32 protein-coding genes are annotated in these 49,107 nt (G+C 35.4%); 9 read left to right on the top strand and 23 right to left on the bottom strand.

Annotated elements, in window-relative coordinates:
- The 5 genes from FLA105534_RS15675 to FLA105534_RS15695 all read right to left on the bottom strand — a co-directional run.
- Window positions 1-5,165: Ig-like domain-containing protein (locus tag FLA105534_RS15675; RefSeq protein WP_455424120.1), on the bottom strand; the 5,165-nt coding region annotated here is incomplete at its 3' end.
- A gap of 562 nt (window positions 5,166-5,727) precedes the next feature.
- Window positions 5,728-8,199, bottom strand: coding sequence for a gliding motility-associated C-terminal domain-containing protein (locus FLA105534_RS15680; RefSeq protein WP_173967062.1), 2,472 nt, complete (start codon window positions 8,197-8,199; stop codon window positions 5,728-5,730).
- A 723-nt stretch (window positions 8,200-8,922) separates the two neighbouring features.
- Entirely contained in the window at window positions 8,923-10,893 is a 1,971-nt protein-coding gene (locus FLA105534_RS15685; RefSeq protein ID WP_173967063.1) for an OmpA family protein, read from the bottom strand.
- Between the two features lie 10 nt (window positions 10,894-10,903).
- A complete protein-coding gene (locus FLA105534_RS15690) occupies window positions 10,904-11,827 on the bottom strand; it encodes a PorP/SprF family type IX secretion system membrane protein (RefSeq protein ID WP_173967064.1) in 924 nt (307 codons plus the stop codon).
- An 870-nt stretch (window positions 11,828-12,697) separates the two neighbouring features.
- The gene (locus tag FLA105534_RS15695; RefSeq protein ID WP_173967065.1) at window positions 12,698-15,571 is read right to left on the bottom strand and encodes a sensor histidine kinase; all 2,874 of its coding nucleotides are present in this window, start codon (window positions 15,569-15,571) and stop codon (window positions 12,698-12,700) included.
- 69 nt (window positions 15,572-15,640) lie between these two features.
- Here FLA105534_RS15695 and FLA105534_RS15700 point away from each other — a divergent pair, with 69 nt between their 5' ends.
- Window positions 15,641-16,450, top strand: a complete 810-nt coding sequence (locus FLA105534_RS15700; protein WP_173967066.1) for a LytR/AlgR family response regulator transcription factor — start codon at window positions 15,641-15,643, stop codon at window positions 16,448-16,450.
- Window positions 16,451-17,510: 1,060 nt separating this feature from the next.
- On the opposite strand, the gene FLA105534_RS15705 is transcribed toward FLA105534_RS15700, so the two are convergent.
- Genes FLA105534_RS15705 through FLA105534_RS15715 form a run of 3 tightly spaced genes read right to left on the bottom strand, consistent with a single transcriptional unit; the run spans window position 17,511 to window position 20,139 of the window.
- Window positions 17,511-17,867: a hypothetical protein gene (locus FLA105534_RS15705; protein WP_173967067.1), complete on the bottom strand. Its 357-nt coding sequence runs from the start codon at window positions 17,865-17,867 to the stop codon at window positions 17,511-17,513.
- A 31-nt stretch (window positions 17,868-17,898) separates the two neighbouring features.
- Window positions 17,899-19,311: an L-dopachrome tautomerase-related protein gene (locus FLA105534_RS15710; protein WP_173967068.1), complete on the bottom strand. Its 1,413-nt coding sequence runs from the start codon at window positions 19,309-19,311 to the stop codon at window positions 17,899-17,901.
- Window positions 19,312-19,356: 45 nt separating this feature from the next.
- Window positions 19,357-20,139: an acetolactate decarboxylase gene (locus FLA105534_RS15715; protein ID WP_173967069.1), complete on the bottom strand. Its 783-nt coding sequence runs from the start codon at window positions 20,137-20,139 to the stop codon at window positions 19,357-19,359.
- 297 nt (window positions 20,140-20,436) lie between these two features.
- Here FLA105534_RS15715 and FLA105534_RS15720 point away from each other — a divergent pair, with 297 nt between their 5' ends.
- Window positions 20,437-22,089: a hypothetical protein gene (locus FLA105534_RS15720; protein WP_173967070.1), complete on the top strand. Its 1,653-nt coding sequence runs from the start codon at window positions 20,437-20,439 to the stop codon at window positions 22,087-22,089.
- A gap of 74 nt (window positions 22,090-22,163) precedes the next feature.
- Here FLA105534_RS15720 and FLA105534_RS15725 read toward each other — a convergent pair whose 3' ends face one another.
- The 6 genes from FLA105534_RS15725 to lon all read right to left on the bottom strand — a co-directional run bounded on the left by FLA105534_RS15725 (window position 22,164) and on the right by lon (window position 29,365).
- Entirely contained in the window at window positions 22,164-23,540 is a 1,377-nt protein-coding gene (locus tag FLA105534_RS15725) for a nucleoside permease (RefSeq protein WP_173967071.1), read from the bottom strand.
- A gap of 66 nt (window positions 23,541-23,606) precedes the next feature.
- Window positions 23,607-24,299 (bottom strand): (d)CMP kinase, encoded by a 693-nt coding sequence (gene cmk / locus FLA105534_RS15730; protein WP_173967072.1) that lies wholly within the window; start codon window positions 24,297-24,299, stop codon window positions 23,607-23,609.
- A 46-nt stretch (window positions 24,300-24,345) separates the two neighbouring features.
- Window positions 24,346-24,948: a murein L,D-transpeptidase catalytic domain-containing protein gene (locus tag FLA105534_RS15735; protein ID WP_173967073.1), complete on the bottom strand. Its 603-nt coding sequence runs from the start codon at window positions 24,946-24,948 to the stop codon at window positions 24,346-24,348.
- Window positions 24,949-25,073: 125 nt separating this feature from the next.
- Window positions 25,074-25,676 (bottom strand): murein L,D-transpeptidase catalytic domain-containing protein, encoded by a 603-nt coding sequence (locus FLA105534_RS15740; RefSeq protein ID WP_173967074.1) that lies wholly within the window; start codon window positions 25,674-25,676, stop codon window positions 25,074-25,076.
- Window positions 25,677-25,680: 4 nt separating this feature from the next.
- Window positions 25,681-26,700, bottom strand: coding sequence for a type IX secretion system protein PorQ (porQ, locus tag FLA105534_RS15745; RefSeq protein WP_173967075.1), 1,020 nt, complete (start codon window positions 26,698-26,700; stop codon window positions 25,681-25,683).
- 211 nt (window positions 26,701-26,911) lie between these two features.
- The gene (gene lon / locus FLA105534_RS15750) at window positions 26,912-29,365 is read right to left on the bottom strand and encodes an endopeptidase La (protein ID WP_173967076.1); all 2,454 of its coding nucleotides are present in this window, start codon (window positions 29,363-29,365) and stop codon (window positions 26,912-26,914) included.
- Between the two features lie 286 nt (window positions 29,366-29,651).
- Here lon and FLA105534_RS15755 point away from each other — a divergent pair, with 286 nt between their 5' ends.
- The 5 genes from FLA105534_RS15755 to FLA105534_RS15775 all read left to right on the top strand — a co-directional run bounded on the left by FLA105534_RS15755 (window position 29,652) and on the right by FLA105534_RS15775 (window position 34,493).
- Window positions 29,652-30,206: an RNA polymerase sigma factor gene (locus tag FLA105534_RS15755; RefSeq protein ID WP_173967077.1), complete on the top strand. Its 555-nt coding sequence runs from the start codon at window positions 29,652-29,654 to the stop codon at window positions 30,204-30,206.
- Window positions 30,203-30,742, top strand: a complete 540-nt coding sequence (locus FLA105534_RS15760) for an anti-sigma factor (RefSeq protein ID WP_173967078.1) — start codon at window positions 30,203-30,205, stop codon at window positions 30,740-30,742. The genes FLA105534_RS15755 and FLA105534_RS15760 overlap by 4 nt, the downstream gene beginning before the upstream one ends.
- On the top strand, window positions 30,726-31,787 hold the full coding sequence (locus FLA105534_RS15765) for a DUF4097 family beta strand repeat-containing protein (protein ID WP_173967079.1): 1,062 nt from the start codon (window positions 30,726-30,728) through the stop codon (window positions 31,785-31,787). The genes FLA105534_RS15760 and FLA105534_RS15765 overlap by 17 nt, the downstream gene beginning before the upstream one ends.
- A gap of 21 nt (window positions 31,788-31,808) precedes the next feature.
- A complete protein-coding gene (locus FLA105534_RS15770; protein WP_173967080.1) occupies window positions 31,809-32,540 on the top strand; it encodes a head GIN domain-containing protein in 732 nt (243 codons plus the stop codon).
- Between the two features lie 123 nt (window positions 32,541-32,663).
- A complete protein-coding gene (locus FLA105534_RS15775) occupies window positions 32,664-34,493 on the top strand; it encodes a serine hydrolase domain-containing protein (RefSeq protein WP_173967081.1) in 1,830 nt (609 codons plus the stop codon).
- 369 nt (window positions 34,494-34,862) lie between these two features.
- Here FLA105534_RS15775 and FLA105534_RS15780 read toward each other — a convergent pair whose 3' ends face one another.
- From FLA105534_RS15780 to FLA105534_RS15805, 6 genes are all read right to left on the bottom strand, one after another.
- Entirely contained in the window at window positions 34,863-36,182 is a 1,320-nt protein-coding gene (locus FLA105534_RS15780) for an MFS transporter (RefSeq protein ID WP_173967082.1), read from the bottom strand.
- A 349-nt stretch (window positions 36,183-36,531) separates the two neighbouring features.
- On the bottom strand, window positions 36,532-37,344 hold the full coding sequence (locus FLA105534_RS15785; protein WP_173967083.1) for a M48 family metallopeptidase: 813 nt from the start codon (window positions 37,342-37,344) through the stop codon (window positions 36,532-36,534).
- 88 nt (window positions 37,345-37,432) lie between these two features.
- Window positions 37,433-39,832 (bottom strand): glycoside hydrolase family 31 protein, encoded by a 2,400-nt coding sequence (locus tag FLA105534_RS15790; protein ID WP_173967084.1) that lies wholly within the window; start codon window positions 39,830-39,832, stop codon window positions 37,433-37,435.
- 198 nt (window positions 39,833-40,030) lie between these two features.
- The gene (glgB, locus tag FLA105534_RS15795; RefSeq protein ID WP_173967085.1) at window positions 40,031-41,935 is read right to left on the bottom strand and encodes a 1,4-alpha-glucan branching protein GlgB; all 1,905 of its coding nucleotides are present in this window, start codon (window positions 41,933-41,935) and stop codon (window positions 40,031-40,033) included.
- 36 nt (window positions 41,936-41,971) lie between these two features.
- Window positions 41,972-43,252 (bottom strand): glucose-1-phosphate adenylyltransferase, encoded by a 1,281-nt coding sequence (locus FLA105534_RS15800; protein ID WP_173967086.1) that lies wholly within the window; start codon window positions 43,250-43,252, stop codon window positions 41,972-41,974.
- Window positions 43,242-44,669, bottom strand: coding sequence for a glycogen synthase (locus FLA105534_RS15805; protein WP_173967087.1), 1,428 nt, complete (start codon window positions 44,667-44,669; stop codon window positions 43,242-43,244). The genes FLA105534_RS15800 and FLA105534_RS15805 overlap by 11 nt, the downstream gene beginning before the upstream one ends.
- A 139-nt stretch (window positions 44,670-44,808) precedes the next feature.
- Here FLA105534_RS15805 and FLA105534_RS15810 point away from each other — a divergent pair, with 139 nt between their 5' ends.
- Window positions 44,809-45,675, top strand: coding sequence for an alpha/beta hydrolase (locus FLA105534_RS15810; RefSeq protein WP_173967088.1), 867 nt, complete (start codon window positions 44,809-44,811; stop codon window positions 45,673-45,675).
- A 48-nt stretch (window positions 45,676-45,723) separates the two neighbouring features.
- Complete coding sequence (locus tag FLA105534_RS15815; RefSeq protein ID WP_173967089.1) at window positions 45,724-46,368, top strand: endonuclease III domain-containing protein; 645 nt, start codon at window positions 45,724-45,726, stop codon at window positions 46,366-46,368.
- A 6-nt stretch (window positions 46,369-46,374) separates the two neighbouring features.
- On the opposite strand, the gene FLA105534_RS15820 is transcribed toward FLA105534_RS15815, so the two are convergent.
- From FLA105534_RS15820 to FLA105534_RS15830, 3 genes are all read right to left on the bottom strand, one after another.
- Complete coding sequence (locus FLA105534_RS15820; RefSeq protein ID WP_173967090.1) at window positions 46,375-46,809, bottom strand: Cif family virulence factor; 435 nt, start codon at window positions 46,807-46,809, stop codon at window positions 46,375-46,377.
- 15 nt (window positions 46,810-46,824) lie between these two features.
- Window positions 46,825-47,277, bottom strand: a complete 453-nt coding sequence (locus FLA105534_RS15825) for a DUF1569 domain-containing protein (RefSeq protein ID WP_173967091.1) — start codon at window positions 47,275-47,277, stop codon at window positions 46,825-46,827.
- A 321-nt stretch (window positions 47,278-47,598) separates the two neighbouring features.
- Entirely contained in the window at window positions 47,599-48,591 is a 993-nt protein-coding gene (locus FLA105534_RS15830; protein ID WP_173967092.1) for a fumarylacetoacetate hydrolase family protein, read from the bottom strand.
- Between the last annotated feature and the right edge of the window lie 516 nt (window positions 48,592-49,107).

Raw genomic sequence — 49,107 nt, forward strand, 5'->3', positions numbered from 1 at the left:
GTAAAGACAACCTCTTTTCCGATAAACGGATTAGCATTATCTACTACCTTTTTCAAACCAATATCCGAACAGGAATTAATCGTTACAGGGAAATCTACAAACACCAAAGGATCGAATTTCGACACATCAATATAGTCCACTTTTACAATCGCTTTCCCTACACTATTCCATAGAACAGTTATATAATCGTCTGTTAGCTGTCCTCCGGCAACGATAGTACCTTCTTTAGAAACAAACCAATTATAATTTGACATTCCACTAAATACCTTGTAAGTTGTTTCATCAAAAGCACAGCCGTTACCATTCCAGTTTGGAGCAGGCTCCGGTGTACAACTTTTTACAATCACTTTTACCTCCAGACGTATCGGACTCTCAAAAGCGCCTTCTTTTAAAGAAGCATAATAATCCTTATTGTGTTCCAAGGCTGTTGTCGGATCTATTTTATTACCTCCTGTTGGAGCATCGTACCAGGTCACACCTGCCTCTGTGGTGATTAAATCTGCTACAGTATTGTTGCTTGTTTTACAAAACTCCTGAGTCGTAGGACCTGTTGGGGTCTTTGGATCACTGATCGTTACCGTTACCGGAAGTCGTGTCGGACTCTCACAAGCACCTTCTTTTAAAGAACCGTAATAGGTTTTATTGTTCTCTAACACCGTTGTCGGATCTACTTTATTACCTCCTGTTGGAGCATCGTACCAAGTCACACCGGTCTCAGTGGTGATTAAATCCGCTACCGTTTTGTTGTCGGTTTTGGTAAACTCCTGAGCAGTGGCTCCTGTTGGAGTCTTCGGATCATGAAGGATGACTTTTACCTCCAGACGGATCGGGCTCTCACAGGTTCCCTCTTTTAAAGAACCATAATAGTCTTTGTTATGTTCCAAAAGTGTAGTTGAAGAAATGATATTTCCACCACTTGCTGAATCATACCAAGTCACTCCTGTTTCATTGGTCATTAAATCCCCTGCTGTTTTGTTATCCGTTTTACAGAATTCCTGTGTAGCAGGTCCTGTTGGAGTCTTAGGATCACTGATGGTTACCGTTACTTTATGACGTACCGGACTCTCAAAAGCGCCTTCTTTTAAAGAAGCATAATAATCCTTATTGTGTTCCAAGGCTGTTGTCGGATCTATTTTATTACCTCCCGTTGGAGCATCATACCAAGTTACACCGGTCTCTGTGGTGATTAAATCTGCTACAGTGCTGTTGCTTGTTTTACAAAACTCCTGAGTCGTAGGACCTGTTGGAGTCTTTGGATCACTGATCGTTACTGTTACCGGAAGTCGTGTCGGACTCTCACAAGCACCTTCTTTTAAGGAACCGTAATAGGTTTTATTGTTCTCTAACACCGTTGTCGGGTCTATTTTATTACCTCCTGTTGGAGCGTCATACCAGGTCACACCGGTCTCTGTGGTGATTAAATCCGCAACCGTTTTGTTGTCGGTTTTGGTAAACTCCTGAGCAGTGGCTCCTGTTGGAGTCTTCGGATCATGAAGGATGACTTTTACCTCCAGACGTGTCGGACTCTCACAGGTTCCCTCTTTTAAAGAACCGTAATAGTCTTTGTTATTTTCCAAAAGTGTAGACGGATCTACTTTGTTGCCTCCTGTGGCAGCGTCATACCAAGTCACTCCTGTTTCATTGGTCATTAAATCCCCTGCTGTTTTGTTATCCGTTTTACAGAATTCCTGTGTAGCAGGACCTGTTGGAGTCTTAGGATCGCTGATCGTTACCGTTACTTTATGACGTATCGGACTCTCAAAAGCGCCTTCTTTTAAAGAAGCATAATAATCCTTATTGTGTTCCAAGGCTGTTGTAGGATCTATTTTATTACCTCCCGTTGGAGCATCGTACCAGGTCACTCCTGATTCATTGGTGATTAAATCCGCCACAGTGCTGTTGCTTGTTTTACAAAACTCCTGAGTCGTAGGACCTGTTGGGGTCTTTGGATCACTGATCGTTACTGTTACCGGAAGTCGTGTCGGACTCTCACAAGCACCCTCTTTTAAGGAACCGTAATAGGTTTTATTGTTCTCTAACACCGTTGTCGGGTCTACTTTATTACCTCCTGTTGGAGCGTCATACCAGGTCACACCGGTCTCTGTGGTGATTAAATCCGCTACCGTTTTGTTGTCGGTTTTGGTAAACTCCTGAGCAGTAGCGCCTGTTGGAGTCTTCGGATCATGAAGGATTACTTTTACCTCCAGACGTGTCGGACTCTCACAGGTTCCCTCTTTTAAAGAACCATAATAGTCTTTGTTGTGTTCCAAAACTGTTGTCGGATCTACTTTGTTACCTCCTGTGACAGCGTCATACCAAGTCACTCCTGTTTCATTTGTCATTAAATCCCCTGCTGTTTTATTATCCGTTTTACAGAATTCCTGTGTGGCAGGTCCTGTTGGAGTCTTGGGATCACTGATCGTTACCGTTACTCCCAATCGTGTTGAACTCTCACAGGTTCCTACTTTTAGTGAACCATAATAAACCTTATTATTTTCTAAAGCAGTTGTGGAAGCAAGAACATTTCCCGCTGTGGCTGCATCGTACCATGTTACATTTGATTCTGTTGTTACTAAATCAAATAGCTTTTTATTATCATTTTTACAGAAAGTCTGGTTTGCAGTTCCCGTTGGCGTTTGTGAAGCAGCTACCGTAACAGTGGCCGTATCTGTAAAAGTACAACCGTGTAACGTGGTAACTTCAACTCTATATAAACCGCTATTTACTGGGGTTACGTTATTAATTTGTATCTGATTGGTATTCAAAAATGTTCCGTTCGGCAGAGTCCATTTAACAGACGAAACAGGACCTATATTAGTTATATTAAGTGAGAGATTTTCTCCTACACAATAGGCTGTAATACCCGATATTAAACTTGAAGAGGATAGATTTAGATCAAATTTCTCCTCCAGCTCAAAACAAGTACTTTTAACTTTTACCCAATACCTTCCGGCCGAAAGTCCCGTAAATACAGAACTCGTTTGTCCCGTAGCAGGATAAGTGACATCTGTATCTTTTTTAAGAAAATACATAGCCGCACTATCTAAATTATCCACTTTTACAGAAAGTGTACCGGTTGTATTACCAGAACAAATAGCTCCTCCGCTATTATTCATATCAAAAACCGGAAAAACACTTGTAGACATTACAGACCCTGTTGTGGTGCCGGGCCACATATTATTAGGAAGTAAATAACCTGAATTAACTAGTTTACTATTATCTAGAATCCCTATTTCGTAGGTCCCGGCAGGTTGCGGACCAAAAACAAAATCAAAAATTCCTGCTCTTAGATAAGAGCTCGTCCAAGGAAAATTATTGTTTTTAGGATCAAAATTTGCTAATGCACTACTAGGTCCAGAAACGATTCCTACATTGATCCTATTGTCATAAAAAGTAGTGCTTTCTGCGTTAGCGGTACCAGAAACGGTGACTTTAGCTGTTTTTACATGGCGATCACAAACAGTAGAAGAAGGTGAACTGCTAACCGACGTTAATTCGATCTTGGTGAAATAACTGTCCAGCACTACATCGAATACTTCATTAAAACAACCCGAATCCTTAATTCTGATTTTGTAGTTACCGGGTGTTAAATCATTTCCTAATCCAAATCTATAGGGAATCTGAAGGATATTCGTTCTAAGCGGAACCACGGTCAGTGCTGAAGGCCCACTTTCAAGACTGAAAGTCACTGGTCCTATTAGTCCTTTATTACTATTATCTGGAACAGGTATATCAACTACTAATTCTGATTTATTAAAATTATTTCCACTTGCACCTCTATAAAATCTTACCAGACTTCTAAAATCGACAGTACCCGGAGTAAAATATCCTGACTCGAAAACTACCGATTTTCCAACATTGCTAAATCTAAATCTATTTGGATTCGTTGTCGTATTACGAAAACTATATGAAGGTACTTCTAATCCTGACTTATCCATTAATTTAAAAGAATAGGACTTATCGTCTATGTCTTGTAAATAACTAATTTCAGAACTTCCCACAGTAGACGTATACGTTTTTTTTACACCTGTAACGTTACTGGTTACTTCTAAAGTATACGGCGAACATCCACCACTAGCAGAGGCAACTACCAAAACCTTTCCTGTAGAGGGACAGTTTGTTATATATGCCGGATCATCAGAAAAAACAATATCTCCCCTAGTTAACGCCGAGGTTATACCAACCGAAGATGTGCTAAAATCTAGAGATACTGTTTTTGAAAGCCCACAAATTGTCCCGGTTAAACGAACCAATCCCCATTTAGAACGGTCAGTGGGTAGCTCAAAACGATCAGTCTTACTATTTAAGTCAGTAGTATATTTTAAATTATCATAAACAGTCCAGCCTCCTGTAGCATTTTGAATCTCCAGTTTATAAACAAAATCTTCGTTGGCTCCTATATATCTGGGACTGGCTAAAACACTAAAAGAACCAAACGCCTGAGCCACATCAATGGAAGCTTTCTTTATACCGGAACACCAATCACCGGGAGTATTATACACCAAATCTACTTTATTATTATTCAAAAACGTTGGAACTGATATATTACTAGCTGTCAATACGGTATTTGCAGTCACAGAAATCGTTTGTCCGGTAGTAAAAGTTATACCACATTTATCTACCGCTCTTGCCGTATAAGTTCCTGCCGGAACATTCGTAAAATTATAATAACTACTGTTTGCTTTGGTTTGTACTACACTGCCGTCTGAAGTTTTTAATAAACTCACAACATAAGGCCATGTTCCTCCTCTCATAGTTACAACTACTTCTCCTCCCGGATCAGCTCCGTTTCCGCAATAGGTAAATCTAGAAGCGGTAAGACTGACGATAGTAGGCGAAATCCCTGAATTCGTATTTACTACAGTTATGGTTTGAGGCGCCTTAATAAAGGTATTGCCGTCAAAATAGCCGTAATAATAGTCACCCGGTTCCAAATCTATAAAAAGACCGTTATTAGTATTACTGGTTTGAATACCTTTTAAGTTTGCAGGTGTTTTTTCTATAGCATAGTAAACTGTAGTGGGAACATTCGTAACTGTCACCTGAATTTTTCCATCTGCCGCACAACTGGCTGCAGTTTGACTAGCCGAAATACTTACCTGTTGGGCATGTGTGGTCAAATGGCATAAAAAAAGAATTGCTAAAAATAGTCTAAATAATTTCATCTGGTTTGATTTTGTATTACATTCAGGTTAAAATCACTGGCATGACCAAACAGTATATAATTCTCTCAAGGTATACCAGAAGTATACCCATAAATTCTCCATAAGCTGAGTGCCACAAAAGTGATATTATTCCTTCAAAATTTTGCGCAATATTAAGGCATTAGACCTTCTTGTACTTTGTTATTGTAATAAGTGGTATATCGATGTAATAAGTGGTCGTTTTAGCGACATAAGTGGTAATTAAAAGCCTCTTATTTAACATAAGGCGCCTAAAAAGTATATCGACAAAACCTTTAAAGCACTATTTTTTTACAAAGGATACTCCTCAATAAAACCATCGTCTTCTAATTATCTAATCATCCTGTTTGTTACAGCCCATTTAACACATAGAGATAGAGATCATATACGATCAAGTAATCCGAATATAACCTTCGATTTCAAATAATAAATACCTAACTAATGCACCCAGCTGCGGGCTATGCTGAAATAACAGAAGGTCTAAAAGAAATAAACCCGACAGGTTTAGAACTGTCGGGTTTAGAAAAAAAAGATGATTTCTTTTTTAATTTTTAACATAGAGGTATCCGCTTTTTTCATTCATGGTACCATCTGCTTCATAACGAAGAATGTAAAAATAAGTTCCGGTTGGTACTTCGTGTTGTTTCTCGATTGTAACTCTCGCTTCTGAAATTCCTCTGAAAACATTACCATTGCTTCCATAATTATTGGTTTTGAAAATCTGCCCCCTTTCTGAGTTAAAAATTTCCAGCGAATTATTAGGATATTGGTCCAAACCATCTATTCTAAGATAATCGTTTAAATCATCACCGTTAGGAGAAATCGAATTGTACACAATTACATCTTTAACTTTAATCGATGCTTCTGCTCTATTATTTGTCTCATTACTATTTATGGAATCTGAAGCTTTTAAATATGCTATATCCAGATAATCACCTGATCCTTTAACTTTTGCTGTACCCTTCAAAGTCTGACTTTCTCTTGATTGCAAAATAGAATTGACTTGTATAGTTTTGGTCGAAGTTCCTTCCAAGACATTGCTTATAGGCATGAATCCTGAGCATTGAGACATTCTTGACAAACCCACTACATAGGTTCCAGCCTCTTGTGCCGGATAACTAAGTTCAAAAGTACCTTCTTTTAAAGCATTGATATAAAGAGTTAAAGGATAAGTCATAGGAGGATTCGGAATAATAGCCCCTCCTCCTTGAGGTCCTGAAATTGTATTCACAAATATACGTGGATTGCTATAACCTAAAAAACTAGGCTTATTTACACTTCCGACCCCTGAAACCTTCACTGTTACTTTTTTTTCATAAAGATCGTAAACAGTTGTGGAAGGCACCACCGAAAAGGATGTCAATTCGATATTGGTAAAGTAACTATCCAATACCACCTCATATACTTCATTAAAACATTCCTCATCTCTCACTCTGACTTTATAGTTACCGGGGATAAGATCATTTCCTAACCCATAATTACTACTCCCAAAATCAGTCACAGTTAGTGCCGAAGGACCACTTTCCAGACTAACGACCGGATTTCCTACAAAACCATCGAACCAAGTTGTCTTTCGATTATTAATCGTAAGACTTAAGGCCGATTTATTAAAATGTTCACCACTTGTACCCGAATTTAGTTGTACCCAATTTCTATCAGTAGTTTTGGGTTTAGGAGTAAAATAAGCCGAGTTAATAAAAATGGTCTCCCTACTGCCTGCACTCCCTGTTGTTAAAGGTTTTCTAACAGATGTAGTAGAATTCCAAAAATAATACGAGGTCACTTCTGTTCCTCTGCTATCTGTTATTTTAAAACGATAGGTATTCCCTATATCCAATAAAACTCTATCGCCGCCTAACAACAGATTGGTTGTCTTAACATTTGTAGCCGTATTTGTTATTTCTACAGTATAAGCAGGACAGCCGTCATTAAGACTAACTCGTGCAGAAACTTTGCCTGTTGCATTACAACTTGTATTTACTGGGTTATCTTCAATCCAAATCGTTGCACCGCCTAATGGTTTAGGTTTACCATAATCCGCCGAAACCGCATAATTTTTTGTCAACTTTTTTGAAAACCCACAATAGTTTATAGTAAGATGAATCAGCCCCCATTTAGAAGGATCGGCAGGCAGTGAAAAACTTTCTGAAATCTGAGCATACGTTAAATTATTATGTACAATCCATGTGCTGCCATTCTGGATTTCCAGTTTGTAAATTGCATCTCTTTCGGTTCCCCCTCCAAAAAGTCTTGGAGTAGGAGAAATTATAACATTAGTAATAACAGACAATCCACTGTTAAGAGAAGCACTTTTTATACCGGAACATATATCTCCAGGCGTATTATAAACTAACGTTACACCACTATTAACAAGAGAATTTTCAGTTACCCGTATGTCCGCCACTGTGAATGGTACATTAGCCGCAAGAGTAACTGTGGAAGTACTTGTAACTGTTTTACCACATGCATCCCTGTATCTGGCTCTGTAAGTTCCCGGATTTACGTTGTCAAACTCCACCGAAGACCCAAAAAGTGATGCAGAAGACCCTGTTTTAGTTTGCACTACACTATTATTTGCAGTGTTAAGCAGGCTTATAAGAGCACTTCCATTTCCTCCAGAATAATTTACCCTTATTTTTCCGAAAGGATTAGCACCGTAATAGGTATAATTGACAGGCGATAGACTAGTAATAGCAGGCGAAACCGTAGAGTAATTTTTCCCTACAGTTATAGTAGCAACTGCCTTAATAAGCGTAACACCAATATAGTACCCATACTCATAAACTCCTGATTCGAGATTGATGATCGTTGGATTGGCATTAGTAATAATAGTTCCCGCAGGTAATTTTACTACAGCATACAAACTAGGCTTTACTACATTAGAAACAGAAACAGTAATGCTCCCGTTGCCAGGACAAGTTTCCACTGTAGAACTAGCACTAATAGTTACCTGTTGGGCATGTACGGCAAAATGGCATAAAAAAAGAATGATAAAAAATAGTCTAATTAATTTCATCTGGTTTGGTTTTGTATTACATCCAGGTTAAAATCACTGGCATGACCAAACAGTATATAATTCTCTCAAGGTATACCAGAAGTATACCCATAAATTCTCTATAAGCTGAGTGCCACAAAAGTGATATTATTCCTTCAAAATTTTGCGCAATATTAAGGCATTAGACCTTCTTGTACTTTGTTATTGTAATAAGTGGTATATCGATGTAATAAGTGGTCGTTTTAGCGACATAAGTGGTTCGCTTTTTTTTTAACTTGGAGTTTAAAATGTTACCCATCTTCAAATTATGCAATTAACCCCTTAGATAATTTAACCATTGCTTACGGTTTCAACTGGAGGAACACAATGCAAAATACCTAACTAATGCACCTCGCAGTTAAATCTATGGGCTACGCTGAAATAACAGAAGATCCAAAAGGTCTAAAAAAACAATACCACTAAAATAAAAGCATACTCTTCAAATTAGCCAATCATCCTTTTTATTACAACCCATTTAACACATAGAAATAGAGATTCTATGTAATCAAATAATCTGAATATAACCTGCGGTTTCAACCGCAGGAACGCAATACAAAATACCTAACTAATGTACCCCCGCAATTGAAACTGCGGGCTATGCTGAAACCTGAAAATTGTACAAAAAGTAAACCCGACAGGATTTTAAACCTGTCGGGTTAGAAAACAATGCCACCAATATAAAAGCATCCTCTTCAAATTATATAATTAGTTTTCAGCAAATCCTACAACTATAAATTCACTTCTTCTGTTCACAGCGTGTTCTTCCTCAGTGCAGAGAACTCCATCAACACATTTGTTAAGGATTTTTTCTTCTCCATATCCTTTACCTGATACTCTGCGGGGATCTATACCTCCCATATTTACTAACCAATTTACTGTAGCCCTGGCTCTTAAATCAGAAAGTTTGAGGTTAAAACTTTTAGTATAGCGACTGTCTGAATGGGCTCTTACTTCTATCCTGATATCAGGTCTTAGCTTCATTAATTCTGATATTTTTGCAAGCTCTACCTCCGCATCTTTTCTGATAGAAGATTTACCAAAATCAAAATAGATGTTGGCAATGTTAAGCACTTTGGCTAAATCGAGCCCTGGTTCTATTTTTCGAATCTTTTTCTCCAGAAATAATGTGTGAGGTTCTTTCTCTAAAACATCAGCTATGAAAATACTTTTCTCAATCGTTTCGTAATTTTCCTTCTCTGCCCTTATAAAATACACTTTTCCAACTTGTAGCTTATCAAAATGGTAAGTTCCTGAGCCATTGGAAATTCCTTTTTCTACCAAATTCATCTTTTCATCAAACAAAGAAACTTCAACGTCTGCGATAGGCTGATTGGTTTCTTTATCAACGATCAGGCCATCCCAATTTTTATAAATTTCGCGACTCAAAGGTTTATTTTCGATAAACTTATAAATATCATCAAACCCTTCTCCGCCCTCTCTGTTGGAAGAGAAAAAACCTCTTTTAGTTTTTAAATTAATACTATAGCTGAAATCATCAAACGGAGTGTTTATCGGTTCTCCCACATTTTCGGGTTTTGAAATAGTTCCATGCTCGTTAATCTGAGCTACGAAAACATCTAAACCTCCCAATCCTAATTGTCCGTCAGAAGCGAAGAACAATTCGTTATTTTCTGAGACAAACGGAAAAGTTTCACGTCCTTCTGTATTAACATTGGATCCCAGATTCTCGGGTTTTCCATAACTACCATCTTCGTTAATAGCAACTTTAAACAAATCAGACTGTCCAATGGTACCCGGCATATTTGAAGAAAAATATAGTGTTTTTTCATCAGGACTTAAGGCCGGATGGGCAACGCTATAGGTGTTACTATTAAACGGAAGTTCGGTAATATTACTCCAGTCCTTCCCATTGTGGCTTGCTTTGTATAGTTTAAGAAGGATGCCATTATCACTGTTTTTTCCTGTTTTTCCTTTATTGTAATTGTTTCTGGTAAAATACACCGTTTTACCGTCTTTGGTGAATACGGGAGAAGATTCATTGAATTTCGAACTCAGCCTCTTTGAAAGTAATTCCGGCATCTCAAAATTTCCCTCCTCATTTACTTTAGACACCAGTAAACTTCCATAGCCCTGATTGTTCCATTTGTTTGACCGTTCCTCTTGTCTGTTTTTGGGTCTCGAAGAGGTAAAAACAAAATCAGTGTTAAAAAATGTTCCTCCATAATCAGAGTACGGACCGTTAATATTTAAAGGGTTTATGGTGTATCGACCTGAATTATTTTTAATCTTTTCTAAATAATTTTTATTCTCTGTATATAACTTTGCCCTATGTTCTTTTTGCGATTTTAAAGAAAACAACTCCAAGTATTCATTACCTTTTATGGGGTCTCCGACAGACTTTAAAGTCTGCGAATACCTGTAATAGTATTCGGGATCTACAAAATGATCTGAATATGCAATAGCTTCTAATTTAAAGAGTTCGGTGTACCACTTGTTAGCCTCTGATAGTTCTCCGTTAAAATAATAGGAGTTCCCTAATCTTTGAAATAGATCTATCGATTTAAAGCCTCTCTCAGCTATTTTTTTATAAATTTCTATCGCATCTATATAAGCAAGGTTATTATATTTTTCATCTGCCTTTTTTATTTTTCCTCCCTGCGAAAAAGCCACGCAAGTGGTCATTAAAAGCGATAAAAGTGATATTTGTATTTTCATAATACTAGTTTTAAAAAAATCTTGGTGAATAAACTTTATTTATCTTTTTTGAAAGCTCAAAACGAAGAAAAATTTCATGTGAGCCTGAATTATAATTCCCTAAGTTGGTCGTATCAGCATCGTAAGCATAACCGGCAAAAAGTCCGTTTGTAATTTGAAATCCAACTAATGCACTACAAGCAGCACTCCATCTGTAGGCTACTCCCAGAGTTAGTTTTTCGTAAATCAGAAAATTACCGGATACATTGACCTGTAGTGCATTACCTGCAGTAAAATCTGTTAGAAGCGCCGGTTTAAATTTGATATCCTGCGACAGATCAAAAACATGACCAGCCATAAAATAATAGTGAATTCTTCGTTGTACTTGCGACGTTGTATTACCACTGTTATTGTAGGTTTCTAGAAGTCTTGGTGCTGATATTCCAATATAGGTCTGTTCAGACTGAAGGTACAGGCCGACTCCAATATTGGGCGCAAAATCATTATTAATATTGTACTGGAAATTAGGATCACCGGGGTTATATTGATTTAGTTTTGTATAATCTACATTCAGTACATCGGCAGATCCCTTAAGTCCAAAGAATAATCTGTAGTTGTAATTCAACCTGATATTATAAGACATGTCGGCCGAAATAGACGTTTCGTTAGATGGCCCGATTTTATGACTAAGTACTGACAGCCCCAAACCAACATTATCTGATACGGGCGCACTCGCTGCAAATGTTATTGTTTTTGGAGCACCCTCAAGCCCTAACCATTGGGTCCTGTGTAGACCCATGATACTTACTACATCTCTACTCCCCGAATAAGCGGGATTGATCACTGCTGTATTATACATATACTGCGTATACTGAGAATCTTGCTGAGCTACAACACTCTGCACACCCAATAAAAAACTTAATAGTAAAATAATTAAACTCTTTTTCATTTTCATTTAGATTAAAAATAGTATGATTAGTAATTCTTCTAATGAAGGTATCCTTGTGATAGCGGTAATAATTCAATAACAACTATTTCCTAAAAAACCATCATTGAAAAAGAGCAATAATTGATACAAATTCAATAGATCACCCACTTTCTTTAGAATTATGGCAAAAGTAGTTCAGCTCCATTTATATCTTCATCAACTTGTAATAACTGGTTGAACTATGAAATAACTGGTCGTTTTACGGTCATAACTGATATAATTGGTAGAGATTTGAGTTCTGAATTAACGTTTATCAGTTTCGAAATTTTAATTGTAAAAAAAGCAAACCCTACAGGTATTAAAAATCTGTAGGGTTTGGAAACGTTTTTAGATCAGGTTCAAAAGTTGTGGAGTAATAGAACTAGTATCCTCTTTACCGTAAAGCACTTTAGGAATGTAAGTTTCAGGGCAATATGGTTCATTATCTTAATGTATAGTGCGTTGCATCATTTTTATGCTTTTTGGCTTTCAGCCCTTTTTAAACATTTCACTTATTAATAGGAGAAAGAAAAAATAATTATAAAATAAGCCGTAATAAAATGATCTCTTATTTGCAATAAAGTCTAAAAAAGAGGAGATAAAATCGTTAATAAACGGAATAACTCCCATCTGCCCACAACAATTTTTATTGATCCACGCTTTTATAATGTAGAATTGATAAACATTGCTTGTGGTTTCAACCACAGGAATACAATATCTGAAATCTAATCCCATATTTGTAATTGCGGAGTATATTGAAGTTTGATAAAATTGTAAAAATTTCAAACCCGATTAGAAACGGAAACACCAATTTAAAAGTGCCACTTCTCAAATAATCGAATCATCTAATTAAAAAAATCATTCAGAAGCATTGAATTCAAAATAATAAAGCGGCACCGTTATGACAACTCTAGTACCACATGGCACACCATCTTTTTCGAGGTCGATAATTTCTAATGTATGGCTCTTTTTTCTAAGTTTGCTTAAGATTCTGAATCTCTCCTGAATAATTAATGAAGCCAGCGGTTTATGATGGTGTTCATGATCACTAGCTGATTTGCTTCTGCCTACTCCATTGTCTTCAATAATGATTTTTAAACTGCTGTCCTGACGATAAATTTCGATAAGCAGTTCTTTTCTGTTCTTGCTGGCATGTAACCCGTGCATAATTGCATTTTCAATGATTGTCTGTACGACCATCACCGGAATTTCGATTCTTTCTAAATCGAGAGTTTCTTCTATTTTATAGGTAACAAACAATTCATTATTGCTTCTGAGTTGTTCAAAATCCAGATAGGTTTTAATATATTTAATTTCCTCGTCTAAAGAAGTAATTTTATCTCTGGTGACTTCTAATGTAGAACGCAACAATTGAGAAAACTTACTTAAAAACAAATTGGCCTCCTCTACCCCTTTTGTAAACAATATACCCTGCAGATTGTTTAATGCATTAAACAAAAAGTGAGGTTTCATTTGGTTTTTCAGTGATTTGAGCTCCAGGGTAATCAATTCTAATTTTAATTTATTTCTTTGATTTATTTTTCTTTTAAAATAGCGTAGAAAATAAAAAACCATCGTGAGATACATGGCAATTACAGCTATAAAAAAGGAATTGGTTTCCCAAAAATACGGTTCAACTTTAAAACTGACTTTTTCAAATGTTTTTTGGTTCGGGTCCCGTAAATTTCGGGCACAGACTTCAAAAATATAATCTCCATGAGACAAATCATTAAAAAGCACGTTTCGATTTTGCAATAGATTCCACGACGTCTTATCATAGTTTTCATTTTTTACTAATCGATAAAAAAGTTCAAAGCAATCTTTATTATCAAATGTGCGAAAAGAAGTCCTGATCATAACATTACCGGACTTGCCCTGCTTTATCATTTTTTCTTTTGTGTTCATAATTGACTTTTCACCCACAAAAAAATCAACAATCTGAACCTGACCCGAAGCGTTTTTGTCCAAATAACTATTTTTAATAACCGAAATACCATTGTCGGTAATCACAATAAACTTATACTTTAGAAAAACAATATCCAAAATGCGGCCTCGCAATACTCCTTCGTCAAAATTTATCTTATTAAAAAAGTGCCATTTATTATTTTGCAGTTTGTAAACCGTAATGTCGTTATAGGTAGCCAAATATACTTTATCATCTTTGTATTTAATAAAATAACAATTGTCCTTAAGGCTTATCTTTTGCTTAACTTTTAAATTGTTATCCAGAAAATAGACCATTCGGTTACCGGTACTTACAATTACACCCTCTTTTGTTTTTCGGATAAAACTGGCTTGTTTTATGCTCGTATTTTTGTTTTTCGCTTTGGTACTAAAATTATAGGAAGCAACCATTTCTTCGTTACCAACCACAGCTAAATTATGATTCAGACAAAAATGTTTGAAACGTATGTCGGTAAAATCAAATGTAATTTTGTCGTTGTGCTCACTCTCTATAAAATTCTCCTTAATGGCAAATAAGTTGCTGTCATCATCTACAAATGTTTGCTCTAAATTGAGTTTGGCATGAATTTTCACAAAACTAAAATGATCACCCGAAGTATCATAAAAATACTTGCCTTTGTCGCTGATCAGACAAATTTTATCTCCCGAACTAAACAAATTAAAGAGCTTCTCTTCGAACTTCCGGATAATTTTCACTTCATAATTTGTGATATCCATCACTCCAAATAAATTAGAATTAGCGATAAAGTAGAGTTTATTGTCTTCTAAACGGCTTTTTTTAATAAAAATATCATTGGAACCAAACAGGCTGTAATTTACCTTGTTCATAATTTCGAGACCGCTGTATTTGACAAAATACAATCTGTTTTTATCATCAATCAACCAAAAATTCTTGCCCGAATCAATAAAAACAGATTTAAATTCTTTACCATTGAGATGGATTAAATTGCCAACATTTGTAAATCCTGAACCACTCTTGTTTTGAATAGCACCTGCAGCTGAATGTTGTTTCAGCGTATCTTTAGCAGTATAAAAAGGAGCTATTTGTTTTAGATTGTCAATGAGATAATCCATTTTATTATAATAGAAATTGTAAAGTTGTTTCTGGCTGCTTGAATCTACTTTTGCAGATTGGGTAAATAAGCCAAAACGACGCAAATCAATATTATTCGCATTGACTTTGTAAAAAGGTTCTAACCTGAACTTGTTTCCTGATTCTATAACAAAATGTCTCTTAAAAAAACGATCGTAACCGTAATACGTATCCGTTTTCTTATCATATTTGTGAATTTCAATATCTTTCTTTTTGGGTTTATAGGGTATAAAAGAGTTACCGGGAGTGAGCACATAACATTCTCCATTGGTTACCGAACTGAAGTAGATGCTTCCTTTTTTCTCAAAACAAAAAAAAAGCCCCGGAATTTTTCTGGCAGCTTTAATGTAATAAACCTGATGGCCTTTTATATAATTAAGTCCATAATAATAATCGCAAACCCAGATTCTGTTTTTTGAATCGATTCGGGAATACATTATATCATTCGAGTTTAAACCATTCTCAATCGAAAAATTTTTAAAAGTACTCCCATTAAACCGGGTCATTCCATTGTTTGTCGCAATCCAAATATTATGTTGCAAACCTTCACTCACGCTATAAACATAATCAGATTTCAGTCCGTTTCGCGAATCCATAATCACAAAATGATTGCGAAACTGCGCCTGAACACTCGTAGAAATTAATAAAATTAAAACGATTAAAAATTGTTTCATGTTACTTTTTTTTTTGTAATATTATAAAATCAAAAAAAACTGATTAAAAAAATAATTTGTTATAAAGATATGATATCTAAAATCAATGCCATACTAGTTGACGATGATTTTCAAAATCTGGAATTATTAAAATATTTCCTGACTAAATTCTGTCCCTTAATTAATATTATTGGTGAAGCCAGTAATGTCGAAGATTCTATAAAATTAATCAATAAGTTATCTCCTCAGGTAGTATATCTGGACATACAACTGCATGAAAAAAACGCTTTTGAAATTTTAGACCGCATCGATTTTTCAGAAATTGAAATCATATTTGTCACAGCTTATAATGATTATGCGTTAAAAGCCTTTAAATACAATGCTATTGATTATATCATAAAACCGATCATTATTGATGACATTGTACTCGCGACCAATAAGGTCATCATGAAACTGAATGAAAAAGAACAATTTAATCATTTTTTAAAACAGGAACCTGAACCTGTTCATGAAGTGGTAACATTGCCATCAAAATCTGAATCTTTAGTACACCCCTCCACTTCTGATCTAGCCAGCAATGAACATTTGACCATTAACTCATTAGACAAAATGGTCATTATGAGAAAAGAAGATATCCTGTTTTGCAAATCAGACGGGAGGTATACCACTTTTTTCCTCGATAATAATATAGAACATGTTTCAAGTAAAAACATTGGTGAATATAATGCAATGCTCGACAAGACTATTTTTTTTAGAATTCACCACTCTTATATTGTTAATGTAAATCATATTGCAAAAATTAATAAAAAACAGGGCTACTACTGTGAAATGTCTAATGGAGCAAAACTTCCTATCGCGAGAAGAAGACTTGATAACTTAAAAAGCATACTTCAGATCTGATTTTTGTTTGCCTGCTTTTGTCATAATTAAAAAAACAACCTTTTAGAACTTAATCATACAGGTTGAGGCAATGTTACGCACCTGTTGCTTTATTCTGCGGCATTACCTCATTTATCCTGTACAATTTTTTGTCAATTTATCTTTTAGAACAATAAAAGAAATATCAAACTGGCTAAAGACTTCGCAAAAAAATTCTTCCAAAAACACTTTTACAATTCAAAATTTCACAAAAAACCAACTAAATTATCTTAAAAAAATATTTCATTTTTTAATGACTGTCTATTCAATTATTTAAATAAACGGCTTCTTCTTCAATTCTTTAAACCAGTTTGATAAGACTTCTTATTTTTCTGATTACAAATCTAAGATGATGATTTGAAATATGCAGTCAACTTTCAATAACTGCACCATCTGTGAAATAACTGGTCGTTTTAATGACAAATCTGGAATATTGTCTCACTAGAAAGTATGTAGAAAAATATAAAAATCTGCAAAAGAATATTGGACATAAGCAAATTTAGTACGCATTGAGATAAAGCCACAGATTAAAAAGATAACCACAAAACGAAAAAAAACGCTCAAATCAGCGAGAAAACTAAACTTTACAACCCTCAAATTTAACTTGCCGCCAAAATTTATAAAACAAAAAAAGAGGGGATTTACTCCCCTCTCAAAAATGGTTAAATGTTAATAGTTACTTTGGTTTACTGGTTAAATTATTTTAATCTTAAAACTAAATCCCATGATATAGTTCTTTTATGCTTATGGCTGAATGCTTCAAATGTGTTTCTTATCCTATTAATTCATCGCAGTCGAACAAACCAAAATACATACTACTAACCTTACAAATATAATCCAATTGCAACTAGCTGCCTAAAATTTTAAGAATTTAGACCATCCTTGTAATAACTGGATGCATTGAGGTAATATCTGGTAAAACAAACTTTAATTATATCCCTATCACGAACATACAAATCTCAAAAAAAAAGACATTATGCGCTTACTGCATAATGTCTTTTTGTAGAGGCTAACAAACCTATTTTTTAAAACTTTGTTTATTCTAACCGAATAAAGCCATTCCATCCTGCATTCTACCTATTAATCCAATGCAAAGTATAAAGCAAAATAAAGCAACTACTAATCCAATAAAACCAAAGACCATCAGCAACCTTCGCATAGAAATAGGAGCAAAATGGTGTTGCTCTTCTTTTGATGTATATTGCCAGATATTTTTTAAATTTTTATAAATCACAATTCCAACAAGACCTATAGTGGCAAAAATAACGGCCGTACTAATAGTCAATACCTGAAAAAACAGTTGATTATCATGAATGAAAACATCACTCAATGTAACTAAGCTAAGCACAAAGAAACCTATTATAGCGATACTTGTTGAAACCCTGAAGAATGTAAACATTTAATACTGGTATTAAGTTAAATCGGAGCTTTTATGGCTTAAAACGAAAAATATAATAAGGTGGTTTTCCCTGATCGTCTGCACCGGTAAATGCAGGAGTGCTATTAAGCTGATTTACTGAAATATACATCCACCCGTTAGGACCTTTATATACATTATCCGGCCACTGCAATTTTTGAGCATCCTGTACAATAGTAGTCAATTTACCCGTAGCATCCAATTTTGTTATGGCATGTTCCTGAAGATTAGTAAAATAATGATTTCCTTCTTCATCTGTCAACGCTCCATCGCTAAAAGGTTTGTTGCCCGCTTTTTTTATGGCGCTGCTAATTTCGGCATCACTTTTTCCTTCTCTAAATAATCTGGCAGGTACATTATACCACGAAGTTCCGTTCATTGCTCCAAAAAAGATTGTCTCTCTGTCATGCGAAAGTGTAATGGGATCAATGGCAACGCGGGCGGGTTTCCCTCCAAAATAAGTCACTTTACCGTCAATAATCATGTCTTTATCTTCTGCCTGTAAAGAAGCATGTCCGCTAAAGCGACGTGCTTTTTTGGATTTTAGATTCAATACGATGATTCCCGGATTGGCAATATCCGCCAGATAAGCAAAACCATTTTTTTCGTCGATGGCAACATCTTGTGTAAAAGTACCTTTTGGAGCTATTGTTTGAGGCAATTCGATCTTTTGCACTACCTTATTTTTACTAATATCAAAAGCCCAAAGTCTGGATTTTCCAAGTTCAAGTCCCATATCTGTTACCCAAAGTTGATTGTTTTTATCAAAGATTAATCCCAACATTGCATCAAATTTGGCATCGCTTGGTTTTGCACCATTCTTTTGATAAGAAACAGAAGGATACGGAACAGCCTTTCCGTTCACAATCTCAACCAATTGCGTTTTTTGATTGCCCAGTGGATGTATGGTTGCAAAGATCCTGCCTTCGGCCGATACAGCCACATCACCCGGACGTATGTCCATAGCGGCAACCACCTCAAGAGCAGTAGCTGTTTTGTTTGTGTTTCCAAAATAACTGGCAGTACCTTCTATCCAGTCTTTACGTGGCGGAGCAAAAAAATCTATATCTAAAGTACCGTCTTCCAAACACTCAAACTGATGAGGAATATTCCCCGGAATAATCAATACCTCACCCGCACTAACAACATAATCTTTGCCTTGCATGCTCACTTTTACACTTCCTTTTGTAATATAAGTCGTTTGTTCGTTTGGATGCTGATGCAAAGGTACTTTTGCCCCCTTGTCCATCTTAAACAGCGCCAGCATGCCCTGTTCTCCATACACATATTTGCGTTGTAATTTATCGCCTAGTTGCTCCCATCCCAAATTATCAAATTTTAGATGCTGAATTTCTTTCGTTTGCTGTGCTGTCATAGCAGTAGCGAGCAAGATCATTGCAGAAATTGCTAATTTTAATTTTGTCATGTTTGTTGAATTTTAAATAATAAAGCGGTTTATACCGGCACTCTTTTAGTAAGAGCTTTTAACACCGTCTTGCTTTGTCCAGGGTTTGTTAAAAACTTTATTCTGCTGGGGCAAAATAACCTCATAACCCGGTTTTTCGTCTATGCTGACTTTTATAGTTACTGTCCCTAATTTTCCGGAAATCAGATGTCCGCCATATTTGTGGTCTCTGGAAATAAAATGAAAATGAAACGGAGATAAATCTATGGCCGAGAAATATGGAGGATTGTAAAAACCAACCATAGTCCCCGAGATATGTTCTCTTGGATACAAAGGTCTTGTTTTCATGAGTTCCGCCAATCCGGTAGTATCATTTTCATCTAGACGCCTGGCGCCACCTACTGTAATGGTTTCAAATTCACATTCTATACGAACGGCATAAGGTTTATTAGTAGAAGGAAGTCTTTTTATCACCTCATTCTGCAGTTCTTCGATATCTTTTATATGGGTAAGTTCAAACTGCATATCAGCTTTAAAGAAAGCAACTGAACCAAATGGTATTCTACGGCTGTTTGTAGCAACCCCAACCTCTCCGGAAGCATCTACCCGATAAAAAATACCATCCAGTGCAATCATTTCACCATCTAAATAATTGTAAGTACCAATTCCGAAATTTCCTTTTTTGGCAAGTTCTCCAATCGTAAGTTCACCCGAATAAACACCATTACGCATCGCATCCATTACAGAGTAATGAAAAAGAGGCTTTTCCTCCTTAACTTGCGCTTTTACAGGTATAAAACCTAATGCTGCAATAAAAAAAACTGCCAATCCGGTACTATTATTTCTCATGGTTTTACGTATTACATTACTTTGTTTCTTCATTACAATAGCAAAGATATTCCTAAATAAAGTAAGACAAATTGTACATGTAAACATTTTTCCTGTACAATTTTATCACCAGCTCTAAAAGTTAATCACCATTATCCGTTAGTTGTAATAATGTTTAATATCAAAATAGAATTAGAATCACGAGGCATTTTAAAATTAATTGTCTCAACGGGTTAATATAATACAGGTTTACGATAATAAACCAGCATTCAAACCCTGAGAAAGCAGTGATATTTGTTATTCTATACTTCTAAAACTATGATAAAATTAATTCCTGTCAGATTTCAAAAATCTTACTGTTCTGCAAGCTGTTTTTTAGCACTCATCGGATGCAAACCCACTCATCAGAATCTTGTCCAACACAATTATATCGTCGGAGAAAGAAACAAAGGCGATTTGTTTTACAATTCATTATTGGATGTTTCCATCGACATCCCGGAAAATGTGAATTATGAAGATCTTTCTAAACTTAATAAAAGTACACTACGAAAAAGTATTGGGGATTTTAAAGATATTTCTGCTGCAAAGGCAATACTTAGTTACAAAACAAATCAAAATTTAGAAAGCTACTATTTCTTTGAAAAGATTGAAAAACCAATTGATACAATTACTCATGAAAAACTGGTTCGAAATGACAGTATCAATGGCATTATTATTTTTGAAAAACAAAAAGGAGCAAAAAAAGTCATTTCACTTACGCGAATGCCCGTGAATACGAATCATTTGGAAAAGGCTAACGAAAATATCCGAAGGGTTCATCTAGACAGTACCTCTTTGAATAAACTGTCTTATATGCATCTTTTTAATTATTATACCTATGAACCTCATAAAAATTACCTGCAGGGAAGAGATAAAATAAAGCTGGCTCCTATAAAAGATCCAAAAAAAATAATGTTCAAAGACCCTTTGTACTTAACGATCAATTCTTATATAGGCAACAATAAAGAATATAATTTACTGATTAAGAAATATGAAAGTGATAAGAGTAATTTTAATCACACTGTTCTAAACTCACTATCCAAAAATGAAGTCAAAAAAGAGGAAGCTGTGATTGCAGCAATTGCAGATCTCGCTAACAACAATCAGATTATTATACTCAATGAGGACCATTTTTATCCCAAACATCGATTGTTTGCTCTAAATCTCCTTGACGTCTTGAAACAAAAAGGATTCACTGTAATTTCTATGGAAACCTTTACACCTAATTATGGTACTAATACCGCTCCCATTCCAAATGCCAAAAATGGATTTTATATCAAAGACCCTTATTTTGGTCATTTCGTAAGAAAAGCAAATGCTATGGGATTTACGCTAGTCGGACATGAAAACGCCGATCAGAAAATAGATAGAGAAATAGGACAAGCCAAAAATGTCATGAAAATATTAGAGAAAGATCCAAAAGCTAAAATTTTTATTTATGTAGGTCATGGTCATCTGGAAGAAGATGGGAAAAAGCGTTTTATGGCCAATTATTTAAAAGAATACTCTCACATAGATCCCGTTACCATCAATCAGGAAACTGTTATGATGAACACAAAAGAAAAACTAATTTTACTTCCTAAAGCTGTATTTGCAAAAGATACTTTAATGAAATCAAGTGCTGATTATTTTGTAATCAATAACCTTGAAGCCAACCTGCAATCGGTTTACCCGGATAAGACTTTCAAAAAGGTTAGCCTGAAAGACCTGAGATTTTCACAATTTAAAAACGAAGAACTATTGGTTGATGTTTTCTTATTAGAGGAATATAATGCAACTAAAAACGCAGATTTATTAATTCCGCTGCAATCTACCCTACTTGTTCAAAAGGATGGTAAAATTGAAACAGATTTACCTATTGGTGAATATTATATTACCGTAAAATCAGCAAATAATGATCTGTTTCAATTTAATCGTATCGAAGTCAATTAATGGCTACAGGTTATTTCAAAAAAAATCCCGTTTTCAATTGATGAAAACGGGATTGCAAACGGTGTCTTATATTTTTAATGACTCAAATTCTCTATTTCTTTTGGGTCATGTTTGTGTTTGAATAAAATAGCAAAGGCAATCGCAATTACTAAGGCATAAGCTGCAAATGACAACCAGATATGATGCCAGTCTTTCATTAAAATTGGATTTGTAAAAATTCCGTCCGCCGAAATTGAATTACCCTGTCCTTTCACAAATTCCAGCATTTTTGAATTTGTACTCTCTGTTTGTAAAAATCCTGCCAACTCGGTAGTATTCGTGAATGATTTGGTAAAGAAACGGTCAATAGCCCAACCGGAAGTCAAGCTTCCTAAAACTGCTCCAACACCATTAGTCATCATCATGAATAATCCCTGCGCAGATGAACGTATTTTAGAATCTGTATTGCTTTCAACGAATAAAGAACCTGAGATGTTAAAGAAATCAAATGCCATTCCGTAAACGATACAAGATAAAATAATCATCCACAAACCGCCTACAGGATCTCCAAATCCAAATAATCCGAAACGAAGCACCCATGCCAGCATACTAATTAACATTACCTGTTTGATTCCAAAACGTCTTAAGAAAAATGGAATTGCCAGAATAAATAAGGTTTCAGATACCTGAGAGATCGACATGATTATAGTCGAATATTTGATCACAAAAGAATCTGCATATTTAGGGAAATGCTTGAATTCGTCTAAAAATACATCTCCGTAGGCATTCGTCAATTGTAAAGCTCCTCCTAAAAACATAGAGAATACAAAGAACAAAGCCATTTTGTAGTTTCCAAATAATTTAAAGGCCTCTAGTCCTAGAGTTTCTACCAGTGAAGCATCTTCTTTAGTCAGACGTTGTGGCTGGCATTTAGGCAATGTAAAAGCATAAAATCCAAGAATTAATGCACCAACTCCGGCGATATAAAACTGGTATTCTGTTGCTTTGCTTCCGCTTAAATTAGTGATCCACATTGCAGCAATAAAACCAATCGTTCCCCAAACACGGATAGGTGGAAAATCTTTTACAATGTTTTTATTATTGAGCTTAAGCGAAGTATACGAAATAGAATTGCTCAAAGCAATAGTAGGCATGTAACAGCACATTGCAATAAACATTACATATATAAAATTATCAGGTGTTGTAACATGTGCGATACCAAATAAAACTACGGCATAAAGAATGTGCAGGACACCATACAGTTTTTCTGCATTAATCCATCTGTCTGCAATAATTCCGGTTAAAGTGGGCATGAATAAAGAAGCAATTCCCATGGTTCCGAAAACAAGACCAAACTGGGTTCCTTCCCAATTTTTAGTTCCAAACCAATAATTTCCAATTGTTATAAGCCAGGCTCCCCAAACAAAAAATTGAAGAAAGCTCATTATAATCAACCTATTTTTAATTCCCATACGATGAAATTGTCTTTAAATAAATAAAGCGGTAAAACTACCATTAAAAATGATATCTACAAAAAATTAAACTGTTTTAACAACATCCTTTACTAATTCCAGAACTGCATCAAATTGTTCTTCCCTGTTTAAGTAAGAATTATCTATTTCTATCGCATCATCGGCAATGATTAAAGGTGAATCTTCGCGGTGTGTATCAATATAATCTCTTTCAACTACATTTTTCAAGACGTCTTCATAGGAAACGTTGTCGCCTTTTTGCTGTAATTCGTCAAAACGTCTTTGTGCACGGGTCTCGGCACTGGCAGTCATGAAAACTTTAAGCTCGGCATTAGGAAAAACTACGGTCCCAATGTCTCTTCCATCCATCACTATTGCTTTGTTTTTTCCCATTTCCTGTTGCTGCTCTACCAATTTAGAACGCACTTCAGAAACCTCGGCAACTTTACTCACAAAATTAGAAACCTCAATGGTTCTGATTTGTTTTTCCACATTTTCGCCATTAAGATACATCTCAGCAAAACCCAGATCAGCGTTGAATTTAAACTCTAACTGAATGTTTGGCAAAGCTGCTATAAGTGCTGCCTTATCAAAAAAATCTGCTGCAATAAGCTGATGCTGCATGGCAAAGTGTGCCACCGCACGGTACATTGCTCCGGTATCTACATAAACATATTCCAGCTCTTTCGCCAATTGTTTTGCCAAAGTACTCTTTCCTGTTGAGGAGAATCCATCAATTGCAATGGTAATTTTTTTCAATTTTTTTATTTTTAAATTTAAACTTATTTACTGTTCCAATCCGGTTTTAATAGTAAATACTCATCACAATATCGGATCCGGAATTATCAATTATTTTTGCCACTCTTTCAAAATATTTCTTGTTCACCATCGGGCATCCATAACTGTTGCAAATATATCCATTTTGCTCTTCATACGGAACATCAAAATAATAATGAAAAACAATATCACGATCAAATGCGTTCGAATTTGTGGTATCCAATCCATATAATTTGTAGGCCTTACCAAACTTTCCGTTATAATGCTCACCAATAGCGTATTTCCCTAATGAAGTGCTGAGCGAATTTGGAACATTACTAAATTTTAACTTACCTTTTATTTGGGTCTCTGACCCCGAACCATGAGCTACTAATCCTTTATCAATAATTTTATTGGCTTTTAGATCGTATACAAAAAAGCGGTTCTTGCCCGAGGGAATTTTCATATCGATAAAAAAAGCATATCTATCATTGTATTTTGAATCGCTCTTTATAACTTTCCTGATTTCATTGATTTTTTTGCTGTCAATTGTACTTGCTACTAACAAAGGAGCTGTCCTCTCTTTCTTAATGATCTTATAACCAACAAAAAACAGGATTACAACAAGAAAAATAAAAAGGAATTTCTTCATAGAATGGTATTGATACAATGCGGAAATTTAAAATGGAATAAAAATCAGAGCAAAAAAAATGCTGTTGAAGAAAAAACAACAGCAATATTATGATTTAAGTTCATCAAAATTATATTCTAAGTTTTCTAATAATAAACATCCAGGATAATATTTGACTTAGAACAACTTATATATTTTTCGAGTCGTTTGAAGAATTGTTCGTTTACCATCGGACAGCCATGACTGTTGCTAATGTAGTAATCTTGTTCTTCATAAGGAACTGCTGAGTAATAATGCAATACAATCGCTCTTTTTAAAGCATTGTTATTGGTTTCATCCAGACCATTTAATTTATATGCCTTTCCGAAAATTCCTTTGTAACATTTTTGAATCACATAGCGCCCTAATGCAGTACAATTCGAATTAGGGGTGTTACTGAATCTCAAGCTGCCTTTCACACCTGTTTCAGATCCCGAACCATGTGCTACAAGGCCCTGATCTATAATTTTATTGTTTACCAGATCGTAAACAAAAAAACGATTTTTACCCGATGGTATTCTCATATCAACGAAAAAAGCAATTTTAGTATTGTATTTAGAGTCAATACTAATCATGTTTTTAATTTCGCTTACTCTGGTATTGATCCGCTCTACTTCCAGGCTGGAAATAGTAGTTTCATTTTTATAGTAATGTTTCGCACCCGTTAAAACACCTACCGTTAAAAATAAAAACAAACTAAGTATTTTCATATCATTATTGAAAATTTAAAATTAGACCAAAAAGACTTGTATTTGCTGCCAATGTATATCTGGAATACGAATAATTAAATTTTAATCTATTCATTTTTAAACCAAATCCTACCGAAACCCCTGAAAAATTACGCTGTTCATTCACCCGTAATTCTTCTCCCCTTCTAAAATTATATCCTAAACGCAAATTAAATGCTTTTTTTGGAAAAAGTTCTACTCCAAAAACCACATGTCTCAAAGCGTTATTGACAAACGAAACTTTCTCTTTACTTGTTGATCCATCGATGCCGGTCTCTCCACGAACGGGATTCGAAAAAGAGATATTCCACTGTTGCAAATTTTCTAATGAAAGATGCCAGCGAAGGGGCACATGCTCTAATTCCTGCGAAACTCCTGCCACGATTTCAAATGGTAAATTTTCTTTAATTCCTGAATACGTGGTAAATTGTGTACCAATATTACGTATTACTAAAGCCAAATTTACGTCATTTTTTTCAATTACATACAAAAAACCTAAATCAATTGCACCTCCTATAGAATTATAACTCTCTAACGTTGAAGTTACTAACTTCATATTTGCACCTATATGCAAATCGGTGAACGGAACATTGTAAGCGTACCCCAATGAAAGTGCGCCCTCACTCCCCGTAAAATTTGAGGTAGCCTGTCCGTTTTCATCATAACCTTCAAATGAACCATAATTAACATAACTTACTCCTGCATAAAACGTCTGCACATGTCTGTCGTAAGTATAAGCGTACGAAGCAGTTCCATAAGAAGCTTCTCCGTAATAACTTCCATAATTCATCGCAAGATGATTGTCCATGTCTTCATTCAAAGCTGCCGGATTAGACATAGCCTGATTAACATCTTCATCGTAAATCGTTATCGTTTTACCTCCTAATGCCGCCTGTCTCGGCGAGGTTGTTAAATTTAAAAACTGATAGGTGTAGCGCCCTCCTATTTGCCCATAACTAATGGAGCAAATCGATACTAATAAAAATAAAACAAATTGTTTTAACATTCTTTTGGGGCGATCCTATAGAGGGATAACGCAAGTGCGAAGATAAAATTATATCATTTATAAAAATAAAATACGATAAAAATAAATTACAATAATAAAATTCCAAATTCCAATCTGAGAGTTCTGATTAAATTTCAATAAAAAAATTCCAAATTCCAAAACTGAAGTATCAGATTGGAATTTGGAATTTAAATTTTGGATTTTTTTAACTTTACTTCAGCGTTTTCGCGTTTTTAACATTCTGATCGGTCAAGGCCAAAGCCAGAACTTCGCTCATTTCTTTTACATAATGAAAAGTAAGTCCTTCTAAATATTCTTCTTTAATTTCATCAATATCACTTTTATTTTCATGACATAAGATGATTTCTTTAATATTTGCTCTTTTTGCTGCAAGGATTTTCTCTTTAATTCCACCTACCGGTAAAACTTTACCACGCAATGTAATTTCTCCTGTCATAGCCAGGCTCTTCTTTACTTTCTTTTGTGTCAGTAACGAAACTAAAGAAGTTAACATTGCAATACCGGCACTTGGTCCGTCTTTTGGCGTTGCTCCTTCCGGCACGTGTAAGTGAATGTTATATTTTTGAAACAATTCAACACTCAGACCTAGTTTTTTAGCATTGGCTTTAATGTATTCTAATGCAATAGTAGCCGATTCTTTCATGACATTACCAAGGTTTCCGGTAATAGTCAAAGCTCCTTTTCCTTCAGAAATTAAAGACTCTATAAACAAAATATCTCCACCAACACTTGTCCAGGCCAAACCTGTAACAACTCCGGCAATGTCATTGTTTTCATATTTATCACGCTCTAGTCTTGGTACACCCAAAACTTTAACGATATCTTCGTCGGTAACTTTTTTATTGTACTCCTCTTCCATTGCAACTGATTTTGCTGCATTACGAATTACTTGAGCAATTTTAGTTTCAAGGTTACGAACTCCAGATTCACGTGTATATCCTTCTACGATTTTTTCCAATTGCTTTTTACCAATAGTCAAATCTTTAGTAGTTAATCCATGTGCTTCTAATTGTTTTGGAAAAAGGTGTCTTTTGGCAATTTCCACTTTTTCTTCAATAGTGTAACCGGACATTTTAATCACTTCCATTCTGTCACGCAAAGCTGGCTGAATGGCTGACATATTGTTTGAAGTTGCAATAAACATTACCTTAGACAAATCATATCCCATTTCAAGGAAATTATCATAAAAAGCATTGTTTTGTTCGGGATCTAATACTTCCAATAAGGCAGAAGAAGGGTCTCCACTGTTACCACTTGACAATTTATCAATCTCATCCAGAATAAAGACAGGATTTGAAGTTCCCGCTTTTTTCAAACTTTGAATGATTCGTCCCGGCATTGCACCGATATATGTTTTTCTGTGTCCGCGGATTTCAGCTTCATCACGTAAACCACCTAAAGAGATACGTACATATTCACGTCCTAAAGCTTCGGCAACAGAACGCCCAATAGAAGTTTTACCAACTCCCGGAGGCCCTGTTAAACATATAATTGGCGATCTCATATCGTTACGAAGTTTCAATACGGCCAAATGTTCAATCATTCTTTTCTTTACTTCTTCAAGTCCAAAATGATCTTTATCTAATACTTTCTGTGCATGTTTCAAATCGAATTTATCTTTAGAATACTCGCCCCACGGCAATTCTAAAAATAATTCCAAATAGTTGCGCTGAATTCCAAAATCAGGTGATTGTGGGTTCATTCTACGCATTTTAGACAGTTCTTTCTCGAAATGTTTCTGCGTTTTCTCGTCCCACTTTTTAGCTTTGGCCTTCTGCCCCATTTCGTCCATTTCTTCCTCCTGCGAAACGCCTCCCAATTCTTCCTGAATGGTTTTCATTTGCTGGTGCAAGAAATATTCACGCTGTTGCTGGTCTAAATCAAAACGAACTTTTGACTGAATGTCATTTTTCAATTCTAATTTTTGCAGCTCAACGTTCATATAGCGCAAAGTTTCAAGCGCACGATCTTTCAATCCATTTATAGACAACAAACCTTGCTTCTCTTTTACAGACAAGTTCATATTAGAAGAAACAAAGTTGATTAAGAACGATTGGCTTTCAATGTTTTTAATCGCAAAAGTAGCTTCTGACGGAATGTTCGGACTCTCTTTTATAATTTGAATCGCCAGTTCTTTTACAGAATCTAAAATTGCTTTAAACTCGGTATCATCTTCTGCCGGACGTTCTTCCGAAACTTCTTTGATCGTAGCAGTGATATAAGGTTCTTCGGAAACCACTTCATCAATTTCAAAGCGTTTTTTACCTTGTAAAATTACAGTTACGTTTCCATCAGGCATTTTTAAAACGCGAAGTATTCTGGCTACGGTTCCAATTTTATGAATATCATCTTTGGACGGATCTTCGTCTTCTTCATTAATCTGAGAAACTACACCAATAATTTTTCCGCCGGCATTGGCATCATTAATTAATTTGATTGATTTGTCTCTTCCTGCTGAAATTGGAATCACAACTCCCGGAAATAAAACGGTATTGCGCAACGGCAAAATTGGCAACGAGAGCGGAAGCTCCTCGTTGTTCATTTCCTCTTCATCTTCCGGAGTTAATAATGGAATCAAATCTGCCTCTGAATCAAATTCCTGAAGTGACAGATTGTCAATTGTAAGTATTTTATGGTTTGACATAATAGTATATAAGTCGTTTTGTCATTAAATATTTCATACCAGCCGTAAATATAACTGTACATACGGTAGTTTCTACTATAAATATGTAAAGTCTTTCGTTTACATGATAAGCCGTAAAAATAGACAATCATTATGCCAAAACCAAAAAAGACTGTTTTGAAATTAAGCCACAAGAGCCAAATAATACAAGAAAGAGAAGTATTTTGAAAAAAAATAAAATTAATTTTATCAAAAGTGTAACAAACCAAAAAAAGTAAAGTCATTATTAAAAACTAGCAACCATTACTTGAGTATAAATAATCAAAATATCGAAGAATTAATCACGCTTTGTAAGGAGAACAACCAAAAAGCTCAGTTTGAAGTTTACAATCGTTATTGTAAAGCTATGTACAATGTGGCATTCCGCATTGTGAAAGATGAACATTTTGCGCAAGACGTCATGCAGGAAGGTTTTCTAAAGGCTTTTACAAAAATCAATGACTATAAACAAGAAGTAGCATTTGGTGCGTGGTTAAAAAGAATAATTATCAATTACAGTATTGATTTTTATAAAAAGAATAATGCTTTCCAGGCAGAAGATTTAAACAAGACCCTTTACAAAATAGAGGAAAACGACAGTTTTTTTAGCGAAAACATCGACATGAATTCGCTTAAAGTGAAACAGGTCTTAGATACAATTTCAAACCTGAAAGACAATTACCGGATGGTTTTAACCCTGTTTTATATTGAGGGTTACGATCAGGAAGAAATTAGCGAAATTTTAAACATTAGTTACGCTAATTGCCGAACAACGCTAAGCAGAGCAAAAGAAAGTTTACGAAAAAAATTAGAGGAAATATGAAAAAGGAAAATGACGATTTAGATCAATTATTTAAAAAATTTGAGAATCAATGGGATGTAGAGGAACTAAGTTCCGACCATCAGCTGAATTTCTTAAATAAATTAAACCAAAAACAACCTAAAAAGAAAAATCATACGGTTTGGGCAATTGCTGCTTCAATTGTGGTGCTGTTGAGTGTGTCTTTATTTTACAACAGTTACCACGAACCTAAACAGTATAAGTTTGCTTCGAAGGAAGCCCAAAGAACCGATTCGATATTTAGTATTTTAATCGATAATGAGCTAGTTAAATTAAAAGAAAAAAGTTCTCCTGAAAATGAACAGATTATCAGTGACGCCTTAAAGCAAATGAAGGTGTTCGATGCCGATTATGCAAAAATTATAAACGAATTGCAGAAAAATGGCGAAAACAAACAAATTATTTATGCCATGATCAGTAATCTGGAAACCCGAATTTCCTTTTTACAAACTGTTTTACAACGAATTGAAGAAAATGAAAATTTTAAAAATAACACTACACATGAAAAAACATTATAAAATACTCATCCTATTTCTTTTGCTTCCTTTTTTAGGATTCTCAAATGACGATAATTATAGTACTAAGCAAAAGAACATTAAAAAAACCTACATCGTAAATTCGAACGCAGGTATTGATATTGATAACAAATACGGTGACATTACAGTCAGTACCTGGAATGAGGATAAAATTGACATTGACATTACCATTAAGGTTACCAGCAACAATGAAGATTGGGTTAACGCAAAGCTCAACAGTATTGACGTAGACATTACCGCTCTTAAATCGATGGTTACTGCCGTTACAAATATTGGCAATTCGTCTTTAAAAAGTAGAGGAAGTGCTAATTTTTTCGAAATTAATTATGTGATTAAAATTCCTAAAAACGGAACTGTAAAACTTAATAATAAGTACGGAAATATCACTACTTTATCCTTGGAATCTACCACTGATATTACCTGCAAATATGGTAAAATAGTGTTAGGAAAACTAAACGGTTCAAACAATCGAATTGAACTGGGGTATTGTCAGAACTCTACCATTGATTACATCAAAAGCGGAGCTATTGAAGCGCGTTACTCGAACTTAAAGATAAACGAGTCCGGAAATTTAACGATAGATGCCAATTATACTGATTTGTATATCCTTCAGGAAGGCCAAAACATCAAATACGATAGTAATTACTGTACTTTCAAGCTGCAAAAAATCAACTCTCTGACAGGTTCCGGAAATTATTTAAGTGTTTCTGTTGGAGATTTATTAGGGAATCTGAATATCGACACTGATTATTCAAAAATAAATGTGGAAACACTTACTGAAAAACAAAAAAATGTAAATATCACCAGCAATTATACCAATGTATCACTGGGATACAGCTCTAATCTTGCTTTTGATTTTGATATCAATACCAGATACGGAAGTATCAAATATGACAATTCATTAGATACTTCGGTAGCAGAAACTAAGGGCAGTTCTAAAAGGATAAGCGGTTTCAACAAGAAAAAAGGGCAAAGCAAGATAGCAGTAACCACCAGCTATGGCAATGCAGCATTAATTAAAAAATAACAATCTTAAAACAACCAAAAAATGAAAAAATCAGTTCAATTATTAGTTTGCAGTGCGCTTCTATTGAGTTCTATTGCAAATGCACAATGGTCCAACAAAAAAATAAAAGGTAATGGCAATGTAGTTACTGAAACCAGAACTACTTCTGATTATAACGCTATAAAGGTTTCCGGTTTTTTTGATGTGGATTTAGTGGCAGGAAAAGAGGGGAAAATTATAGTAAAAGGAGAACAAAATTTATTGTCTGCCATAAAAGTGGAAGTCGAAGATAATGTTTTAAAAGTTTATACTGAAAAGGGGGTTAACCTCTCACCAAGCCTTGGCAAAAAGATTGAAGTAACAGTTCCTTTTGAAACCATATCGGCATTAACGCTATCCGGTTCGGGAGATGTTCAATCCAAAGATCCTATCAAAAGCGACAAATTCCTGGCAAAATTATCAGGTTCTGGAAACTTTAATCTGGCCGTAAACTCTACTGATCTTGAGTTAAATTTAAGCGGATCAGGAGATGTAAGCTTAAAAGGAAATACGGCTAACTTTGTTACTAAATTATCAGGTTCGGGAGATATCGATGCAGCGAATCTTAAATCAAAAAATACAGATGTAACCATTTCGGGTTCAGGCGACATTCGCGTGAACTGTACTGAAAGTTTAACTGCGAGAGTTTCGGGTTCAGGGGATATTAGATACAGTGGAAGTCCTGAAAAACGTGACGTAAAAGTTTCGGGATCAGGAAGTATCTCAAAAGCATAATTTCAAAAAAGCTCAATAATAAAAGAACTTTACAATCATCAAATCAAAAAACAAACAGCACTATTCTTCTTTTATTATTGAGCTTTATTTTTTAAAACCCGTATTTATCCAAAATTAAAACTAATGAAACAAACTCTTTTAGTTTCGCTTCTGGTTTTCTCCTGTACCTTCTCTTTTGCCCAAATAACAACAACTTCTAAAATTAAATCTCTGGACAGCTTAAAAAGCAGCACCACGGAAATGATGTCAAAATACAATCTTAAAGGATTAAGTGTTGCTGTTTTTGAGAACTACCAAATAATCTGGACGAGTCAATGGGGTGTTAAAGCTGCAAATTCTGAGGAAAAAATCGATCAGTATACTGCTTTCTCTACAGCCTCAATATCAAAACCTATAGTGGCTATCGTTTGTGCGATGCTGGAAGAAAAAGGACTAATCAACCTTGATGCTCCCATCTCAAAAGACCTCAAAACATGGCAATTGCCTAACAGTGCTTTCACCAAAGACAACCCGGTTACCTGGAAACAGCTGCTATCTCATACTGCCGGAACAAGTCAGAGTGGTTTTGAAGATTATTATCAGGGAGATTCAATCCCTACTATTGAACAGAGTCTGAAAGGCAAATTATTACCTCGCTCTAAAAAACCTATTGAATTTCTTTTTAAACCCGGAGCCGACTGGCAATACAGCGGTGGCGGTTATGTAATTGTTCAGTGTGCTCTCGAAAATCATTTCAAAAAGCCATTGGCACAACTTGTAAAAGAAAATCTGCTTGATCCGTTGCTGCTGCAAAATTCAACAATGCTTCAGCCCAATGAAAATGGCTTTCTTACCAATGTTGCCAAGGTACATAACCATAATGGAAAAATAATCCGAACAGGAATCCCTATAACTCCTCAGGTTGCACCTTCGGGATTGTGGTCTACCCCAGCCGATTTGGCCTTAATTGCGATCGAAATGCAAAAAGCATTAGCAGGAAAAGGCAATAAAGTAATTTCAAGAGCTGCGGCAACTAAGGTTACAAACATTGTTACCATGAAAGGTCCCCGTGGCTGGAGTTACGGCTGGCAGAGAAGTTTGGGATACGGAAATCTGGACTGGTTCTCTCATGATGGTTCTAATACCGGAACCGGAGGCGATTTGCTCGCTACAATGAAAAATGGCAACGGGATTGCCGTTTTAGCCAATGGTGACAAACCCAACAGGCTTCCTGTAATGGCTTATATCGAAAAAGAAGTTATCACAAAACTAGGCTGGTCAAAACCAATCAAAACACATCCTATCACAATTCCATCCCACTTAAAAGAAGCTATAAAAGGTTACTATACTGAAATTCTCTACGGGTATAACGGATTGGGGACGTCTAAAATAATTGAAGAAGATAATTTACTTTATCTCTGCTCTCCATTTTTAAAAGAAAATTTTGATACCGAGAAAACAAAAATGTATTATCTCGGAAATAATACTTTTAAAATTGATAATTACCCCAATCAGATACATTTTAACTTACTTAATAATAAATTACAAGCCATAACCATCACCCGTTCAACGGATACAACCCGATTTTTACATCTTACTCTGGAGCAAATCAGAACGCCGCAAACTCAGTTAATAGAACTATTCAGTGAGCATACGTTTGAAACTGCTTTAAATGAGTTTAAAAAATTAAGATTAAAATATCCTGGTCATAATTTTGAAGAAGATCTCAATACTTTAGGATACACTTTATTCAGTAAAAAACTAACAGATCTTTCGGTTCAGATCTTTACACTTAATTGTACTGAACATCCAAATTCTGCAAATGCTTTTGACAGTTTGGGTGAAATTTATGAAGCAATTGGTCAATTAGGTCCTGCTAAAGAAAATTATTTAAAATCGCTGGAGCTAAATCCTAAAAATGAAAATGCTGCACAAATGCTTTCAAAAATCAATACACAGCTTAATTCTAAATAATATTGAAGTAAAACACGAATTCCATGAATTTACACAAATTAGTGTCAATTCATGGAATTTTTTTTATGTTTCTGTCCACCAACTAAGCTATAATCAATATTTTAATGATTGGAAACTAAAATTTTTAACATATAGAAACATAGATTTTAATTCTCAAAAGAGGATACAAAAAAAATAAATTTCTCTCACATAGTGGTATGCGTTTTATTTGAAGTGAAACGCCTTTTCCTGCATTTAGAACTATATCTATGTGTTAAAATAATATTCACATAAATTTTAATCCCTTAACCTTATTTGTGAAATGAATTCCACAAACAAATTAGTGACAATTCGTGCAATTCGTGTTATTTTTTATACTTCTGTCCTTACTTAAAGTGCCTTTTTTGGTACTCTTCTTAAAAGGAAAATTGCAGTAACAAAAAAGACGGCTAAAATTACAATTGCGGCACGTGGACTTCCTGTTATTTGGTCAATGATTCCGTAAACACACATTCCGATTACAATTCCGATCTTCTCAGCTACATCATAAAAACTAAAGAAGGAAGCGGTATCCTCTGTCTCAGGTAATAGTTTTGAATAAGTAGAACGCGATAATGCCTGAATACCTCCCATCACAAATCCGGCAACGGTAGCCATAACATAAAAATGCATAGGCAAAATGATAAAATAAGCCAAAGCACAAAATACAGCCCAAATACTATTGATAAAAATTAAGGTAGGAATGTTTCCAAATTTAGCAGAAGCTCTGGAAGTCAGAACAGCTCCTACAACCGCAACTAACTGAATAATTAAAATACATTTTATTAATCCAATCGTACTGTCTTCTTTAGTTGCCCATTGAATTTCCTGCGCCCCAAAATAAGTAGCCACAAGCATTACGGTTTGTACTGCCATACTCGAAACAAAAAATCCACTTAAATATCTTCTTAAAGGAATATTTTCTTTTAGCAAAGCCCAAACTTTCTTTAACTCTTTAAAACCATTAAAAACAACAGCTCTTGTTAATTTTTGTCCACTAGCTTTACTTCCTTTTGGTAAGTAATAATAAGTATACTGGCTAAATAAAATCCACCAGACTCCCACCATAATAAAAGAATAACGCATTGCTTTCATCGCAGCCTCTCCATCAGTACCCGTAATACCAAAAAGTTTAGGTTTCATAATCATCAATAAATTGATGATCAACAAAATGACACTACCTATATATCCCATTGAATATCCTTTGGCACTAATTTTATCCTGCTGTTCTTCAAAAGCAATATCCGGTAAATAGGAGTTGTAAAAAACCAGACTCCCCCAATATCCCAGTAATCCAAAAAAATAAAAAGCCAGTCCGACATAAATATTGCCAAGATCAAACCAGTATAACCCCATACAGGACAAGGCTCCCATATAACAGAAGAATTTCATGAATGCTTTTTTATTTCCCACATAATCCGCAATCCCGGATAACAAAGGGGATATAAAAGATACTACTAGAAAGGCCGCTGCTGTTATAAAACTAATTAAAGCTGAGTTTTTAAGGTGCATGCCAAATACATCAATATAATGGTCACGGTCTGAAAATAAAGCTTCATAAAAAATCGGAAATACTGCCGATGCGATAGTTAGTGTATAAACGGAGTTTGCCCAATCATAAAATGCCCAGGCATTCAATAGCTTCTTATCTCCTTTTTGTAGGTTTTTCATAGTAATGGTTTTGTTAACAGGCTACGAATTTATCTCTTTTTTATCATAATCAAATCAATTTTCATTAATTCGTGTATTAATAAATTATCACTAAAAAAAAAGCTACCCTAAAAAGAATAGCTTTAAATTGTTTATCGTAAAAAATATAGTTTTAATCCTTTGCGTGTAATTACTTTTAACACATAGTCACATAGGATTCTGTACTTGTAAGAAAGACGTTTCACTTTATTTGAATACACATATCTTCTCTATGCGAAAGAAATATATTTCTTTTTTAGCTCTTCTTAACACATGAAAATCTATGTATCTATGTGTTAAGACCATTTTTCTTTCTAAATAATCAATGAAGTTATTTAATAATTCCCACTTTAAGTGCTGTCGCTCTTGCTTCCGGAATTAAAGCTCTAATATTGGCAATCCTTGTAGCATCAGACGGGTGCGTACTCATAAATTCGGGTGTGCTTCCTCCTCCTGATTTCGCCGACATTCTGCTCCAGAATGAAATTGCATCATCCGGATTGTACCCCGCAATTGCCATCAGAGTCAGGCCTATTTTATCCGCTTCGGTTTCATTGCCTCGACTGAAAGGCAGCATTACACCAACCTGAGTCCCTAGACCATATGCCTGTGCAAATATCTCCTGTGTTTGTTGTGTTTTACCGCTTGTAGCTGCTCCTAAAGCAACGCTACCTATTTGCTGTAATTGTGCGGCACTCATTCTTTGTGCTCCATGATTGGCTAAAGCATGCGAAACTTCATGTCCCATAACAGTGGCTAAACCGGAATCATTTTGTGTTACGGGTAAAATCCCGGAGTACACTACAATTTTTCCTCCAGGCATACACCAGGCGTTTACCTCTTTATTGTCTACCAGTTTATATTCCCAGCGGTAATCTTTCAAATATTGCGATTGCCCTAAATAAATCAGGTATTTTTCGGCTGCCGCTTTAATTCTTGTTCCTACAGCTTCTACTTTTTTGGCATCTGCTGTTCCTGTAATCACTTTGTTTTCGGCTATAAAAGTATTGTATTGCTGAAACGAAGAAGGAAACAATTCGCTATTGGAAACAAAATTCAAGTTTTGTTTTCCCGTAATTGGATTTGTCGCACAACTGCCCGCCAGAATTACGACAAAAAGGCCTAATACTAAATATTTTTTCATAATAGTGGTATTTATAACAACACACAAAAATACAACTATTATTTTTTTCTTGTTTTATATAATTACCAAAAAAAATATCAGGATTTCTTTACTCACCACTAATATGAAGCTCCGTAAATCCTTTTTCGACGATTAAAAATTGATTTTGTTCTAAATCAATTTTATCAAACGGTACTTTTTCATTGTCTATTTCAATTTCAGTCACTGTAAACGGCAATCCTATTAAATTGATTTTGTATTTACTGTAGGGGGTATCGTATTTTCCTTCTTTGTGTAACTGAATGATTAGTTCTTTATCTTTTCCAATAGTACTGAAAGACAAAAAGCTATAACGTCCTTTTTTATAGTCGTATCCATCCTGTGCATCTTCATATACTACCGACTTTTCTTTACCTAGTTTAAAATACAAATCAAGTGTTAATTCATCAAATTCAAGTTCACCAACGTATTGCTGTACCGGATATTTCGGAATAATAGCTCCTGCTTTTACAAAAACCGGAATTTCATCAAATTTAGTATCAATCCACACTTCTCTTCCTCCTGTGCTAAATTCGTTGGTCCAATAGTTGTACCACTCGCCTCTTGGGATATACATACGTCTCCCAACAGCATTAGGTTCAAGGATCGGACATACCAAAATTTGATTTCCAAAGATAAATTCATCATTGCGGTAATGCGTTTGTGTATCTTCCTGGTCGTAATAAACTAACGGTTTTAACATAGGAACACCTTCCTCAATATACTGCCAGAACATGGTGTACAAATAAGGAAGCAACTGATAACGCAGACTCACAAACTTCCTGGTAATATTGATGACCTCTTCATCAAAAGCCCAAGGTTCCTGATTGCCATGATCTCCAGACGAATGCGTTCGACAAAACGGATGAAATACGCCTAATTGTATCCAGCGAGCGTACAATTCACCCGTAGGCTGTTCGGCAAAACCTCCAATATCAGAACCCGTAAAACCCATCCCTGAAATGCTCATTCGTTGCACCTGAATGTTGGCAATCCATAAATGCTCCCAGGTCGCTACATTATCGCCCGTCCAGGAAGAGGTATAGCGCTGTGCTCCCGAATAAGCCGATCTTGTAATTACAAAAGGACGTTTAGGATAGGCAAAACGTTTAACACCATGATAGGTGGCCCTTGCCATTTGTGTACCGTAAATATTGTGTGCTTTTCTGTGACTACACGGGTTTCCGTCATATACGTGACGTACATCCATAGGGAATGTTTTATTTGGGACTTCCATAACAGCAGGCTCGTTCATATCATTCCAAACACCTTTTACTCCAATATCTGAAACTAATTCTTTAAATAAGCCTGCCCACCATTCTCTTACTGCAGGATTTGTATAATCGGGAAAATTACATTCACCCGGCCAGACTTTCCCTTTCATATAAGGGCCATCGGCTCTTTTGCAGAAATAATCTTTTTCTAATGCTTCTTGATAAACCCAGTAATCTTTGTCTATTTTGATTCCGGGATCAATGATGACTACGGTTTTAAATCCGTCCTCAGCCAATTCAGCGACCATTCTTTTAGGATCCGGAAAATAGTTTTTGTTCCAGGTAAAACATCGAAATCCTTCCATATAATCAATGTCAAGATAGATGGCATCACACGGAATTTTTAGTTCTCTAAATTTTGAGGTGATTTCTTTTACTTTACTTTCGGGATAATAACTCCATTTGCATTGGTGGTAACCCAATACCCACAACGGTGGTAATTCCGGTTTCCCTGTTAAATCAGTATAAGTGGTTACTACATCCTGCATTTGCGGACCGTAGATAAAATAATAATTCATTTCTCCTCCTTCAGCCCAAAAACTCGCAACGTTTCTTCTTTCCTGACAAAAATCAAAAAAGGTCCTGAAGGTATTGTCAAAAAAGATTCCGTAAGACTGTTTGTTGTGCAAACCAATATAAAACGGGACTACTTTGTATAGTGGATCTTGTTCTTTTTGATAAGCATATTGATCTGTGGCAAAGTTTTCAAGTCTCTTGCCTTTTAGATTCATCTGTGTTGCCTTATCACCTAAACCGTAAAAACACTCTCCATCTTTAGAGGATTTACTCATTTTTACAATATTGCCTCCGTATTCATAACTTTCTTCCCAATGAAAACCAAGTTCGTCTTCCAGAATCAGGAAATCATTCAAATCATAAATCGCCAGACGCAAATCTGCTTTTTGAATTTTGCATTTTACCTTGCTGGTCCTGATTTGAAAATACGTTTCTTCTTCTGTGAGTTCAAGAAAATTGTACCCATGAAGCTGCGTTTTATCAATGGCATATGAAAAATCATTGCTAAAATATCCTTTTGTAGTAAAACGAAACCGGATTAAACTGTCTCTAAGAATAGTGACTTTTAAGATTACTTTGTTGTTGGTATGAAAAAAAATAGAGTCTCCTTCATGCTCATGCGAAATAATTTTTGATGGATATAAATCGCCTTTATATTCTAATGCTGTATTTGTAATCATATGGATTCTGTATTAATTGTATAACGCTAATCTCACTTTCAAACATACAAAAAAACTTGATAACCCTCTATGAATAAAAGGATTATTCACGAAAACGTTTTTCCTGAATGGCTGTTAAATATCCTCTTAAAAAATAAACAAATCGATAATATAAGAACGTATAACTGATAAAATGGAATTCGGGAGATCCCCTATTATTTATGTAAAAGAATAAACGGTCACACTTAAAGGTGGCAAATTTAATGCTACCGAATAATCCCTGCCATCATAAGGCGACGATTCTATTTTTAATTCCTGAGCATTTCCAATACCGCTTCCTCCGTAAATAATGGCATCACTATTAAAAATCTCCTGCAGTTTTCCTTTTTGCGGTACACCTATTCTGTAATTTTCGCGCACGACCTGTGTAAAATTACAAACCACAACCAGATTTTCGTTAGAGTCGTTCCCTTTTCGGATATAAGACAAAACGGCATTTTGATGATCGGAATAGTTGATCCATTCAAAACCTTCTCCTGTAAATTGTTTTTCGTACAATGCAGGATGAGTTTTGTATAATTGATTTAAATCGGTAATTACCTTTTTGATTCCGGAATGGTAATCGTATTGCAGCAAGTGCCAATCCAGACTTTTCTCAAAATTCCATTCATCGCTTTGCCCAAACTCAGATCCCATAAATAATAACTTTGTTCCGGGATGCGTAAACATATAACCGTACAGCAATCTTAAATTCGCAAACTTCTGCCATTCATCACCCGGCATTTTACCGGCAATTGATTTTTTTCCATACACCACTTCGTCATGCGAAAAAGGCAGCATAAAATTCTCAGTAAAAGCATAGGTCATCGAAAAGGTCAAATCGTTCTGATGGTACTTTCGATAGACCGTTTCCTTTTGAAAGTATTTTAAAGTATCATGCATCCAGCCCATCATCCATTTCATTCCAAAACCTAAACCACCGGTAAATGTTGGTCTGGACACCATTGGAAACGATGTACTCTCTTCTGCAATGGTTTGCACTCCATCAAAATTAGCATAGATTACCTCATTAAATTCTTTAAGAAAACTTATGGTATCCAGATTTTCTCTTCCTCCATAAATATTAGGTTCCCACTCGCCTTCATTTCTGGAATAATCAAGATACAACATCGAGGCAACGGCATCAACCCGTAAACCATCGGCGTGGTAGTTCTGTAACCAAAAAACAGCATTACTAATTAGAAAAGCACGAACTTCATTACGTCCGTAATTAAACACCAAGCTTTTCCAATCCGGATGATACCCTTTTCTGCGATCCGGATGTTCGTACAAATGCGATCCGTCAAAGAAACCCAAACCGTGTGCATCATCAGGAAAATGTGACGGTACCCAATCTAAAATAACGCCAATTCCTGCCTGATGTAGCTTGTCAACCAAAACCATAAAATCCTGTGGTTTTCCAAAACGCGAAGTAGGTGCAAAATATCCTGTCAATTGATACCCCCATGAAGGATCGTACGGATACTCCATTACAGGCATAAACTCTACATGAGTAAAGCCGGTTTCTTTGACATAGGCAACCAGATCATCAGCCAATTCTAAATACGTTAAAAAACGATTGTTCTCGCCACGTTTCCAGGAACCCAGATGCACTTCGTACACCGAATGAGGTTTGTCTAGTGTATTGTTCTCTCGGCGCGATTGCATCCATCTTTCATCCTTCCAGTTGTAATCCAAATCCCAAACCACCGAAGCAGTATGAGGCGGTTTTTCGCAATATAATGCAAATGGATCTGCTTTTTCGGTTACAATTCCATCAATATTCGATTGTATTTTATATTTATACAAAGCTCCTTTAGAAACCTCGGGAATAAATCCTTCCCAAATGCCCGAAGAATCCCAGCGTACCTGTAAAAGATGTTCGCCCTGTGTCCAGTAATTAAAATCCCCCACAACAGAAACCGATTGTGCTGTAGGAGCCCAAACGGCAAAGTACACTCCTTTTACGCCATCAACTTCAATTAAATGTGCTCCTAATTTCTCGTACAATTGGAAGTGTTTTCCCGCTTTGAATAAATCAATATCAAATTCAGTAAAGAGAGAATGCGTGATTACTTTAGACATATTTGGTTTTTAAGGCAACAATTAATTTTAAGTCTTTTATTCAATTCTAAAATTATCAGAGAGAACCGCTCCTTTTTTAATCACAACAATACCATCTTTGATACTGTATAACTCGTTAGTAAAATTATCCAGATGTTTACCACCGCTGATATGAACATTGTTTCCAATTCTGACATTCTTATCGATCAGCGCATTTTGTATAAAACAATTTTCGCCAATACCCACATGAATTTTATTGATGGTTGCTTCATGGTTCAGCTCGTCTAAGTCCTGATAAAAATCATTACCCATTACATAACAGTTCTCCAATATAGTTCCTTCTCCAATTCTGGAACGAATTCCAATGACCGAACTTTTAATTTCTTTAGCGTTAATAATACATCCTTCAGAAATCAAGGATTGATTGATGGTTGAATTTCTAAATTTAGACGGCGGTAACAATCGGGGTCTTGTAAAAATTTTATTGTCATTATCAAACAGATTAAATTCCGGAATGTCGGCTGTTAGACCAATATTTGCTTCAAAAAAGGATTCAATATTTCCAATATCCGTCCAATATCCTTCGTATTGGTAACTCAGAATTTTATGTTTTCCAACGGCCTGCGGAATGATTTCTTTTCCAAAATCCTTCGTTTCCGGATCTGCCATCAGCTCTTCCAGTAATTGTCGGTTAAAAATATAGATTCCCATTGAAGCCAGATACTTTTTACCTTTTTCCTTCATATGTTCGCTCACGTCAGATTCCCATTCCGGTAATAGCGAAGCATCGGGTTTCTCTATAAAAGCTTCTATACAACTCTCATGATTCGTTTTAAGAATTCCAAATTCAGGCGCATCTTTCGCATTTACAGGTAATGTTGCTATCGAAATGGCGGCATCGGCCGCAATATGAGCTTCTAACATTTCATTAAAATCCATTTGATACAACTGATCTCCTGACAAAATCAAAGCATGATCAAATTCGTGTTTCAAAAAGTGAGACATACATTGTCTGACAGCATCAGCAGTTCCCTGAAACCAGGTTGGATTATCGGGAGTTTGCTCTGCAGCCAGAATATCTACAAAAGATTGGCTGAAAATACTAAAGTTAAAAGTGTTTTTGATATGCGCGTTTAAAGATGCCGAGTTGAACTGTGTCAGAACAAATATTTTAAAAATATCGGAATTAATACAATTGGAAATTGGGATATCTACTAATCGGTACTTTCCTCCAATCGGAACGGCTGGTTTTGATCTGGTTTCTGTTAACGGGAACAAACGTGATCCTTGTCCTCCTCCTAAAATAATGGCAACTACATTTTTCTTCTTAAATTTCATTTTTCTCAATTATTAGGTTGTATATCTCGATGTATTCTTGGCAAACACGCTCCCAGGAATGATCTTTAGCCATTCCTTTCGCTCTTATTTTTTTTAAATTAATCTTATCCTCGTACAATTTCACGGCACGATTTATTGAATAGCAAATATCTCCTACCGAGGCCTGATCGTGGCACACTCCGTTACCATCGTCTCCAAAATCAATTACGGTATCCTTCAATCCTCCTGTTCTTCTTACAATTGGAACAGTTCCGTAACGCAGTGCATACATTTGGTTTAAACCGCACGGTTCTACTCTCGAAGGCATCAAAATATAATCGGATCCGGCATAAATTAAATGTGCCAGTTCTTCATTATAACCAATAAAAACGTTGTAATTTCCCTTATAATCATTTCGCAATTGAACCAACTGTTCTTCAATTACCGAGTTCCCTGATCCTAAAATCAGTATATTAATACTTTCAAAATTTTCAGATAGCGCCAGTGCGGAAGCCTGTGGCAATAAATCCCCGCCTTTTTCTTCAAACAAACGGCCAATAAAACTAAATAAAGGTTTTGTTGCATCGAGTTCAAACTGCTCGCACAATTTTTCTTTGTTCTTCTGCTTCCCGATCTCAAAAGTTTCAATCGAATAATTACTCGCAATCATTTGATCTTTGGCAGGATCCCAAACTTCAAAATCAATCCCGTTTAAAATCCCCTTTGATTTATACCTTACAGATTTAAACAATGTTTCTAACCCATTAGCAGCATTATTAATTTCGTCCAGATAACTTGGAGAAACGGTGGTTACGGCATGAGCGCACTTGATTCCTACCGCCAATGAATTAAGAGAATGATCCCATTCTAAAAAACCAACATGCCTTAAATCAAACTCAGGCAAATAATGCAATTTATCAAAACCAAACCAACCCTGATACAAACCATTGTGTATGGTAATTACACTTCGTATCTTGCTGAGGCTTTCATATTTATAGGCATATTTCACTAAAAACGGAATTAATCCGGTGTGGTGATCGTGACAATTTAAAATATCAGGAACCTTATTTCGTGCAGTGATCCAGTCTAACGTTGCAATCTGAAATGACACAAATCTTTCTATGTCATCTTCATATCCATATACATTTGGACGATCGAACAATTCCTTAATTTCGATCAGGTACAATTCGTAACCCAACTTGTCTGTCGTTTCTTTTAGAACACTGAACGGAAAATTAAAATTCCCAAGCTTAACATTTCCCCAATGAACACATTCAAACTCATTTTCCTTCCTAAATTTTGTGTCATAACAAGGAATTACAACACGAACGTCATGGCCCGCATTAGTCTGATATTTAGGCAATGCGCCAACCACATCGGCCAGACCACCAACCTTTGCCATTGGATAACACTCTGCACTGATGTGAAATATTTCCATTCTTAAGATTTATATGCGTATTAAATACTATTTTGTGAATTATTTTTTTCAGTAAACATCTATTAATGTGCTACTTTTATGTTTTTTTAAATTTAGGAAAAAATAAACAAAGTCCAGCCCTCAAAAAAAAATTATTGATATGACAAAAAAGGAAAATAATCCTACTAAATCTCTAAAAATTCCCCGGTTTATTATTGTATCCGCTAAAATTTGCGCCTTTTTTTCGACAAAACTGGTTACCTCATATGCTGCAAAACTTTTCACAACCCCAATAAAACATAAGGTTCCAAAACGCGAACTGGAGATGGAGCAAAAAAGTATTCAAAAAACGATTTATGTTCCCGCAATTAATAAAAGTGTTGTTACCTACGAGTATGGAAAAAGCGACCACAAAATTTTACTGGTACACGGCTGGTCAGGAAGAGGCACTCAATTATTCAAAATAGCCGATGAACTTTTAAAAAATGGTTATTCGACTGTAAGTTTTGATGCTCCGGCACATGGAAAATCTGAAGGAAAAAGTACTATAATGTCTGAATTTATTGCTTCTATTTTAGAAATCGAAAAACAATTTGGCCCCTTTGAATTTGCTATAGGTCACTCCTTAGGCGGAATGTCGGTTCTAAATGCAATCAAAGACGGCTTACAGGTAAAAAAAGCAATAATAATTGGCAGTGGTGATATTGTACAGGATATACTGGACGATTTTGTCGCAAAACTGGAATTGAAACAAGAAATCAGTGAACGTATGCGTGCCCATTTTGAAGAGAAATACCAAGTAAAAATGGATGACTTTTCAGCCTATAAAGCCGCTAAAAAAGTTAAAATACCAGTACTGGTAATTCACGATCACGATGACCCTGAAGTTTCAGTAAAAGCCGGAATTCACATTCACAAACAACTGGAAAACGGAACTTTGCATTTAACAGAAGGTTTAGGACACCGAAAAATACTAGGCAATCAAAATGTCATCAAAAAAACACTAGATTTCATCAAAACATCTTAATTTTGTGATAGTTACATTTTATATTATTTAATTCTAAAGAAAATAAAAATGAACTTATTTGGAGAGACAACCGAATGGGAAACAAAACTTGAACCCATTTTAAGTAAATACAAAGGCAAGAGACATCCTTTAGAATATCAAAACACCTATCAATTACTGGTCATGGTGGTTCTATCTGCTCAGGATTCTGATGCCAATATCAATAAAATTGCGCCGGCTTTATTTGAAAAGTATCCAACTCTGAAAAGTCTCTCCGAAACCGATTCGGAAACTTTCATTCCTTACATAAGCAAGGTTCGAAATTACCCTACAAAAGCACAATGGCTTCTGGAAATTGCAAAAACCCTTCAAAATGATAATGCTATTCCATTAACTATGAAAGAATTGACAGCTTTAAAAGGAATTGGAAGAAAATCGGCCAATGTCATTCTCCGCGAAACACATCAGCCTGCAGAAGGCATTATTGCCGATTTACATGTCATTCGTGTTGCTCCAAGAATTGGAATTATCAAAGAGAGTAAAGATGGAAATAAAATAGAAAAAGACCTTATGCAGGTTTTACCTAAATCTATTTGGTCTGAAATCGGGATGGCAATTTCTTTTCTGGGACGAGAAACCTGTAGACCCAAACCTAAATGCGAAGAATGTCTAATTGTAGATTCCTGTCATTACTTCGCAACTGAAATAGCTTAGAAATGGCTATTTTCTCCGGGTATCGATCAGGTAGATAATTTTCCAAGTATCTTTTTCTTTAAACAAAGTAAATGTATTTACTCCTGAATGACTCAATTTATCATTCACATAAAACTGATAGGGTGCCCAAACATGTGCTATTGTTCCTTCAATTTGAATATTGTAACTTAAAATCTTTTCAGAAAATTTAATATTAGATGGAATTGTAGCAATTGATTTGTAGAATTTACCAGAGTTCTCCTCTGTAAGTTTGTTTCCTTTAACCAAACTCTCACTAATAGACTGCAACACTACCTTATCTGCACAAACAGATTTCATTCTTACGGTATCTCTCTCATGAAATCCTTCAAAAAAGGTTTCGATACTCTGCCGAACTTCCTGTTGCTGTGCATTTACAATTAGTCCTAAAAATAACAAAATCACTGTGTAAAATTCCTTCATAGACAAAATATAAAATTAAACTCCAAATTGACTCAGATGATGCTCCAGGTGTTTAGCAAACATATTACTCCATTCTGTCGCAGTTAACCTACCAAAAGAATGCGATTCTTTACCGTCGAAATCTTTTTTACCCAACAATTGCGTTTTATTAATGTAAGCAATTAATCTATCTCTTTCAAGATCGAAATCACGACTATCATTTATAATAAATTGAGATGCAGTGGGATTATTATGTTTATATGGTGTCTCACTTACCACCTTACTTTTAACCAATGTCTTTAAAATAAACTTCAAAAAGAAACCTGGTTTTGGATGAATATCGTCGTAAACCATCTCATAGGAAACATTGCAATGTGCCAGCATTTGCGCCACATCCATTTTCCCCCAAAGACCTTTTGATTCCGGTTCAAGCAAATTGATACGCTTTACAAACTCATCACAATCTTCCTTTAAAAAAACATTTTTCATTGCATCTTATTATTAATAAATTAGTTAAAAATCTTGAAGTAAAAATATAAAAATTTCGAAATAAAGTGTAATTATTAAATCCAAATTAGAAAAATTTAAAATTTCAATTGTACGCCGCCTCGCAGTTCCTGCGGGACAATTGTAACAATCTTAATTTAACCGCGCCAAGAGGACAGTGTAAAAAAGGATAAAAGCACAAAGTTCGCAAAGCCATGATTATAAACTTTACGAACTTTATGCAAATCTTTGCGAATTTAATTTATCTATCTCTGTCATCATTCAAAAAAACAAAGATGGAGAAACCTTCCCGCTTAATCTTTACTAATTTATCGGGGTGTATTGTGAAACAACTTGATCAATTCTACCAAAAACAGACTCTCCCTTGCTGTTTTTCATTTCGATTTCTATTCGGTCACCAAAAATCATAAACGGTGTCGAAGCTTTTCCATCTTTAATAATCTCCAAACAGCGTACTTCAGCCAAACAACTTGAACCATCAAGACTTCCTTTGTTGGCAACTGTACCGGAACCAATAATTGTTCCTGCCATTAAAGAACGTGATTTAGCAGCATGTGAAATCAATTGACCAAAATCAAAAACCATATCAACTCCCGCATTTGGTGATCCAATTTTTTGCTTATTTAAAACCGATATAAGCGGCAAATGCACTTTACCTCCATCCCAAGCAGTTTCTAATTCGTCTGGTGTAACAGCGACAGGACTAAAAGCTGTCCAAGGTTTTGATTGGTAAAAACCAAATTGCTTTGCCAATTCATTAGGAATTAAATTTCTAAGTGACACATCATTTACCAATGCAATCAATTTTATGTGTTCTTTTGCATTTGTCGCATTGATACCCGCAGGGACATCATCTGTAATAACTGCAACTTCCGATTCAAAATCAATTCCCCATTCTTCATTTTCTATCAAAATATCATCGTTTGCACCAATAAAAGCATCCGAAGCTCCCATATACAGCAAAGGATCAGTCCAGAAAGTCTCCGGCAATTCTGCATTACGCGCCTTGCGCACCAATTCTACATGCGTAACATAAGCACTTCCGTCTGCCCAATGATAAGCTCGCGGAATGGGAGCCATAACATTATTAGCCTCAAATACAAAGGCATTTTCCAATTTATCTTCTTGTAATTCTTGAAATACAAATTCCAATTTTGGTTTGATGACATTCCAATCATCCAATGCATTTTGCATAGTTTTGGCGATTTCCGTTACCAAAACTGCTTTTGTCAATGCTCTATTTACTACTACCAATTGTCCGTCGCGGGATCCATCCTTTAGAGTGGCTAATTTCATATGATTAATATATTATTTGGTTAATTCAACAATTACAAGTCCATTAGAAGTCTTATAAATGCAAAAAAACAGAAAAAAAGCTTTAAATTTTGAATAATTATTATTTTATGTTTTATCAAAATTAGTTCAATTCTAACAATCTACAAAACCATTATTAAAATTTATAGTAGTCTTATCTTTCCTCTTTAATGAGTTTGCTAAACTTTTCTTTTGCTCTCCAAGTCACGAAGATGCAAAGTACATTTCAATCAGATACTGTTAAACTTTTTTAAGTAATTCCGTTAGGAGTCTAATATTGGCAACCACAGGTAACACCTCACAACCTGCCCACCATAAAGGTGTCCCGTAAGGACTACACTATCAAGCAGCATAAAAAAACATAAGATTAACCAAAGAATACAGGATCAGTACAAAATCCGGATCAAGAACAAAACCTGGGGAGGAATGTCAAAATAAAATTAGAAATTTGTAATCTAAGAATTAGATATGACACCTATAGAGCTTTTAAAATTTATG

This window comes from Flavobacterium collinsii, from assembly GCF_902804485.1.
Classification (GTDB): Bacteria; Bacteroidota; Bacteroidia; order Flavobacteriales; family Flavobacteriaceae; genus Flavobacterium; species Flavobacterium collinsii.

What these genes read in the sequence shown, in the direction of transcription:
- FLA105534_RS15680 (WP_173967062.1), bottom strand. Translation starts at nt 8,199, where the DNA reads ATGAAATTAATTAGACTATTTTTTATCATTCTTTTTTTATGCCATTTT.
- FLA105534_RS15685 (WP_173967063.1), bottom strand. Translation starts at nt 10,893, where the DNA reads ATGAAAATACAAATATCACTTTTATCGCTTTTAATGACCACTTGCGTG.
- FLA105534_RS15690 (WP_173967064.1), bottom strand. Translation starts at nt 11,827, where the DNA reads ATGAAAATGAAAAAGAGTTTAATTATTTTACTATTAAGTTTTTTATTG.
- FLA105534_RS15695 (WP_173967065.1), bottom strand. Translation starts at nt 15,571, where the DNA reads ATGAAACAATTTTTAATCGTTTTAATTTTATTAATTTCTACGAGTGTT.
- FLA105534_RS15700 (WP_173967066.1), top strand. Translation starts at nt 15,641, where the DNA reads ATGATATCTAAAATCAATGCCATACTAGTTGACGATGATTTTCAAAAT.
- FLA105534_RS15705 (WP_173967067.1), bottom strand. Translation starts at nt 17,867, where the DNA reads ATGTTTACATTCTTCAGGGTTTCAACAAGTATCGCTATAATAGGTTTC.
- FLA105534_RS15710 (WP_173967068.1), bottom strand. Translation starts at nt 19,311, where the DNA reads ATGACAAAATTAAAATTAGCAATTTCTGCAATGATCTTGCTCGCTACT.
- FLA105534_RS15715 (WP_173967069.1), bottom strand. Translation starts at nt 20,139, where the DNA reads ATGAGAAATAATAGTACCGGATTGGCAGTTTTTTTTATTGCAGCATTA.
- FLA105534_RS15720 (WP_173967070.1), top strand. Translation starts at nt 20,437, where the DNA reads ATGATAAAATTAATTCCTGTCAGATTTCAAAAATCTTACTGTTCTGCA.
- FLA105534_RS15725 (WP_173967071.1), bottom strand. Translation starts at nt 23,540, where the DNA reads ATGGGAATTAAAAATAGGTTGATTATAATGAGCTTTCTTCAATTTTTT.
- FLA105534_RS15735 (WP_173967073.1), bottom strand. Translation starts at nt 24,948, where the DNA reads ATGAAGAAATTCCTTTTTATTTTTCTTGTTGTAATCCTGTTTTTTGTT.
- FLA105534_RS15740 (WP_173967074.1), bottom strand. Translation starts at nt 25,676, where the DNA reads ATGAAAATACTTAGTTTGTTTTTATTTTTAACGGTAGGTGTTTTAACG.
- porQ (WP_173967075.1), bottom strand. Translation starts at nt 26,700, where the DNA reads ATGTTAAAACAATTTGTTTTATTTTTATTAGTATCGATTTGCTCCATT.
- lon (WP_173967076.1), bottom strand. Translation starts at nt 29,365, where the DNA reads ATGTCAAACCATAAAATACTTACAATTGACAATCTGTCACTTCAGGAA.
- FLA105534_RS15760 (WP_173967078.1), top strand. Translation starts at nt 30,203, where the DNA reads ATGAAAAAGGAAAATGACGATTTAGATCAATTATTTAAAAAATTTGAG.
- FLA105534_RS15765 (WP_173967079.1), top strand. Translation starts at nt 30,726, where the DNA reads ATGAAAAAACATTATAAAATACTCATCCTATTTCTTTTGCTTCCTTTT.
- FLA105534_RS15770 (WP_173967080.1), top strand. Translation starts at nt 31,809, where the DNA reads ATGAAAAAATCAGTTCAATTATTAGTTTGCAGTGCGCTTCTATTGAGT.
- FLA105534_RS15775 (WP_173967081.1), top strand. Translation starts at nt 32,664, where the DNA reads ATGAAACAAACTCTTTTAGTTTCGCTTCTGGTTTTCTCCTGTACCTTC.
- FLA105534_RS15780 (WP_173967082.1), bottom strand. Translation starts at nt 36,182, where the DNA reads ATGAAAAACCTACAAAAAGGAGATAAGAAGCTATTGAATGCCTGGGCA.
- FLA105534_RS15785 (WP_173967083.1), bottom strand. Translation starts at nt 37,344, where the DNA reads ATGAAAAAATATTTAGTATTAGGCCTTTTTGTCGTAATTCTGGCGGGC.
- FLA105534_RS15790 (WP_173967084.1), bottom strand. Translation starts at nt 39,832, where the DNA reads ATGATTACAAATACAGCATTAGAATATAAAGGCGATTTATATCCATCA.
- glgB (WP_173967085.1), bottom strand. Translation starts at nt 41,935, where the DNA reads ATGTCTAAAGTAATCACGCATTCTCTCTTTACTGAATTTGATATTGAT.
- FLA105534_RS15800 (WP_173967086.1), bottom strand. Translation starts at nt 43,252, where the DNA reads ATGAAATTTAAGAAGAAAAATGTAGTTGCCATTATTTTAGGAGGAGGA.
- FLA105534_RS15805 (WP_173967087.1), bottom strand. Translation starts at nt 44,669, where the DNA reads ATGGAAATATTTCACATCAGTGCAGAGTGTTATCCAATGGCAAAGGTT.
- FLA105534_RS15810 (WP_173967088.1), top strand. Translation starts at nt 44,809, where the DNA reads ATGACAAAAAAGGAAAATAATCCTACTAAATCTCTAAAAATTCCCCGG.
- FLA105534_RS15815 (WP_173967089.1), top strand. Translation starts at nt 45,724, where the DNA reads ATGAACTTATTTGGAGAGACAACCGAATGGGAAACAAAACTTGAACCC.
- FLA105534_RS15820 (WP_173967090.1), bottom strand. Translation starts at nt 46,809, where the DNA reads ATGAAGGAATTTTACACAGTGATTTTGTTATTTTTAGGACTAATTGTA.
- FLA105534_RS15825 (WP_173967091.1), bottom strand. Translation starts at nt 47,277, where the DNA reads ATGAAAAATGTTTTTTTAAAGGAAGATTGTGATGAGTTTGTAAAGCGT.
- FLA105534_RS15830 (WP_173967092.1), bottom strand. Translation starts at nt 48,591, where the DNA reads ATGAAATTAGCCACTCTAAAGGATGGATCCCGCGACGGACAATTGGTA.